Annotated in this window: 52 protein-coding genes and 3 tRNA genes (2 of these 55 running past the window's edge); 19 read left to right on the top strand and 36 right to left on the bottom strand. The window is 71.5% G+C overall.

What is annotated here, in order from left to right:
- The 5 genes from ACGF3I_RS12935 to pdhA form a co-directional block, all read right to left on the bottom strand.
- Nucleotides 1–842, bottom strand: the 5' portion of a protein-coding gene (locus ACGF3I_RS12935; RefSeq protein WP_393131124.1) for a molybdopterin molybdotransferase MoeA. The gene continues 649 nt to the left of window position 1, outside the view; only the first 842 of its 1,491 coding nucleotides appear in the window; its start codon is at nt 840–842; its stop codon lies off the left edge, out of view.
- A complete protein-coding gene (locus ACGF3I_RS12930) occupies nt 839–1,885 on the bottom strand; it encodes an NTP transferase domain-containing protein (protein WP_393131122.1) in 1,047 nt (348 codons plus the stop codon). Before ACGF3I_RS12930 ends, ACGF3I_RS12935 begins: the two co-directional genes overlap by 4 nt.
- Nucleotides 1,886–1,954: 69 nt before the next feature.
- Entirely contained in the window at nt 1,955–3,355 is a 1,401-nt protein-coding gene (locus ACGF3I_RS12925; protein WP_393131120.1) for a dihydrolipoamide acetyltransferase family protein, read from the bottom strand.
- Entirely contained in the window at nt 3,355–4,386 is a 1,032-nt protein-coding gene (locus tag ACGF3I_RS12920) for an alpha-ketoacid dehydrogenase subunit beta (RefSeq protein WP_393131118.1), read from the bottom strand. Before ACGF3I_RS12920 ends, ACGF3I_RS12925 begins: the two co-directional genes overlap by 1 nt.
- Nucleotides 4,386–5,510, bottom strand: a complete 1,125-nt coding sequence (gene pdhA, locus ACGF3I_RS12915) for a pyruvate dehydrogenase (acetyl-transferring) E1 component subunit alpha (protein ID WP_393131116.1) — start codon at nt 5,508–5,510, stop codon at nt 4,386–4,388. The genes ACGF3I_RS12920 and pdhA overlap by 1 nt, the downstream gene beginning before the upstream one ends.
- Nucleotides 5,511–5,690: 180 nt before the next feature.
- On the opposite strand from pdhA, the gene ACGF3I_RS12910 reads away from it, so the two are divergent.
- Nucleotides 5,691–6,179, top strand: a complete 489-nt coding sequence (locus ACGF3I_RS12910; protein WP_393131114.1) for an Lrp/AsnC family transcriptional regulator — start codon at nt 5,691–5,693, stop codon at nt 6,177–6,179.
- A gap of 16 nt (nt 6,180–6,195) precedes the next feature.
- On the opposite strand, the gene ACGF3I_RS12905 is transcribed toward ACGF3I_RS12910, so the two are convergent.
- The 3 genes from ACGF3I_RS12905 to ACGF3I_RS12895 are packed head-to-tail and all read right to left on the bottom strand — an operon-like array spanning nt 6,196 to nt 9,189.
- A complete protein-coding gene (locus ACGF3I_RS12905; RefSeq protein ID WP_393131112.1) occupies nt 6,196–7,005 on the bottom strand; it encodes an alpha/beta hydrolase family protein in 810 nt (269 codons plus the stop codon).
- A gap of 49 nt (nt 7,006–7,054) precedes the next feature.
- Entirely contained in the window at nt 7,055–7,648 is a 594-nt protein-coding gene (locus ACGF3I_RS12900) for a TetR/AcrR family transcriptional regulator (RefSeq protein WP_393131110.1), read from the bottom strand.
- Nucleotides 7,645–9,189, bottom strand: a complete 1,545-nt coding sequence (locus ACGF3I_RS12895; protein ID WP_393131108.1) for a 3-hydroxyacyl-CoA dehydrogenase — start codon at nt 9,187–9,189, stop codon at nt 7,645–7,647. Before ACGF3I_RS12895 ends, ACGF3I_RS12900 begins: the two co-directional genes overlap by 4 nt.
- A gap of 198 nt (nt 9,190–9,387) precedes the next feature.
- On the opposite strand from ACGF3I_RS12895, the gene paaN reads away from it, so the two are divergent.
- On the top strand, nt 9,388–11,052 hold the full coding sequence (gene paaN, locus ACGF3I_RS12890; RefSeq protein WP_393131106.1) for a phenylacetic acid degradation protein PaaN: 1,665 nt from the start codon (nt 9,388–9,390) through the stop codon (nt 11,050–11,052).
- A gap of 35 nt (nt 11,053–11,087) precedes the next feature.
- Here the strand turns inward: paaN and ACGF3I_RS12885 are convergent, their stop codons facing one another.
- The 3 genes from ACGF3I_RS12885 to ACGF3I_RS12875 form a co-directional block, all read right to left on the bottom strand.
- Nucleotides 11,088–11,720, bottom strand: coding sequence for a TrmH family RNA methyltransferase (locus tag ACGF3I_RS12885; RefSeq protein WP_393131253.1), 633 nt, complete (start codon nt 11,718–11,720; stop codon nt 11,088–11,090).
- A gap of 146 nt (nt 11,721–11,866) precedes the next feature.
- Nucleotides 11,867–13,018, bottom strand: coding sequence for an HTTM domain-containing protein (locus ACGF3I_RS12880; protein WP_393131251.1), 1,152 nt, complete (start codon nt 13,016–13,018; stop codon nt 11,867–11,869).
- 242 nt (nt 13,019–13,260) lie between these two features.
- Complete coding sequence (locus ACGF3I_RS12875) at nt 13,261–14,010, bottom strand: DUF5819 family protein (protein WP_393131104.1); 750 nt, start codon at nt 14,008–14,010, stop codon at nt 13,261–13,263.
- A gap of 594 nt (nt 14,011–14,604) precedes the next feature.
- Here ACGF3I_RS12875 and paaA point away from each other — a divergent pair.
- From paaA to ACGF3I_RS12845, 6 genes are all read left to right on the top strand, one after another.
- On the top strand, nt 14,605–15,675 hold the full coding sequence (gene paaA, locus ACGF3I_RS12870) for a 1,2-phenylacetyl-CoA epoxidase subunit PaaA (RefSeq protein ID WP_393131102.1): 1,071 nt from the start codon (nt 14,605–14,607) through the stop codon (nt 15,673–15,675).
- The gene (gene paaB, locus ACGF3I_RS12865; protein ID WP_393131100.1) at nt 15,672–15,959 is read left to right on the top strand and encodes a 1,2-phenylacetyl-CoA epoxidase subunit PaaB; all 288 of its coding nucleotides are present in this window, start codon (nt 15,672–15,674) and stop codon (nt 15,957–15,959) included. The genes paaA and paaB overlap by 4 nt, the downstream gene beginning before the upstream one ends.
- On the top strand, nt 15,956–16,675 hold the full coding sequence (gene paaC, locus ACGF3I_RS12860; RefSeq protein WP_393131098.1) for a 1,2-phenylacetyl-CoA epoxidase subunit PaaC: 720 nt from the start codon (nt 15,956–15,958) through the stop codon (nt 16,673–16,675). Before paaB ends, paaC begins: the two co-directional genes overlap by 4 nt.
- Nucleotides 16,669–17,172 (top strand): 1,2-phenylacetyl-CoA epoxidase subunit PaaD, encoded by a 504-nt coding sequence (paaD, locus tag ACGF3I_RS12855; RefSeq protein WP_393131096.1) that lies wholly within the window; start codon nt 16,669–16,671, stop codon nt 17,170–17,172. Before paaC ends, paaD begins: the two co-directional genes overlap by 7 nt.
- A complete protein-coding gene (gene paaE, locus ACGF3I_RS12850) occupies nt 17,173–18,225 on the top strand; it encodes a 1,2-phenylacetyl-CoA epoxidase subunit PaaE (RefSeq protein WP_393131094.1) in 1,053 nt (350 codons plus the stop codon). It abuts the gene before it with no gap.
- A gap of 133 nt (nt 18,226–18,358) precedes the next feature.
- Nucleotides 18,359–19,501: an acyl-CoA dehydrogenase family protein gene (locus ACGF3I_RS12845; protein ID WP_393131092.1), complete on the top strand. Its 1,143-nt coding sequence runs from the start codon at nt 18,359–18,361 to the stop codon at nt 19,499–19,501.
- A gap of 154 nt (nt 19,502–19,655) precedes the next feature.
- Here ACGF3I_RS12845 and ACGF3I_RS12840 read toward each other — a convergent pair whose 3' ends face one another.
- From ACGF3I_RS12840 to ACGF3I_RS12815, 6 genes are all read right to left on the bottom strand, one after another.
- Nucleotides 19,656–20,000: a rhodanese-like domain-containing protein gene (locus tag ACGF3I_RS12840; protein ID WP_393131090.1), complete on the bottom strand. Its 345-nt coding sequence runs from the start codon at nt 19,998–20,000 to the stop codon at nt 19,656–19,658.
- A 43-nt stretch (nt 20,001–20,043) separates the two neighbouring features.
- Nucleotides 20,044–20,922, bottom strand: coding sequence for a hypothetical protein (locus ACGF3I_RS12835; RefSeq protein ID WP_393131088.1), 879 nt, complete (start codon nt 20,920–20,922; stop codon nt 20,044–20,046).
- A gap of 109 nt (nt 20,923–21,031) precedes the next feature.
- Nucleotides 21,032–22,498, bottom strand: a complete 1,467-nt coding sequence (locus tag ACGF3I_RS12830; RefSeq protein ID WP_393131086.1) for a DUF2252 domain-containing protein — start codon at nt 22,496–22,498, stop codon at nt 21,032–21,034.
- Between the two features lie 376 nt (nt 22,499–22,874).
- Entirely contained in the window at nt 22,875–23,540 is a 666-nt protein-coding gene (locus ACGF3I_RS12825) for a response regulator (RefSeq protein WP_393131084.1), read from the bottom strand.
- Between the two features lie 105 nt (nt 23,541–23,645).
- Nucleotides 23,646–25,340 carry a sensor histidine kinase gene (locus tag ACGF3I_RS12820; RefSeq protein ID WP_393131082.1) on the bottom strand — a complete coding sequence of 565 codons (1,695 nt, stop codon included), beginning with the start codon at nt 25,338–25,340 and terminating at the stop codon, nt 23,646–23,648.
- 141 nt (nt 25,341–25,481) lie between these two features.
- Nucleotides 25,482–25,564: transfer RNA gene (locus ACGF3I_RS12815), tRNA-Leu, on the bottom strand.
- A 378-nt stretch (nt 25,565–25,942) separates the two neighbouring features.
- Here ACGF3I_RS12815 and ACGF3I_RS12810 point away from each other — a divergent pair.
- The 6 genes from ACGF3I_RS12810 to pknB all read left to right on the top strand — a co-directional run bounded on the left by ACGF3I_RS12810 (nt 25,943) and on the right by pknB (nt 34,091).
- Complete coding sequence (locus ACGF3I_RS12810; protein ID WP_393131080.1) at nt 25,943–26,809, top strand: FhaA domain-containing protein; 867 nt, start codon at nt 25,943–25,945, stop codon at nt 26,807–26,809.
- Nucleotides 26,810–26,819: 10 nt separating this feature from the next.
- Complete coding sequence (locus ACGF3I_RS12805) at nt 26,820–27,356, top strand: FHA domain-containing protein (protein WP_393131078.1); 537 nt, start codon at nt 26,820–26,822, stop codon at nt 27,354–27,356.
- A 129-nt stretch (nt 27,357–27,485) separates the two neighbouring features.
- Nucleotides 27,486–28,970 carry a Stp1/IreP family PP2C-type Ser/Thr phosphatase gene (locus tag ACGF3I_RS12800; RefSeq protein ID WP_393131076.1) on the top strand — a complete coding sequence of 495 codons (1,485 nt, stop codon included), beginning with the start codon at nt 27,486–27,488 and terminating at the stop codon, nt 28,968–28,970.
- A 26-nt stretch (nt 28,971–28,996) separates the two neighbouring features.
- Nucleotides 28,997–30,418, top strand: a complete 1,422-nt coding sequence (locus tag ACGF3I_RS12795) for an FtsW/RodA/SpoVE family cell cycle protein (RefSeq protein WP_393131074.1) — start codon at nt 28,997–28,999, stop codon at nt 30,416–30,418.
- Nucleotides 30,415–31,878: a penicillin-binding transpeptidase domain-containing protein gene (locus ACGF3I_RS12790; protein WP_393131072.1), complete on the top strand. Its 1,464-nt coding sequence runs from the start codon at nt 30,415–30,417 to the stop codon at nt 31,876–31,878. The genes ACGF3I_RS12795 and ACGF3I_RS12790 overlap by 4 nt, the downstream gene beginning before the upstream one ends.
- Nucleotides 31,879–32,066: 188 nt before the next feature.
- Entirely contained in the window at nt 32,067–34,091 is a 2,025-nt protein-coding gene (pknB, locus tag ACGF3I_RS12785) for a Stk1 family PASTA domain-containing Ser/Thr kinase (RefSeq protein ID WP_393131070.1), read from the top strand.
- A gap of 121 nt (nt 34,092–34,212) precedes the next feature.
- Here pknB and ACGF3I_RS12780 read toward each other — a convergent pair whose 3' ends face one another.
- The 6 genes from ACGF3I_RS12780 to ACGF3I_RS12755 all read right to left on the bottom strand — a co-directional run bounded on the left by ACGF3I_RS12780 (nt 34,213) and on the right by ACGF3I_RS12755 (nt 38,549).
- Nucleotides 34,213–34,947 (bottom strand): class E sortase, encoded by a 735-nt coding sequence (locus ACGF3I_RS12780; protein ID WP_393131068.1) that lies wholly within the window; start codon nt 34,945–34,947, stop codon nt 34,213–34,215.
- A 26-nt stretch (nt 34,948–34,973) separates the two neighbouring features.
- Nucleotides 34,974–36,242 (bottom strand): class E sortase, encoded by a 1,269-nt coding sequence (locus ACGF3I_RS12775; protein WP_393131066.1) that lies wholly within the window; start codon nt 36,240–36,242, stop codon nt 34,974–34,976.
- Nucleotides 36,173–36,811 carry an aminodeoxychorismate/anthranilate synthase component II gene (locus ACGF3I_RS12770; RefSeq protein WP_393131064.1) on the bottom strand — a complete coding sequence of 213 codons (639 nt, stop codon included), beginning with the start codon at nt 36,809–36,811 and terminating at the stop codon, nt 36,173–36,175. Before ACGF3I_RS12770 ends, ACGF3I_RS12775 begins: the two co-directional genes overlap by 70 nt.
- The gene (locus ACGF3I_RS12765) at nt 36,808–36,987 is read right to left on the bottom strand and encodes a hypothetical protein (protein WP_393131062.1); all 180 of its coding nucleotides are present in this window, start codon (nt 36,985–36,987) and stop codon (nt 36,808–36,810) included. The genes ACGF3I_RS12770 and ACGF3I_RS12765 overlap by 4 nt, the downstream gene beginning before the upstream one ends.
- 68 nt (nt 36,988–37,055) lie before the next feature.
- Nucleotides 37,056–37,745 (bottom strand): class E sortase, encoded by a 690-nt coding sequence (locus ACGF3I_RS12760; protein WP_393131060.1) that lies wholly within the window; start codon nt 37,743–37,745, stop codon nt 37,056–37,058.
- Nucleotides 37,746–37,769: 24 nt separating this feature from the next.
- Nucleotides 37,770–38,549, bottom strand: a complete 780-nt coding sequence (locus ACGF3I_RS12755; protein ID WP_393131058.1) for a DUF881 domain-containing protein — start codon at nt 38,547–38,549, stop codon at nt 37,770–37,772.
- 138 nt (nt 38,550–38,687) lie between these two features.
- Between ACGF3I_RS12755 and crgA the strand changes: the two genes are divergently transcribed.
- The gene (gene crgA / locus ACGF3I_RS12750) at nt 38,688–38,942 is read left to right on the top strand and encodes a cell division protein CrgA (protein ID WP_393131056.1); all 255 of its coding nucleotides are present in this window, start codon (nt 38,688–38,690) and stop codon (nt 38,940–38,942) included.
- A gap of 255 nt (nt 38,943–39,197) precedes the next feature.
- Here crgA and ACGF3I_RS12745 read toward each other — a convergent pair whose 3' ends face one another.
- Both ACGF3I_RS12745 and ACGF3I_RS12740 read right to left on the bottom strand, forming a co-directional pair.
- Nucleotides 39,198–40,091 carry a rhomboid family intramembrane serine protease gene (locus ACGF3I_RS12745; protein ID WP_393131054.1) on the bottom strand — a complete coding sequence of 298 codons (894 nt, stop codon included), beginning with the start codon at nt 40,089–40,091 and terminating at the stop codon, nt 39,198–39,200.
- 85 nt (nt 40,092–40,176) lie between these two features.
- Nucleotides 40,177–40,710: a peptidylprolyl isomerase gene (locus ACGF3I_RS12740; RefSeq protein WP_393131052.1), complete on the bottom strand. Its 534-nt coding sequence runs from the start codon at nt 40,708–40,710 to the stop codon at nt 40,177–40,179.
- A 318-nt stretch (nt 40,711–41,028) separates the two neighbouring features.
- Between ACGF3I_RS12740 and ACGF3I_RS12735 the strand changes: the two genes are divergently transcribed.
- Entirely contained in the window at nt 41,029–41,745 is a 717-nt protein-coding gene (locus tag ACGF3I_RS12735) for a DUF5324 family protein (protein ID WP_393131050.1), read from the top strand.
- A gap of 197 nt (nt 41,746–41,942) precedes the next feature.
- Here the strand turns inward: ACGF3I_RS12735 and ACGF3I_RS12730 are convergent.
- Nucleotides 41,943–42,015 (bottom strand) — tRNA-Ala (locus ACGF3I_RS12730).
- A 152-nt stretch (nt 42,016–42,167) separates the two neighbouring features.
- Between ACGF3I_RS12730 and ACGF3I_RS12725 the strand changes: the two genes are divergently transcribed.
- Both ACGF3I_RS12725 and ACGF3I_RS12720 read left to right on the top strand, forming a co-directional pair.
- Nucleotides 42,168–42,716, top strand: a complete 549-nt coding sequence (locus ACGF3I_RS12725) for a DNA-binding protein (protein ID WP_100575598.1) — start codon at nt 42,168–42,170, stop codon at nt 42,714–42,716.
- A gap of 33 nt (nt 42,717–42,749) precedes the next feature.
- Entirely contained in the window at nt 42,750–44,288 is a 1,539-nt protein-coding gene (locus ACGF3I_RS12720; RefSeq protein WP_393131047.1) for a serine/threonine-protein kinase, read from the top strand.
- A 7-nt stretch (nt 44,289–44,295) separates the two neighbouring features.
- Here the strand turns inward: ACGF3I_RS12720 and ACGF3I_RS12715 are convergent, their stop codons facing one another.
- The gene (locus ACGF3I_RS12715; protein ID WP_393131045.1) at nt 44,296–45,555 is read right to left on the bottom strand and encodes a hypothetical protein; all 1,260 of its coding nucleotides are present in this window, start codon (nt 45,553–45,555) and stop codon (nt 44,296–44,298) included.
- Nucleotides 45,556–45,746: 191 nt separating this feature from the next.
- A complete protein-coding gene (locus ACGF3I_RS12710) occupies nt 45,747–45,881 on the bottom strand; it encodes a DLW-39 family protein (RefSeq protein WP_003958712.1) in 135 nt (44 codons plus the stop codon).
- Nucleotides 45,882–46,102: 221 nt separating this feature from the next.
- Between ACGF3I_RS12710 and ACGF3I_RS12705 the strand changes: the two genes are divergently transcribed.
- A complete protein-coding gene (locus ACGF3I_RS12705; RefSeq protein WP_393131043.1) occupies nt 46,103–46,471 on the top strand; it encodes a DUF6344 domain-containing protein in 369 nt (122 codons plus the stop codon).
- Nucleotides 46,472–46,835: 364 nt separating this feature from the next.
- On the opposite strand, the gene ACGF3I_RS12700 is transcribed toward ACGF3I_RS12705, so the two are convergent.
- The 8 genes from ACGF3I_RS12700 to dnaN form a co-directional block, all read right to left on the bottom strand.
- A tRNA-Ile gene (locus tag ACGF3I_RS12700) sits at nt 46,836–46,909 on the bottom strand.
- A gap of 98 nt (nt 46,910–47,007) precedes the next feature.
- Nucleotides 47,008–47,643, bottom strand: coding sequence for a DUF3566 domain-containing protein (locus ACGF3I_RS12695; protein WP_393131041.1), 636 nt, complete (start codon nt 47,641–47,643; stop codon nt 47,008–47,010).
- Nucleotides 47,644–47,646: 3 nt separating this feature from the next.
- Nucleotides 47,647–50,262 (bottom strand): DNA gyrase subunit A, encoded by a 2,616-nt coding sequence (gene gyrA, locus ACGF3I_RS12690; RefSeq protein ID WP_393131039.1) that lies wholly within the window; start codon nt 50,260–50,262, stop codon nt 47,647–47,649.
- Nucleotides 50,263–50,306: 44 nt separating this feature from the next.
- Nucleotides 50,307–52,370, bottom strand: a complete 2,064-nt coding sequence (gyrB, locus tag ACGF3I_RS12685) for a DNA topoisomerase (ATP-hydrolyzing) subunit B (protein ID WP_393131037.1) — start codon at nt 52,368–52,370, stop codon at nt 50,307–50,309.
- A 474-nt stretch (nt 52,371–52,844) separates the two neighbouring features.
- Nucleotides 52,845–53,378, bottom strand: a complete 534-nt coding sequence (locus ACGF3I_RS12680; RefSeq protein WP_393131035.1) for a DUF721 domain-containing protein — start codon at nt 53,376–53,378, stop codon at nt 52,845–52,847.
- Nucleotides 53,375–54,496, bottom strand: a complete 1,122-nt coding sequence (recF, locus tag ACGF3I_RS12675) for a DNA replication/repair protein RecF (RefSeq protein WP_393131033.1) — start codon at nt 54,494–54,496, stop codon at nt 53,375–53,377. The genes ACGF3I_RS12680 and recF overlap by 4 nt, the downstream gene beginning before the upstream one ends.
- A 41-nt stretch (nt 54,497–54,537) precedes the next feature.
- Nucleotides 54,538–55,413, bottom strand: coding sequence for a phosphogluconate dehydrogenase (NAD(+)-dependent, decarboxylating) (gene gnd / locus ACGF3I_RS12670; protein ID WP_393131031.1), 876 nt, complete (start codon nt 55,411–55,413; stop codon nt 54,538–54,540).
- Nucleotides 55,414–55,544: 131 nt separating this feature from the next.
- Nucleotides 55,545–56,347 carry the 3' portion of a DNA polymerase III subunit beta gene (dnaN, locus tag ACGF3I_RS12665; RefSeq protein WP_393131029.1) on the bottom strand. It continues 328 nt past the right edge of the window, so 803 of the gene's 1,131 nt are visible here — the last part of the coding sequence; its start codon lies off the right edge, out of view; the stop codon is at nt 55,545–55,547.

The raw sequence follows: 56,347 nt of genomic DNA, 5'->3' as shown, positions 1-56,347 counted from the left end.
GTGAGCAGTTCGTCGCCCAGGACCAGGATCTCGACCCGGGGTCTGGGCACGGTCGCGAGGTCGTCGTACCCGGCGGCTGCCGCGAGGCCGAGCACGGCGGGGGTGACCAGGGCGCGGGCGGGCAGCAGTGCGTCACCCGAGCGGCACTCCTGGCCGCGCGGGCGGATGTCCTGGCCGTGCAGCACCACGCGGTCGGCCTGGAGCTGGGTGCGGGCCTCGTCGCTGCGGGCGTGTTCACTGCGGATGACTGCGGTGGCGCCGGCCGGGACGCGGGCCCCGGTGGCGATGCGGACCGCCTCGCCGTCGGCGAGGCTGCCGGGGGCCGCGTGACCGGCGAGGATGCCGCCCTCCTTGACCGTCCAGGGGCCCGGGCCCGCGACGACCCAGCCGTCCATGGCGGAGGTGTCGAAGGACGGCAGATCGGTGAGCGCGATGAGCGGCTCGACGAGGATCTCGCCGAGCGCCTGCTCCAGCGGCACCCGGTGCGAGCGGACCGGTGCGGCGCGTCCGGCCCGGGCGGCCACGGCCCGGGCGTCGGGCCAGGCGGTGGTGCGGTGATGGGCGGCCGCGCGGCCTGCCCGCGGCGCGCCGGGGCGGGTGCCGGCGGCCGTGGCCCCACGGTGCGGGCCTCCATGGTCCGGGCCACCGCGGCGCGGGCCTTCACGGTCCGGGCCACCGCGGTCCGGGCCTTCGAGGTCGGGGCTGCCACGGTCCGGCCCGCCGGGGTCGGGGCCGCCACGGTCCGGGCCACCGTGGCCCGAGGCGGGCGCGGGCTCGATGTCCCGCAGCAGGGCCAGGGCCTCGTCGGACCCGTCGTCCGCCCCCGTGCCGCGGGCGGTCATCCGGCGTCGTTCTTCGGGCCATCGGCACCAGGACCGTCGGCGCCAGGACCTTGGAGGCCAGGACCGTCGGTGTTCGGGCCGTCGGCCTTGGCGTCGCCGGGCCCGGCGACGCCGGTCTTCGCGGGGTCGGCCTCCTCCGCCCAGCGCAGGGCGAGCGCCGCCGCCTTGCGGGCCGCTTCCGCCACGTCCTGACCCGCGCCGCCCGCCCGGGCGGCCGCGTAGCCGACCAGGAACGTCGTGAGGGGGGCGGCGGGCCGGGCCACGCCGTGGGCGGCGTCCCGGGCCAGGTCGAGCAGGACACGGGTGTCCACGTCCAGCTCGATGCCGAGTTCGTCCTTGACTGCGGTGATCCATTCGTCCAGCACGTCCCCATGGTCCCTGATCCGGGCCCGGGCGGCGGCGAGGTCCTCCCAGGTGTCGCAGTCGAAGGACGCGAGCGGGTCGGCCGGGACGCGGACGAGGTCGAGGGCGCGGACGAGGCGCCGCAGCGGGAGGCCGGTGAGCGAGCCGTGTTCGGCGGTGAGCAGCGCCAGTTCGCGGCGCAGCGGTTCGGCGCGGTAGACGGCCACGAGCGGCTGGTCGCGGCCGTCGGCGTCGGTGCAGAGCGCGCCGTCCCCCGCCCCGCCGCGCACCGCGCCGAGCAGGGCGTCGACGGTTTCGGCGCCCAGGAACGGCAGATCGGCCGAGAGCACGAGCAGGCTCTCGGCCGATGTGCGGCGCACTCCGGCGTCCAGGGCGGCGAGCGGTCCGCCGCCGGCCGGGTCCTCGCGGGCCCACTCCACGGGCCGTGCGGTGGGTCTGCGACCACCGACCACCACGGTGTTCGCCGCCCCGGCGCAGGCGCTGAGCACCCGGTCGAGCAGCGCCCTGCCGCCCACGCTGAGCCCGGGTTTGTCGACGCCGCCCAGGCGCTTGGCGGCGCCTCCGGCGAGCACGACGGCGTCGTACGCGGGGGCCGCGCCACCGCCCGCGCGGGCGACTTCGGCGTCACGCGCGGGCGGTGCGGCGTCATACGCGGACAGGGCGGCGTCATACGCGGTCATGCTCCGAGTATGGGCCGACGGACGATCACCGCCGCCCCCGCGAACGTCCCGACCGCGCGGGGCCGTCCGTCACAGACTGCGCAGCAGCACCGCCGGGTGCTCCACGCAGTCCGCGACATGGCGCAGGAATCCGCCGGCGGTGCCGCCGTCGCACACCCGGTGGTCGAAGGTGAGGGAGAGCTGCACCACCTGCCGCACCGCGAGCTCGCCCTCGTGCACCCACGGCTTGGGGATGATGCGGCCCACCCCCAGCATCGCCGCCTCGGGGTGGTTGATGATCGGCGTGGAGCCGTCCACCCCGAACACCCCGTAGTTGTTGAGCGTGAAGGTGCCGCCGGTCAGGTCGCCCGGGGTCAGCGTGCCCGTGCGGGCCGCCTCGGTGAGCCGGGCCAGCTCGGCGCCCAGCGAGTCGACGGTGCCGCGGTGGGCGTTCCGTACGACCGGCACGACGAGGCCGCGCTCGGTCTGGGCGGCGAAGCCCAGGTGCACCTCGGGCAGCCGCACGATCTCGCGGGCCTTCAGGTCGACCGTCGAGTTGAGCTCGGGGAACCGGGCGAGGGCGGCCGTGCAGATCCGGGCGAGGAGCGCGAGGACGGACACCTTGGGGCCGCCCGCGGCGTTCATGGCGGCGCGCGCCGCCATCAGCTCCGTGGCGTCCGCGTCCACCCAGCAGGTGGCGTCGGGGATCTCGGTGCGGCTGCGGCTGAGCTTGTCCGCGACCGCGCCCCGGATGCCCTTCAGGGCGATCCGCTCACCGGCAGCGGGAGCCGGGCTCGGCGGTGCGGCGGCGGCCGGGGGCTGCGCGGACGCGGCGACGGCCGATTCGACATCGGCGCGCAGGATCAGACCCTCGGGTCCGCTGCCGCTCAACTCCCGCAGATCCAGACCGTGTTCACGGGCCAACCTGCGGACGAGCGGTGAGATGACCGGCACCGGGCCCGCGTGCCCGGCCGCTCGGCCGGTGGCGGCGGCCGTGACGGCGGGAGCGACAGGCACCCCCTGACCGCCGGACGCCTCCTGACCGCCGGGCGCCCCCAGACCGCCGGGCACTCCCCGGACGCCGGGCGCCGACGCGGTGGCCGGCGCCGTGACCGGTGCGAGCGGGGTGGCCGGGCGCAGGCGGGAGCGGCGCCGGGTGGTGGCCGCACCCGTCCCGTATCCGACCAGGACGTTGCCCGAGTACTCGGAGGACTCGGCCTCCTCGGCGGCGCCGGGCTCGGACGCGGGGCCGACCGCCACGGTCAACAAGGGCGCGCCGACCGGCAGTTCGCTGCCTTCCTCGCCGAAGCGGGCGGTCACGACGCCGCCGTAGGGGCACGGCACCTCGACCATCGCCTTGGCCGTCTCGACCTCGACGACCGGCTGGTCCACCGCCACCACGTCGCCGACCGCGACGAGCCAGCGCACGATCTCCGCCTCGGTGAGCCCTTCGCCCAGGTCGGGCAGCTTGAATTCCAGGACCTGCGGCATCAGTGCTCCGCCTCCCACTGCAGCCGGGCCACCGCGTCCAGGACCCGGTCCACGCCGGGCAGGTGGTGCTTCTCCAGCATCGGCGGCGGATAGGGGATGTCGAAGCCCGCGACGCGCAGCACCGGCGCCTCCAGGTGGTGGAAGCAGCGCTCGCTGACGCGTGCGGCGATCTCTCCACCGGGGCCGCCGAATCCGGTCGACTCGTGGACGACCACGGCCCGCCCGGTGCGGCGCACCGAGGCGCACACCGTCTCGTCGTCGAAGGGCACCAGGGAGCGCAGGTCGAGGACTTCGAGGTCCCAGCCCTCCTCGCGGGCCGCCTCGGCCGCCTCCAGGCACACCGGTACGGACGGGCCGTAGGTGATGAGGGTGGCGCTGGTTCCGGGGCGCCGCACGACCGCCCTGCCGATGGGCTCGACGGCCGCGGGGGCCTCGGGCGACCAGTCGGACTTCGACCAGTAAAGGCGCTTGGGCTCCAGGAAGACGACCGGGTCGTCGCTCGCGATGGCCTCCCTGAGCAGGCCGTACGCGTCCTCCACGGTGGAGGGCGTGACGACCTTCAGGCCGGGCGTCGCCATGTAGTACGCCTCGCTGGAGTCGCTGTGGTGCTCGACGCCGCCGATGCCGCCGCCGTAGGGCACGCGCACCACGATGGGCATCGCCATGGCCCCGCGGGTGCGGTTGCGCATCTTGGAGACATGGCTGATGAGCTGCTCGAACGCCGGGTAGGCGAAGGCGTCGAACTGCATCTCGACGACCGGCCGCAGGCCGTACATGGCCATGCCCACGGCGGTGCCGAGGATACCGGCCTCGGCGAGCGGGGTGTCGGTGCAGCGGTCCTCGCCGAACTCCTTGGCGAGCCCGTCGGTGACCCGGAAGACACCGCCCAGGGTGCCGACGTCCTCACCGAGGACGTGGACCGTGGGGTCATCGGCCATGGCGTCGCGCATGGCGCGCTGCAGGGCCTGCGCCATGGTGGCGGGTTTGCGGGCGGTCGTGGTGCCGCTCGCGCGGTCGGTGGCGGTGGTCATCACCGGGCCTCGGCTTCCAGTTCGGCGCGCAACTGGGCCGCCTGCTCGCGCAGTTGGCCGCTCTGCTCGGCATAGACCTCGGCGAACAGGTCCATCGGGTCGAGGGTGGGCTCGGCGTTCATCTGCTCGCGCAGGGCCGCTGCCATGGTCTCGGCGGCTTCGGCGGCGGTGCGGATGCCGTCCTCGTCGAGGAGGCCGCGGGTGGTCAGCTCGCCCTCCAGGATGCGGATCGGGTCGTGGTCGCGCCAGGCGTCGACCTCGGCGGAGCCGCGGTAGCGCGTCGCGTCGTCGGCGTTGGTGTGGGCCTCCATGCGGTAGGTGACGGCCTCGATCAGGGTGGGGCCGCCGCCGCGCCGGGCGCGGGCCACGGCCTCGGAGATCACCTGGTGCACGGCCGGCGCGTCATTGCCGTCGACCAGGCGGCCCGGCATGCCGTAGCCGACGGCCTTGTGGGCGAGGGAGGGCGCCGCGGTCTGCTTGGCGAGCGGCACCGAGATGGCGAAGCCGTTGTTCTGGACCAGGAAGACCACGGGGGCCTGCCAGACGGCCGCGAAGTTCAGCGCCTCGTGGAAGTCGCCCTCGCTGGTGCCGCCGTCGCCGACCAGGGCGAGGGCCACCACGTCGTCGCCCTTGAGGCGGGCCGCGTGGGCCAGGCCCACGGCGTGCGGGAGCTGGGTGGCCAGCGGGGTGCACAGCGGCGCTATGCGGTGCTCGTGCGGGTCGTAGCCGGTGTGCCAGTCGCCGCGCAGCAGCGTCAGGGCCTGGACCGGGTCGAGACCGCGGGCGACCGCGGCCAGGGTGTCGCGGTAGCTCGGGAACAGCCAGTCGCGCTCCTCGAGGGCCAGGGCCGCGGCGACCTCGCAGGCCTCCTGCCCCGTGGACGAGGGGTACACGGCGAGGCGGCCCTGCTTGGTGAGCGCGGTCGCCTGCGCGTTGAAGCGGCGCCCGCGGACCAGCTCCCCGTACAGCCTCAGCATCAGCGCGCGGTCGAGCTCGGCACCGGTGCCGAGGACCCGGAAGGGCTCGGCGTCCGGGAGCAGCGGCGCCGGGTCGGTACGGGGCCTCCAGGCGGGGGGAGGGGTCGGCCGGTATGCGGCGGCACCGGGCAGCTCTTGGACCGTCATGCCAATGCACCTCCTTGTCGGGGAGCGGACATCCAGGCGGGGCGCGACTGTGACGCCCCTCACCAACCGATTGTTCGGTCGTGGACGCATTTTGGCTACAGGCACCTCCAGCCTGTGGACAAACGGTTCTCCACAGCCTGGGATGGGAACAGGTCGTCCACAACAGGAAGGCGGGGGGACATGTCAGCTGAACAAATGGCCACCGGCGAGAACCGGCCGGTGCCACCGCGCCCGCTGGACGAGATCGACCACGCCATCCTGCGCATCCTGCAGAGCGACGGCAGGGCCTCGATACGGTCCGTCGCCGAGCGGGTGCACGTGTCGCGCGCCAACGCCTACGCGCGCATCAACCGGCTGGTGGAGGACAACGTGATCCGCGGCTTCACGGCGCGGGTGGACCACGAGCGGGCGGGCCAGGGAGCGGCCGCGTACATCACGCTCAAGATCGTGCAGAACTCCTGGCGCACGGTGCGCGAGCAGCTGGGACAGCTGCCGGGCGCGGCCCACATCGCCCTGGTGAGCGGGGACTTCGACGTACTGCTCCTGGTGCACACGCCCGACAACAGGGCCCTGCGCGAGCTGGTCCTGACGCGGATCCAGTCCATCCCCGAGGTGCTGTCCACGCGCACCCTGCTGGTCTTCGAGGAGACCGACCTCGACCCGGCGTAGCGGCGGGCCGGGCGGCTCAGGTGCAGTACTTCTTCAGGAAGGAAAGCACCGTGCCCCAGGTGTCGGGGCTGCTCAGGAGGGCCACGCCGTGCGCCGCCGAGCCCTTGACCGGCACCAGCCGGTTCTCCGGGGCCTTCGCGCTGGCCGCGCTCAGCTCGCGGGCCGCGCGGGGGAACGGGCCGTCCTGGTCGCCGGCCAGGTAGAGCACGGGCACGGTCAGGGTCCCGGCGGCGTCGAGCGCGTCCATCGTGCCGTACTGCTCGGGCGCGGAGAGGGCGACCACCGCGTCGGGCTTCAGGGGCAGGTGGCCGGCTGCCGTCAGGACGGCGGTGCCGCCCTTGGAGGCGCCCATCAGGAGCAGCTTCCAGGCGCCCTCGGAGCGCAGCGCGGTGGCCGCGCCCTCGACCTCGGCGGCCTCGTCACCGGTGGTGCTGTTGACGGCGAGCACGCGGAAGCCGGTCCGGCCCAGCTCCAGCGCCTTGTCCTTCCACTGACAGACGTTTCCGTCCGCCTGATGGGCAAGAACGATCCCGGTGTTGCCACTTCCGGTCAGAAAGCCGCCAGTGGGCTTTCCGGTGGCGCTCGTGAAGACGATGGAGCCCGCGGCGGCCTCGGCGGCGGTCAGACAGCCGAAGGCGTCGCCCTTGACCGGGACCTTTGCCGCGGGAGCGGTACCGGTCTTCTTGACCGCGGCCCGTGCGTCCGGCGAGCGGCCGCCGGCGCCGTCCGCGGTGCCCCCGCCGCCGCATCCGGCCAGCACCAGGCCCATGAGCACCAGGGCGGCGCAGAGGGACACCGGGGACGCACACGTTCGCGAGGCAGCCATGACCGTGGATGTTGATCCGCTTCGGTGCCCCAGTCAACGGCACCGGGGATCAATGGCCGGTCCGCAACCCCTCGAAGGCCATCCGCACCACCGTGTCGGCCACCTGGTCACCGTCCGCCTCGCCCTCGCGCTGCGGCCGGTACCACTCGACCAGTGAGTTGACCATGCCGAAGAGCAGCCGGGTCGCGAGGCGAATGTCCAGGTCGGCGCGGAGGTCGCCGTCGGCGACGGCTGCCTTCAGGAGGTCGGCGACCCGCTGGTCGAACTCCCTCCTGCGCTCCATCGCCCAGCGCTCCGTCTTGGTGTTGCCGCGGACGCGCAACAGCAGGGTGACGTAGGGAAGTTCAGCCGTCAGGACTTCGACGGTACGTCGCGTGACGTACTCGACCCGCTCGATCGACCGGCCGCGCTGGGCGCCCGGCTCGTCCAGCACGCCGAACAGGCCGTCGATGGCGCGGCTCACCGCGCGGTGCAGCAGCTCCTCCTTGCCGGCGACGTGATGGTAGATCGACGACTTGGAGATCCCGGCCGCCTTGGACAGGTGCTCCATGGACGTGCCGTCGTAACCGCGCTCGTTGAAGATCTTCACGGCGACGGTGAGCAGCGTCTCGGGCGTATAGGTGTCGCGCTTGGGGGTGGTCATGAGCCCGTCTCCTCGTCCCCCGCGTACGCCTGGCGGTAGAGCGCGAGCGAGGGGGCGTAGCGGCCGGTGGGGCAGCGCTCGTGAACCGCCGTGAGCAGGTCGTACGCCCAGTCCCGGCCCAGCCGGCGGCTCCATTCCACCGGGCCGAGCGGGTAGTTGACGCCGAGCCGCATCGCGGTGTCGATGTCCTCGGCCGAGGCGACGCCCCGGGCGACGGCGTCGGCGGCGAGGTCGGCCAGCATCGCGACGGTACGGGCGACGATCATGCCCGGTACGTCCCCGATGACGCTGACCTCCTTGCCGAGCCGCTGGAAGAGGCCGACCGCCTCGGTGACGGCCCGCTCCGAGGTGTCCTCGCTCGCGGACAGCGCGATGCGGGTGGCGCCCCGGTAGTCGAGGGCCAGGTCGAAGTAGACGACGTCGGCGAACTCGACGGACGTCCTGCCGTCGGCCGGGACGAGCTGCCCGTCCCCCGGAAGCTCGATGTAGGGGCCGCCCTCGCCGACCGACGTCACCTCGATGCCGGCCTCGGTCATCATCGCGACCAGATCGCGGGCGGGCCCGAGGTCACCGACGACGGTGACGGCCGCCGGGGCCTTGGCCGGGGGCGCGGTGTGCGGCTCGGGGCGCGCGCCCGGCGCGAAACCGGCGCCCGGCGCCTCGTAGGCGTACCAGCCGCGCCCGCTCTTGCGCCCGTGCAGACCCGACTCGACGAGCCGCCGCTGGGCCAGGGACGGGGTGAACTTGGGGCTCTGGAAGAACGACTCCCACACCGAGCGCGTGACGGCCTCGTTGACGTCCTGCCCGATCAGGTCGGTGAGCTCGAAGGGGCCCATCCGGAAGCCGCCGCACTCGCGCAGCACCGCGTCGATGGTGGCCGGGTCGGCGCCGCGCTCCTCGTACACCGCGAAGGCCTCGGCGTAGAAGGGCCGCGCGATGCGGTTCACGATGAATCCGGGGGTGTCGGCGCAGCGCACCGGTGTCTTGCCCCAGGCCTTCGCCGTCTCGTACGCGCGGACCGCGGCGGCCTCGTCGGTGGCGAAGCCGCTCACCACCTCTACCAGCGGAAGCAGCGGCGCCGGGTTGAAGAAGTGCAGGCCGACGAAGCGGCCGGGGTGGCGGAGCGCCCCCGCGACGGCCGTGACGGACAGCGAGGAGGTGTTGGTGGCGAGCAGGCAGTCCTCGCCGACCACGTCCTCCAGGGCGGTGAACAGCTCCTGCTTGACGGGGAGTTGTTCGAGCACGGCCTCCACGACCAGCGCCGCGTCGGCGAGCTCGGCGAGGCCGGCCGCCGGATGCAGGCGCTCCAGCGCCGCGTCGCGCTCCGCCGCGTCCATGCGGCCCTTGTCGACCAGCCGGGCGAGCCGCCCGGCGAGCGCGTCGGCCGCCTCGCGGGCGCGGCCCGGCACGGCGTCGTAGAGCCGGACGGGGTGTCCGGCCACGAGGGCGACCTGGGCGATGCCCTGCCCCATGGTCCCGGTGCCGACGACGGCGACGGTACGGCTCGGCGCGATCGCTGAGGCGCTGGCGGTTTCGGTCATGAACGCGATCCTCCCCTACGGCGTGCCCGCGGGCCCGGCGGGCCCCCTTGCCGGGCCCGACGACAGGGGCCGCGGACGGCCCGGCCGGCGGTTGTCCACAGGTTTGCCCGGGCCCTCTTGTCCCGACCGATCGTTCGGTTACTCTAGCGGTGTCCGGCTCTCCCTGCCCAGCTCGAAGACTCGACGAGGAGTTGCTCCATGCAGCTGACCGAGAAGCACAGGCCCACCCTGGACGGGGCCCTGGAAGCGATCCGCACCCGTGCGTACTGGTCGCCGCACCCGGAGCACCCCAAGGCCTACGGGGAGACCGGCGCCGAGGACGGCAAGGCGGCGTTCGACGCGCTCCTGAACCGCCGCTTCGACCTCGACCAGCCGGGCACCGACGACTGGACGGGCGCCGAAGTCTCGCCCTACGGAATCGAGTTGGGCGTCCAGTACCCCCACCCCGACCTCGACGTCCTGCTCCCCGCGATGCGGGCCGGCATGGCAGCCTGGCGCACGGCGGGCCCGGAGACGCGCGCCCTGGTCTGCGTCGAGATCCTGGCCCGCATCGGCGCCCGCACCCACGAGTTCGCCCACGCCGTGATGCACACCAGCGGCCAGGCCTTCATGATGGCGTTCCAGGCCGGCGGCCCGCACGCCCAGGACCGCGGCCTCGAAGCCGTCGCGTACGCCTACCAGGAGCAGACGCGCACCCCGTCGGGCAGCGCCGCCTGGTCCAAGCCGCAGGGCAAGCGCGAGCCCCTGGAGCTCACCAAGACGTTCACCCCGGCCGGCCGCGGCATCGCCCTGCTGATCGGCTGCAACACCTTCCCGACCTGGAACGGCTACCCGGGCCTGTTCGCCTCGCTGGCCACCGGCAACCCGGTCCTGGTCAAGCCGCACCCGCGCGCGGTCCTGCCGCTCGCCATGACGGTGAAGGTGGCGCGCGAGGTGCTGGCCGAGGCGGGCTTCGACCCCAACCTGGTGGCGCTCGCCGCCGAGCGGCCCGGCGAGGGCATCGCCAAGACCCTCGCCGTGCGCCCCGAGATCAAGATCATCGACTACACCGGATCCTCCACGTTCGGCGACTGGCTGGAGGCCAACGCCCGCCAGGCCCAGGTGTACACGGAGAAGGCCGGCGTCAACACGGTGGTGATCGACTCCACCGACAACTACAAGGGCATGCTGGCCAACCTGTCCTTCTCGCTGTCCCTCTACAGCGGCCAGATGTGCACCACCCCGCAGAACCTGCTCATCCCCCGCGACGGCATCACCACCGACGCCGGCCACAAGACCTTCGACGAGGTCGTCGGCGACCTCGCGCAGGCCGTCGGCGGACTGCTCGGCGACGACGCCCGGGCCAACGCGCTGCTGGGCGCCCTGGTCAACCCGGACGTGAAGTCCCGCCTCGAAGCCGCGTCCGGCCTCGGCGAAGTCGCCCTGGCCTCACGGGAGGTGGCCAATCCCGAATTCCCGGGCGCGGTGGTGCGCACCCCGGTCATCGTCAAGCTGGACGGCGCGAAGCCGGACGCGGAGTCGGTGTACCTGTCGGAGTGCTTCGGCCCGGTCTCCTTCGCCGTCGCCGTCGACTCGACGGCCGACGCGGTCGAGCTCCTGCGCCGCACGGTGCGCGACAAGGGCGCGATGACGGTCGGCGCGTACACCACCTCGCCCGAGGTGGAGCGCGCGGTGGAGGACGTCTGCCTGGACGAGTCGGCCCAGCTGTCGCTGAACCTGACGGGCGGGGTGTACGTCAACCAGACGGCCGCCTTCTCCGACTTCCACGGCTCGGGCGGCAACCCGGCGGCCAACGCGGCCCTGTGCGACGGGGCGTTCGTGGCCAACCGGTTCCGCGTGGTGGAGGTCCGCCGGCAGGCCTGAACCAGGCCGCCGGGACAGGGGGGCGGAGGCGCGCGTCAGTCGGGAACGACGGCGTGCCTCTGCACCCAGGAGTGCATCGCGATGGCGGCGGCCGCCCCCGCGTTGATGGAGCGCGTGGAACCGAACTGCGCGATGGAGCAGACCATATGGGCGTGCGCCCGCGCCTCCTCGGTCAGCCCGGGCCCCTCCTGGCCGAACAGCAGCACACACCGGCGCGGCAGCTCGGTCCGCTCCAGCGGCACCGCGCCGGGCAGGTTGTCGATCCCGATGATCGGCACACCCTCGGCCAGCGCCCAGGCGGTCAGCGACTCGGTGTCCGGGTGGTGGCGCACATGCTGGTAGCGGTCGGTGACCATGGCGCCGCGCCGGTTCCAGCGCCGCCGCCCCACGATGTGGATCTCCTTGGCCAGGAACGCGTTCGCGGTCCGCACCACGGAGCCGATGTTGAAGTCGTGGCCCCAGTTCTCCACCGCCACGTGGAAGTCGTGGCGCCGGGTGTCGAGGTCGGCGACGATCGCCTCGCGCGTCCAGTACCGGTAGCCGTCGACGACATTGCGGCGGTCGCCGTGCGCGAGCAGCTCCGGGTCGTACCGCTCGCCCTCGGGCCAGGGCAGCGGGTGCGGACCCACCCCGACCTCGGCCGGCCCGAAGCCGTCGTCGTACTGCAGGGGCTCGGCGGCCCGCTCGCCGCCGGAGGCCTCGTCGGCGGGGCCGGCCGGGACGTCGCCGGGGAGGCCGGCGGCGCGGGCACGGCCTGCCTGGGCTTTGTCGGCCGGGGCGTCGTCCGCCGGGGCCGACCGATGTTCGGTGCTGCTCACCCCACGAGCGTACGTGGCCGCTCGGGTTCGTCCGCCCGCTCCCGGCGCTGCTCGGGAAGGCTCGCACCGCGGCGCAGCCGCCCCGCGTACGCCCCCACCCTGCGCAGGAACGACGTCGGCAGGAACACGGCGTCCGCGGCGATCATCGCGAGCGAGAAGAACGGCAGCCCGAGCAGGACGGCGATGCCGGCGTGCTCCAGCATCATCGCCACCAGGAGCACGTTCTTGACCCGCCGGTTGAACAGCGTGAACGGGAACGCCACTTGGACCATGACCGTTCCATAGGTGAGCAGCATGACGATCACGCCGCTCGTGCCCAGGAGGGAGGAGAGCTCGGGCCACGGGGCGAAGTAGTCCAGCTTCAGCGGGTAGAAAAGCGCCGTCCCGTCCTGCCAGCGGCTGCCCTGGATCTTGTACCAGCCGGCCGTCGCGTAGACGAGGCACACCTCCGCCATGATCACGACCATGGCCGCGTTGTGGACGAGGTTGCCGAGGATGTCGAGCAGCGCGCGCGACGCGGCGTCGGCATACCGGGCCACCGCCCACCACAGGCCCTGGGCGCCCCACATGCCCCAGAACACCACCCACAGCCACCACTCGCCCCCGCCGGCCACACCGGAGGCGGACGTACGCCAGGTGGCGGCGAGCAGACCGAGTCCGCACACCGCCCACAGGACCGGGCCGACGCGGTCGCGGACCGCACCGCGCGCGGCGCGCGTCAGGCGCCGCGCGTCCAGCGACCAGACCTGCGCGCAGCGCGTGAAGACGAGATAGATCGCCAGCAGATGGACGACGTTGTCCCCGCCGTCCCCGACGAAGACGGAGCGATTCTGCAGGGACAGCACACCGATCATGAACAGCACGGACATCGTGCGGGTGCGCCACCCGAGCAGCAGCAGCACGCTGGACACGACGGCCAGCGCGTACACGAACTCGAACCAGACCGTGCTGTCCGTCCACAGCAGAGCGGTGAACGCGTGGTTGCCGGACACCAGCCGGTCGCCGAGCGCCCAGCTCCAGGGCCCGTCGGGGCCGTACAGCTCACGCCGGTGCGGCAGTTCGCGCAGCAGGAAGAACAGCCAGGTCACGGAGAACCCGATACGGACGACGGCGCTCTGGTACGGCCCGAGAGCAGCGGCCGACACCATGCGCACGGCCCGCGCGGCCCGGGTCTCGCCGGGGCGGGGGGCGTCGCTGGGGGCGTCACTGGGGGCGTCGCGGAGGGCCGGTTCGCGCTGAGCGGGGGGCAGGGGCGGCGTCGGTGCCGATACCGATGCCGGTTCCGGTGCTGGTGCCGGTTCCGGTTCCGGTGCTGGTGTGGAGACGGGGGCGGGCGCCGGGCTCGGGGGCGCGGTCTCGCGGGTGGTGGTGCCGTCGTGGTCGTGCGTGCTCACCGCTTCGCCTCCGTGCGTGCGTCACCGGCGCCCGAGGGCAGATCGGCGGGGGTCACCGTCCACCACGGCACCTCCCGGTAGGACGGCCGCGTGTCGGTCCGCTCGTCGCTGAACGGCGGGCTCTTCACGGCGGTGGTCACCGACCTGACCTGGATCCGGTCGACGGTTCCGCCGTCCCGGTGCGTGCCGAGCCGGAGCATGACGATGCGGCGCAGGTACTGCTCGGAGAGCTCGCCGCGCAGGCCGTTCGGCTTGTTGTCGTCGGTGTGCGAACCCACGAAGAAGTCCCAGCCGCGGCGCAGTTCGTTCTGCTCGGTGTGGCTGGGCACGGGGTTGTGCCGGATCGCGGCGCCGTCCTGCGCCGAGAGGTCGATCCAGCCGGTGGTTCTGACGTTCCCGTCGGGCAGCTTGATCTCGGCGCGCGCCTGGACGCCGATGTTCTGCTGGAGCGGATTGGGCGCGAAGAGCTTCCAGTTCTGCTCGAACTCGGGGTAGATCCAGTCGTCCACGGCCTTGCCGTACTTCTTGCTGATCGTGTTGGACGGCGCGACGTGCAGGAACACCATGCCGACCTGGACGCAGGCGATCACGCCGATCACGGCGAGCGCGAGCGCGGCGACCACCTGGAACCGGAACGGCAGCCCCGCGATCCCCCGCGCGGCGAGGTCCCCGCCGCCGGACGCCGCCGCGGCGGTGCCCGGCTCCGCGTGCCCGCCGGGGGCGGGCGCCGCTGTCGCGGGCGGCACGGAATCGGGGGTGGCACGGAGCACCGGCCAAGGGACGGAGCCCCGGCGGGACGGGGGGGCGCCGCCCTGGGGGGACGACGGCCCGGGCCGTGCCGGTTCGGATGCCGGGGGCGTCCTGTCGGATGCCGGGAGTGGGGGCCGCCCGGGCGCCGCAGACGTCGGATCCGACACCGGGGACGCCGGATCGGACACCGGGGATACCGGATCGGGCACCGGGGACGCCGGATCGGGCTTCCCCCGCGTGGCGGAATCCGGGCCCGAGCCCTCGGCCGAATCGAAAACGGTGCTTTCCGCGGGGCCGGACGCACGATCCGGCGCGGCGACTCCAACCCGTTCGGACGAGTCGGCGCCGAGGGCGTCCGGAGCGTCGGTGGATGCGTCCGCAGTGGCTCTGACCTGCCGGGATCCCGTCCGGTCGGCCTCGCCACCGGTTCCGGTCCCGTCCTTGTACGAATCCATCCCGCCCCGATCGGCACCCGCTGAGTTATCCACAGGGTTGACACCCTACGGGCCGTCGACTCACCATTGAAGTCATTGAACCGAACGATCGGTCGGTTGGTGGACCGCACCACAGCAGCTCGGCAGGGGGCCGGAATGACCGGAGTGACCGCGACAGCCACGGCAGCCGCAGGTACGGACGCGTCGTACCAGGCGGTGTTCGACGCGGCAGTCGCCGCGGACGAGCGGATCGAGCCACGCGACTGGATGCCCGACGAGTACCGCTCCACGCTGGTCCGCCAGATGGCGCAGCACGCCCACTCGGAGATCATCGGCATGCAGCCGGAGGCGAACTGGATCACCCGCGCCCCGTCGCTGCGCCGCAAGGCGATCCTGATGGCCAAGGTCCAGGACGAGGCGGGCCACGGCCTCTACCTCTACAGCGCGGCCGAAACGCTCGGCACGGGCCGCGACGAGCTGCTCGACAAGCTGCACTCGGGCCGCCAGAAGTACTCGTCGATCTTCAACTACCCCACGCTGACCTGGGCCGACGTGGGCGCGATCGGCTGGCTGGTGGACGGCGCGGCGATCACCAACCAGGTCCCCCTGTGCCGCTGCTCCTACGGTCCCTACGCCCGGGCGATGGTCCGCATCTGCAAGGAGGAGTCCTTCCACCAGCGGCAGGGCTACGAGCTGCTCCTCGCCCTCTCGCAGGGCACCCCCGAGCAGCACGCGATGGCGCAGGACGCGGTGAACCGCTGGTGGTGGCCCTCGCTGATGATGTTCGGCCCGCCCGACGACGAGTCGGCGCACTCGGCGCAGTCGATGACGTGGAAGATCAAGCGCCACTCCAACGACGAGCTGCGCCAGCGCTTCGTGGACATAGCGGTGGGCCAGGCCGAGGGCCTCGGGCTCACGCTGCCCGACCCGGATCTGCGCTGGAACGAGGAGCGCGGCCACCACGACTTCGGCACGATCGACTGGACGGAGTTCTGGGAGGTCCTCAAGGGCAACGGCCCCTGCAACGAGCAGCGGATCACCCAGCGCCGCCGGGCCCACGAGGAAGGCGCCTGGGTACGGGACGCGGCAGCGGCCTACGCCACGAAGCAGACGGCCCACCGGACCCCGTCCGCGCAGCCCGTACAGGACACGCGCGACACCCGGAACACCACGCAGGACGCGTCGCAGAAGCAGGACGCGAACGGACACGGAGAGGCAACGGCATGAGCACGCACGACTGGCCGCTCTGGGAGGTGTTCGTGCGCTCGCGGCGCGGGCTGTCCCACACCCACGCCGGAAGCCTGCACGCGCCGGACGCCGAGATGGCCCTGCGCAACGCCCGCGATCTGTACACCCGCAGGTCGGAGGGCGTCTCCATCTGGGTCGTGCCGTCCGCCGCGATCAGCGCGTCCTCGCCCGACGAGAAGGACTCCTTCTTCGACCCGGCCGCCGACAAGCCGTACCGCCACCCCACGTTCTACGAGATCCCGGAAGGGGTGAAGCACCTGTGACCGCCACGGCCGCGGCCGAAGCCGCCCTCGCGCTCGGCGACGACGCCCTGGTGCTGTCGCACCGACTGGGGGAGTGGGCCGGCCACGCCCCGGTGCTGGAGGAGGAGGTCGCTCTGGCGAACATCGCCCTCGACCTGCTCGGCCAGGCGCGGCTGCTGCTCTCGCAGGTCGGCGACGAGGACGAACTGGCCTATCTGCGCGAGGAGCGGGCGTTCCGCAACCTCCAGCTCGTCGAGCAACCCAACGGCGACTTCGCCCACACCATCGCCCGCCAGCTGTACTTCTCCACGTACCAGCAACTGATGTACGGCGAACTGGCCGCGGGCGACGGCGAGTTCGCCCCCATAGCGGGCAAGGCCGTCAAGGAGGTCGAGTACCACCGCGACCACGCCGAGCAGTGGACGCTGCGCCTCGGTGACGGCACGGAGGAGAGCCACCGGCGCATGCAGGCGGCCTGCGACGCGCTGTGGCGCTTCACCGGCGAGATGTTCCAGCCGGTCCCCGGCCTCGACCTCGATGCGGCGGCGCTCGAAACACGGTGGACGGAATCGGTGACCGCGGTCCTCGGCCGTGCCACCCTCACCGTCCCCGAGGGCCCGCGCACCGGCGCCTGGACGGCCGGCGCCGGCCGTCAGGGCCTGCACACCGAGCCGTTCGGGCGGATGCTCGCCGAAATGCAGCACCTGCACCGCAGCCACCCGGGGGCGTCATGGTGACCGGCACCGCCCCCACCCCCCTGGAGAGCGAGCTGCGCCGCCTGGCCGGCTCGGTCCCCGACCCCGAGCTGCCGGTGCTCACCCTGGAGGAGCTCGGCGTCCTGCGCGGCGTGCACGTCGAAGGGCCGGGCCGGGTGCGCGTCGAGCTCACCCCCACCTACACCGGCTGCCCCGCCGTCGAGGCCATGTCGTCGGACATCGAGCGCGTGCTGCACGAGCACGGCGTGGCCGACGTCTCGGTCGTCCGGGTGCTGTCCCCTGCCTGGTCGACCGACGACATCAGCGCGGAAGGCCGGCGCAAGCTCGCCGAATTCGGCATAGCCCCGCCGCGCCCGCACACCGCCGAGGGCCCGGTCGCGCTCACCCTGTCGGTGCGCTGCCCGCACTGCGGATCCACCGACACCGAGCTGCTCAGCCGCTTCTCCTCGACGGCCTGCAAGGCACTGCGCCGCTGCGTGTCGTGCCGCGAACCGTTCGACCACTTCAAGGAGTTGTAGATGTTCCATCCGCTCCGGGTCAGCGAGGTCGAGCAGCTCACGGACGACGCCGTGGCCGTCACCTTCGCCGTGCCGCCCGAGCTCCACGAGACCTACCGCCACCTGCCGGGCCAGCACCTCGCCCTGCGCCGCACGGTGGACGGCGAGGAGATCCGCCGTACGTACTCGATCTGCGCGCCCGCCGTCGAAGCTCCCGGCGAGCCGGTGCTGCGGGTCGGCATCCGCGTGGTGGAGGGCGGCGCGTTCTCGACGTACGCCTTCAAGGAACTGTCCGTGGGTGACAGCGTCGACGTCATGGAGCCGATGGGCCGGTTCGTCCTGCCCCCGCGCGCCGGGCACTTCGCCGCGATCGTCGGCGGCAGCGGCATCACCCCCGTCCTCTCGATCGCCGCGACCCTGCTGGCCCGCGAACCGGAGGCCCGGTTCTGCCTGGTCCGCAGCGACCGCAGCGCCGCCTCCGCGATGTTCCTCGAAGAGACGGCCGACCTGAAGGACCGCTACCCCGAGCGGTTCCAGCTGGTCACGGTGCTCTCCCGGGAGGACCAGCAGTCCGGCCTCCCCTCGGGCCGCCTCGACCGCGAACGTCTGGACGCGCTGCTGCCCGCGCTGCTGCCGGTGGCGGACATCGACGGGTGGTTCCTGTGCGGGCCGTTCGGCCTGGTGCAGGGCGCCGAGCAGGCCCTGCGCGGGCTCGGCGTGGACCGCGACCGCATCCACCAGGAGATCTTCCACGTCGACGCGGCCCCCGTCCCGGTGGCGGCCGCCACCGCCCCCGCGCACGCCACACTGACCGCGACCCTGGACGGCCGCTCGGGCAACTGGCCGGTACGGGAGGGCGAATCCCTTCTGGAGACGGTGCTGCGGGCCCGTGCGGACGCCCCGTACGCCTGCAAGGGCGGCGTGTGCGGCACGTGCCGGGCCTTCGTGGTCGGCGGCGAGGTGCGGATGGAACGCAACTTCGCCCTGGAGCCGGAGGAGACGGAAGCGGGCTACGTCCTGGCCTGCCAGTCCCACCCCGCCACAGCAGAGGTGGAGCTGGACTTCGACCGCTGAGGCGCGCCCATTCCCATCGCGTAGAACCTGTTCTATCTTGACGGATCGTCAGATCCGGTCGCCAGGCGCGCAGTTCACCCTGCCCGCGCCCTGAGCGGCCGGACGGAGTCGGTGCGTTCGGAAGGACAAGGCCGTGGACTTCACCTTCACCGAGGAGCAGCAGGCCGCCGTCGAGGCGGCCAAGGCGGTCTTCTCCGGCGTCGCGCCCGACGCGGTACCCAGCCCCGCGCTGACCGCGGGCGCCGTCGCCGAGGACTTCGACCGCCCGCTGTGGGCCAAGCTCGCCGCCTCCGACCTGCTGAGTCTCGTCCTCGACGCCAAACACGGCGGGGCGGGCCTCGACCCGATCGCCCTGTGCCTGGTGCTGCGCGAATCCGCCAAGGTGCTGGCCCGGCTGCCCCTGCTGGAAACCAGCGCGGTCGCCCTGGCCGTACAGCGGTACGGCGACCGGGAGTTGGCGCGCACCCTGCTGCCCGCCATCGGCCGGGGCGAGCTCGTCCTGACCGTCGCAGCCAACGGCCGCACCGGCCACGACGGCGCCGAACTCGCCGTCACCGCCCGCGAGGACGCGGGCCACTGGTTGCTCGACGGCCTCCAGACCGCCGTGCCCTGGGCCCCCACCTGCGACCGCGTCGCCATACCCGCCATCACCGCCGACGGCCGCACCGTGCTGGCCCTGGTCCCCCGCACCCACGAAGGCCTCACGCTCGCCGACCAGACCTCCACCAGCGGCGAGCGCCTGGCCGAACTCCACCTCGAAGCGGTACGCGTCGAGGCGGCGTCCGTGATCACCGCCGACGGCGCCTGGGAGTGGCTGCGCGAGCTGCTCGCCACCGGAACCTGCGCACTCGCCCTCGGCCTCGGCGAGGCCGTCCTCGGCATGACCGCCCAATACACCGGAAAACGCGAGCAGTTCGGCCACCCGGTCGCCACCTTCCAGGCCGTCGCCGTCCAGAGCGCCGACCGCTACATCGACCTGCGCGCCATGGAAGTGACCCTGTGGCAGGCGGCCTGGCGCATCAGCACCGGCGCACAGAGCGCCCTGCCCGTCGCCGCAGACGTCGCGGTCGCCAAGATCTGGGCCTCCGAGGGAGTGCGGCGCGTCGTCCAGACCGCCCAGCACCTGCACGGAGGCTTCGGCGCCGACACCGACTACGCACTGCACCGCTACCACGCCTGGGCCAAGCAGCTGGAACTCTCACTCGGCCCCGCCGCCGCCCACGAGGAAGCCCTCGGCGACCTCATCGCCGCGCACCCCCTCGGCCAGGGCGCGTAGGTGAGGGCCCCCGAGGGGGCCGGGTCTCTGCTGCCCGCGGGGAGGCGCGAGGGAGTCTGCGGGGACGAGACCCGGCGTCCCCCGGGAGGGGGGAGGTGCGAGGGAGTCTGCGGGGACGAGACCGGGCGTCCCCCGGGATGGTGCGGCCGGGTGGCTAGACGACCGTACCCGGGGCGCCGTGGAGGTCGACGACCTTGCGCCCCGCGGCCTCCCACACCTGCATCCCGCCATCGACGTTCACCGCGTCGATGCCCTGCTGCACCAGGTACTGGGTGACCTGGGCCGACCGTCCGCCGACCCGGCACATCACATACGCGCGGCGCCCGTCGGCGACCGCCTCGGTCACCTCACCGAAACGCGCCACGAACTCGCTCATCGGCACGTGCAGCGCACCCTCGGCATGCCCGGCCGCCCACTCGTCGTCCTCGCGGACATCGAGCACCAGGGCGTCGTCCGGCACCGCGGTGACGTCCACCGAGGGCAGCTGGGCGAAATTCATGGGTCATGCCTTCTCTCGTACGGGCCGACAAGTCCCCCGAACGCTACTGCACCAGCTTCGCGAGCTCCGCCTCACGACCGGCCACCTCGGTCAGGAGCTGCTCGGCGATCTCCTCAAGGAGACGGTCCGGATCCTCCGGCGCCATCCGCAGCATCGAACCGATCGCGCTGTCCTCCAGCTCCCGCGCCACCAGCGCGAGCAGCTCCTTGCGCCGGCTCAGCCACTCGAGACGCGCGTACAGCTCCTCGCTCTCGGTCGGCCGCACCTCCGCCGGCGCCGGACCCGCCGCCCACTCCTCGGCGAGCTCCCGCAGCAGCGCCTCGTCGCCCCGCCCGTAGGCCGCGTTGACCCGGGCGATGAACTCGTCGCGCCGGGTGCGCTCGGTCTCCTCCTGCGCCAGATCGGGATGCGCCTTGCGCGCCAGCTCGCGATACAGCCGCCGCACCTCCTCGCTCGGCCGCACCCGCTTGGGCGGTCGCACCGGCTGGTCGGTGAGCATCGAGGCGGCCTCGGGGGACAGACCGTCGGAGTCCATCCAGTCGTGGAAGAGCTCCTCGACGCCGGGCATGGGCATGACCGCGGCCCGCGCCTCCCGCGCCTTGCGCAGATCCTCGGCATCACCGCTCCGCGCGGCCCTGGCCTCGGCGATCTGCGCGTCCAGCTCGTCGAGCCGGGCGTACATCGGGCCGAGCTTCTGGTGGTGCAGCCGGGAGAAGTTCTCCACCTCGACCCGGAAGGTCTCCACCGCGATCTCGAACTCGATCAGCGCCTGCTCGGCCGCCCGCACCGCGCGCTCGAGCCGCGCCTCGGGGCGTTCGCCCTCCGCCGCCGAGGGCGCCCCCGGCTCACCCCCCGCGTTGGGCGGGGTGGTCAGCGGGTCCTCGTTCCGGGCAGTCGTACCGCCGGCAGCTTCGTCCGTCACGGAGTTCAGCGTACGGGCGCCGGGGCGGGGGTGGGGGGCCCTCCCCCCCACCCCCCACCCCACCCCTCCTCCCCCCGCCCGGCTCAGACCTCCCGCTCAGACGTCCCGCTCAGACGCCCAGCTCTGCCGCGACGCGGCCGTCGCGTACCGCGGCGGCCAGTACCGCGTGGTCGGCCTCCGTGCGGTCGGCGTAGGTCACCGCGAACGCGGCGACCGCTTCGTCGAGCTCCTCGTTCTTGCCGCAGTACCCGGCTATGAGCCGCGGGTCGGCGCTGTGCGCGTGGGCCCGCGCGAGCAGCGCGCCCGTCATGCGGCCGTAGTCGTCGAGCTGGCCGGCGGGCAGGGCGGCGGGATCCACGCTGCCCTTGCGGTTCCTGAACTGCCTTACCTGGTACGGCAGTTCATCCACGGTCGTCCAGCCCAGCAGGATGTCGCTGACCACCTGCATGCGCTTCTGGCCGAGCACCACACGCCGTCCCTCGTGTCCGGGCTCGGGCGCCTTGAATCCGGCCTTCGCCAGGTGCGGCAGCAGCACCGACGGCCTGGCCTCCTTGACCTGGAGCACCAGCGGCTCGCCCCGGTGGTCGACCAGCAGCACCACGTACGACCGCGTTCCGACACTGCCGGTGCCGACCACCCGGAAGGCCACGTCGTGGATCGCGTACCGGGCGAGCAGCGGCAGCCGGTCCTCGGAGAGCGTGGTCAGGTACTCCTGGAGCGAGGCGGTGACCACGGCGGCCTCGGCGTCGGTCACCCGGCGCAGGACCGGGAGGGCGTCGGCGAAGCGGCGGCTGCCGTCCTCGGCCCGCTCGGTCGCCTTGGCGGCGAAACGCGCGCTGGTGTTGTTGCGGGCCTTCTCGGAGACCCGTTCCAGGGTGCCGAGCAGATCGTGGGCGTCGGCGTGGGAGACGAGTTCCTCGTCGGCTATCGCGTTCCAGGCGTCGAGTACGGGCAGTCTGGCGAGCAGGCGCACGGTGCGGCGGTAGGCGCCGACGGCGTCGAACGCCGCTGCCCGGCACGTGTTCTCGTCGGCCCCCGCCTCCCGGCCCGCCAGGACCAGGGAGGTGGCGAGCCGTTTCAGGTCCCATTCCCAGGGACCGGTCACGGTCTCGTCGAAGTCGTTCAGGTCGATGACGAGGTTGCCGCGCGCATCGCCGTACAGGCCGAAGTTGGCCGCGTGGGCGTCGCCGCAGATCTGCGCGCCGATGCCGGTGACGGGCGTGCCGACGAGGTCGTGCGCCATCAGCCCCGCCGAGCCGCGCAGGAAGGCGAAGGGGCCGGCGGCCATCCGGCCCACGCGTATCGGCGTGAGCTCGGGCACGCGGCCGGCGTTGGACTCCTCCACCGCGCGCACGGCGTCGGGCCGGTCGGCGGAGAGCAGCAGCGAGTCGTGCGAGGACCGCGGGAGGCGTTCCCGCAGTGCCTTCCCCTCGGCCTTGGGCGATGTCTGCGCCCTGCCGCTTCCTCCGCCGCCCGCGTGCGCCCGGTGGGCGAAGCCTGGGACGTACGGGATCCGTACGCGCCCGTCCTCCGCCCCGCCCCGTGGTGTCGGAACCCTTACATCGACCTCGCCCATGGCGTGCCGCCTCCCCCGTCTCGTACGACCCCATCGCGTACGACCGCGTCGCGCACGACCCCGTCCGCGCGGCGTCGTGCGCAGTGCCTCGTTCAGTGCTGTCGAGCAGTGGTGAGAGCTCAACTGGACCTGACGGTACAGGCGTCGACCGAAGAGCGTCGGGGCCTGTGGATAACTCCGCGCGCGGCTCCGGCGGGGCGCCGTTTCACGTGAAACGGCAGCGGCGGGAGAGGAGGCTCACCCGTCCGGTCCGGTGGGCATCGGCCGCTCCGCCGACCACAGCCCCGGGTCCCGCCAGGCCCTCCGCCGACCCCAGTCCCGGGTCCCGCCAGGTGTCCCGGACCACAGCCCCGCGTCCCGCGAGGCCCTGCGCCGTCTACAGCCCCGCGTCGCGCGCGAGCAGCGCCGCCTGGACGCGGTTCTCGCAGTCCAGCTTGGCCAGGATCCGGCTGACGTACGTCTTCACCGTGGCTTCGCTCATGTGGATCCGCTTGCCGGCGTCCGCGTTCGACAGTCCCTCTCCGAGCAGGGTCAGGACGTCCCGTTCGCGCTCCGACAGCACCCCGACGCGGCGCCTGGCCTCTTCGGCGCGGGCGGCGGCCCGGCCGGTGGCGAGCTGGTCGACGACGTGCCGGGTGGCGCCCGGGGACAGATAGGCGTCCCCGGCCGCGGCGGCGCGTACCGCCCGGATCAGTTCGGCGGGCGCGGTGTCCTTGAGGAGGAATCCGGCGCCGCCGTGTTCCAGGGCGCGCAGCACGTTCTCCCGCTCCCCGAAGGTCGTGAGGATGATCACGCGCGCCGCGGGGGCGGTCCGGCGCAGTTCGGCCAGTGCGCTGAGCCCGTCCATCTCGGGCATCTGCAGGTCGAGCAGGACCACGTCCACGGCGTGGGAGCGGGCGAGTTCGACGGCTTCGCGGCCGTTGGTGGCCTCCGCGACGACGTCGATCTCCGCGTCCGAGGTGAGGATCATGCGGATCCCGGCCCGGATGAGCGGCTCGTCGTCGGCGATGACGACCCTGATGCCTGGACCCGTCCCCGTCACACCCACATCCCGTTCTGGTTCTGTCGGCCCGGCGCCGGGCTCCCTGAGCCCCGCGCCGCGTCCATCACCGGCCCGCGCCGCGTCCGGCGCCGGTCGGTGCCGTCGTCAGCGCGCCACGTCGTACGACTTCTTCTCGATCAGCTTGCCGTCCTTGAAGCAGAACCGGAACACCGGCTCGGTCTCCAGACCGTCGCCGGTGTCCGACGACATGAAGACCATGCACTGGGAGCCCTCGGGTTCGGCGGGGCCCTTCCCGGCGAGGCCGGAGAGCAGGACGCTGTCGCCGCTCGGCAGCTCGTCGCGGACGTCCGCCTCGGACGCGCCGACCTTGATCCTCTCGTAGTCGGGCGGGTCGATCATGCCCTTCTTCGCCGAGCCGACGAGGAGGAACAGTCCGACCCCGGCCGCCAGCGCGAGCAGCACGACCGCTCCCAGAGCGACCCCGCACCCCAGCGCGATACCGCCCCGCCTGTTCCTGCCGCTCATGCCCAGCTCCTTCTCCGCGATGCTCCAGTCCACGACCGGACCACCGTCGCCGAGGGGCGGGGCGGGCGACTGCTGCCGGAAGTCGTCGGGGGCGTCGACGAACGTCGCTGCCTCCGCGCTCCCGTAGGGCAGGACGCCGGCGACGCGGAACCCGCCGTCACCGGTGGCTCCGGTGTGCACCATCCCGCCGACGAGCCGGGCCCGCTCGTGCAGCCCGGTCAGTCCCTGGCCTCCACTGACCACTTCGCCGGTCTGCCCGGCGGCCGCGGCGCCGACGACGCCGTTGACGACCTCGACCACGAGGGAGTCCGGCTCGTAGCGCAGCTCCACGGTGATGGGTGCGCCCGGCGCGTGCTTGTAGGCGTTGGTGAGGGCTTCCTGGACGATCCTGTACGCGGCGTGGTCGCCGGCGGCGGCCAGCGGACGCGGCTCGCCCCCGATGCGCAGGTCCACGGAGTTCCCGGCGGCCCGCGCGGCCGTCACCAGGGCCTGGATCCCGGCGGTGCCGCGGGCGGCGGGCCGGGCGCCGTCCGGTGCGGCAGGGGTTTCGACGCCGTCGCGCAGGATGCCGACGACCTCGCGCAGTTCGTGCATGGCGGTGACCGACGCCTGGCGCAGCACACCGACGGCCTCGCGCTGGCGGCCGGTGAGTTCGGGGTCCACTTCGAGGGCTCCGGTGTGGACGGCGATGAGGGCCAGTTGGTGGCCGAGGCTGTCGTGCATGTCCTGGGCGATGCGCTGGCGTTCGCGCAGCCGGGCCTGTCCGGCGACCATCGCGCGCTCGCGCAGCAGTTGGGCGTTGTGTTCCTGCATGGCGCGCAGCAGGGTGCGGCGCTGTGACCAGTACCTGCTGGTGAGGCCGGGCACGACGGCCGCCGTCAGGAAGAACAGGGCGCCGAGAAGGGCCATCAGGAAGGGTTGTGGGATGGGCCACAGTGTGACGACGCCGAGCACCTCGCTGATGAGGAAGGCCGCGGTGAAGGCGGCGAGCGCCCGGCCCGCGCCGACGATGCGCCGGCCGGCGGACCAGGCCGCGACCATCAGGAGGGGTACGGACTCGGAGCACGGCACGGACAGGGCGGCGGCCGCGAGCAGCACGCCGGCGGGCAGCGAACGCCTCAGCAGGGACAGCGCGGCGACGCCGAGCGCCACGGCCACGGCCCGTACCAGCCCTCCCGCGAGCAGCCCGACCGCGCCCGTCATGACGGCGAGGGCCAGGGCGAGCGCGGTCTCGCCGGCGATCCGGCGCCGCGTCCAGGGGTCGGGCCCCTTCACCAGGCGCCATCCGGTCCGGATCCTCGCTGACACATCCACGTCCGCACCCTAGGCAGGCCGGCCCGGGGCACGCGGCTCTCCTTGGTCGTGCCCCGCCGCGACGAAAGTCGTCGGGCCGGCCCTGTGCCGTGGAACGACGGAAGCCCCGCAGATCCGGGGATCTGCGGGGCTTCCGACTTGTGCGCGAGGGGGGATTTGAACCCCCACGTCCCGAAGGACACTGGCACCTGAAGCCAGCGCGTCTGCCGTTCCGCCACTCGCGCAAGAGTGGTGTGCTGGGCTCTCGTACTTTTCGGTGCGATTGCCTGGCGACGTCGAGAAGATTAGCACGCTGGACTGGGTGGATTCACATCCGTTGTTTGCGGCGACCCTGAGGGGGAGGAGCAGATCGGCAGAGAGGCAACCCCCGGCATCGTTACCCGCTCCTCCTGAGTGCACCCCAGGTGCGGGACACTGTCGGGAAGCCACCTCTACGATCCGTACGAGAGGTGCGTGTGAGAGGTGACACTCGTCCACAGGGCAGAGAAGGGGAACCAGCCGATTTCCCGACGCGTGGATACGATCAGTAAGCAGTACCAAGAGAGCGACCCACAGCAGCACCGGCAGCAAGACCAGGACGACAACGACGGAGGAGGTGCCCCATGGGAGTCCTGAAGCGTTTCGAGCAGCGTCTCGAAGGCCTGGTCAACGGCACCTTCGCGAAGGTCTTCAAGTCCGAGGTCCAGCCCGTCGAGATCGCCGGCGCGCTCCAGCGCGAGTGCGACAACAACGCGTCGATCTGGAACCGGGACCGCACGGTCGTCCCCAATGACTTCATCGTCGAGCTGAGCGCTCCGGACTTCGAGCGGCTCAGTCCGTACTCGGGGCAGCTCGGCGACGAGCTGGCCGGCCTGGTGCGCGACTACGCGAAGCAGCAGCGCTACACCTTCATGGGCCCCATCAAGGTGCACCTGGAGAAGGCCGAGGACCTGGACACGGGTCTGTACCGGGTGCGCAGCCGCACGCTCGCGTCCAGCACCGACCAGCAGGGCCACGGAAGTCCGCAGGGCCCCGGGCCCGGCGCTCCGCAGCGTCCCGCGCCCGCGTCCCCGCAGGGGGGCCGCGGCGGGTACGGCTATCCGCCGGCCGCCGCTCCGCCCATGCCCGCGTCGCCGCCTCCGGGCCGCCCCGCCTCGTCCGCCGACCGCCGCCCGGCGGCTCCGGGGCCGATGCCGGGCGGGCACGGCCAGGTGCGGCGCTGGATCGAGATCAACGGCACCCGCCATCAGATCTCCCGCCCGACTCTGGTCCTTGGCCGCAGCACCGATGCGGATGTGAGGATCGACGATCCCGGCGTCTCGCGCCGGCACTGTGAGATCCGGACCGGAACGCCCCCGACGATCCAGGATCTCGGGTCCACCAACGGCATCGTGGTGGACGGGCAGCACACCACCCGCGCTACGCTCCGCGACGGCTCGCGGATCGTCGTGGGCAGCACCACCATCGTTTACCGGCAAGCCGAAGGGTGAAGCGGGGGCAATGTCAGAGCTGACCCTCACGGTCATGCGGTTGGGTTTCCTCGCCGTACTGTGGCTGTTCGTCATCGTGGCCGTTCAGGTCATTCGCAGTGATCTGTTCGGAACGCGCGTCACCCAGCGCGGTTCACGCCGGGGCAATGACGCCAACCGGCAGCAGCAGACCGGCAGGCAGGCCGGGGCGGCCGCCGCGCCGCCGCCGCAGCGCGGCCAGCAGCAGGGCGGGGGCGGCCGGCAGCGCCGTGGCGCCCCGACCAAGCTGGTGGTCTCCGAGGGCACCCTGACCGGCACCACGGTCGCCCTGCAGGGGCAGACCATCTCGCTGGGCCGGGCGCACGATTCGACGATCGTCCTGGACGACGACTACGCGTCGAGCCGCCATGCCAGGATCTACCCGGACCGGGACGGCAATTGGATCGTCGAGGATCTCGGGTCCACGAACGGCACCTATCTGGACCGGACCCGGCTCACCACCCCGACCCCGATTCCGCTGGGCGCGCCGATCCGCATCGGCAAGACCGTCATCGAGCTGCGGAAGTAGTACGACAATGAGCGAGCGGAGCGAGCGAGCCGCAGCGGTCCTCAGGGACCGGGACGGGCTCCCGACCGGAGGGTGGGCAGTGTGGCTCGACATGACCGGCCGTACCCCGAGCCGACAGGCGAGGTGCGCATGAGTCTCTCCCTGCGTTTCGCCGCCGGATCGCACAAGGGCATGATCCGCGAGGGGAACGAGGACTCCGGCTACGCCGGTCCCCGCCTCCTGGCCATCGCGGACGGCATGGGCGGCCAGGCCGCCGGTGAGGTCGCCTCCTCCGAGGTGATCTCCACGCTGGTCACGCTCGACGACGACGTACCGGGCTCCGACATCCTCACCTCGCTCGGCACCGCCGTGCAGCGGGCCAACGACCAGTTGCGCCTGATGGTCGAGGAGGACCCGCAGCTGGAAGGCATGGGCACGACGCTCACCGCCCTGCTGTGGACGGGCCAGCGGCTGGGCCTCGTGCACGTCGGTGACTCGCGCGCCTATCTGCTGCGGGACGGCGTCCTCACGCAGATCACCCAGGACCACACCTGGGTGCAGCGGCTGGTCGACGAGGGCCGCATCACCGAGGAAGAGGCCACCACGCACCCGCAGCGCTCGCTGCTGATGCGCGCGCTGGGCAGCGGTGACCACGTCGAGCCCGATCTGTCGATCCGTGAAGTGCGGGCGGGCGACCGGTACTTGATCTGTTCCGACGGCCTGTCGGGGGTGGTCTCGCACCAGACGATGGAGGAGACGCTCGCCAGCTACCAGGGCCCGCAGGAGACGGTGCAGGAGCTGATCCAGCTCGCGCTGCGCGGCGGCGGCCCCGACAACATCACGGTGATCATCGCCGATGTGCTGGACGTCGACGCGGGGGACACCCTGGCGGGCCGGCTCAACGACACCCCGGTCATCGTCGGCGCGGTGGCCGAGAACCAGCTGCAGCTCAACGACGGCGGCGCCATGCAGACGCCGGCGGGCCGTGCCTCCGGGCTCGGCCGCCCCGCACCCGCGCCCCAGGGCGGCTTCGGCCCGCCCGGCAGCGGTGAGGAGGGCGGCGGGTACGCCAGTCCGCCCGAGGGCGCGTTCGGTGCGTACGCCGACGAGGACTTCGTCAAGCCGGACCGGCGCAAGGGCCGCGGCCGCTGGATCCGGCGTTCGCTCTACATCGTGCTGGCCCTCGCGGTCGTCGGCGGCGGTCTGTACGGCGGGTACCGCTGGACGCAGACGCAGTACTTCATCGGCGCCAACAGCGACGGCACGCCGCACGTGGCGCTGTACCGGGGCATCAGCCAGGACCTGGCGTGGGTGAAGCTCTCCACGGTGGAGACCGATCATCCCGAGATCGAACTCAAGTACCTCCCGCAGTACCAGCGCAACCAGATCGACTCGACGATCGCCGCGAGCAGCCTCGACAAGGCACAGGCCAAGATCAAGGAGTTCGCGACCCAGGCGTCCGCCTGCAAGAAGGAGGAGGAGCGCCGGGCCACGGAGAACAACAACGCCTCGAAGCCCGGCACGGGAACCGCCGGCGCCCAGTCCGGCAAGACGTCCACCACCGCATCTCCCACACCCGGCCCCAGCCTCTCGGAGGACGAGCAGAAGCTGGTCTCGCAGTGCGGTAAGCAGTAGGCAGCCGTAGGGGGCCTTTTCACACCATGAGCGTTGTCACCAACACGACCACCATCGGCGCGATCGAAGCACCGAGCCGTCGCAACACCGAGCTGGCGCTGCTCGTCTTCGCCGTGGCCATCCCGGTGTTCGCGTACGCCAACGTGGGGCTTGCCATGACCGGCAAGCTTCCCTCCGGCATGCTCGGATACGGTCTGGGCCTCGGCCTGATGGCGGGTGTGGCGCACTTGGTGGTGCGCAAGTTCGCCAAGTACGCCGATCCGCTGCTGCTGCCGATCGCGACGCTGCTCAACGGGCTCGGCCTGGTGCTGATCTGGCGGCTCGACCAGTCGCCGCGGCTGATCGCGCGGGCGAAGGGGGCCTGGGGCAAGTTCTCCCCGGACGCCCCGCACCAGCTGCTGTACACCGCGATCGGTGTGGCCCTGCTGATCGGCGTGCTGCTGCTGCTCAAGGACCACCGCATCCTGCAGCGCTACACCTACATCTCGATGGCGGTGGCGCTGTTCCTGCTGGTCCTGCCGATGTTCTTCCCGGCGGTCAACGGCGCGAAGATCTGGATCTCCATCCCGGGTCTCGGCACCATCCAGCCCGGTGAGTTCGCCAAGATCATCATCGCGATCTTCTTCTCCGGCTACCTCATGGTGAAGCGGGACGCGCTCGCGCTGGCCAGCCGCCGCTTCATGGGTCTGTACCTCCCGCGCGGCCGTGACCTCGGGCCGATCCTGGTCATCTGGGCGCTGTCCATCCTGATCCTCGTCTTCGAGACCGACCTCGGTACCTCGCTGCTGTTCTTCGGCCTGTTCGTCGTCATGCTGTACGTCGCCACCGAGCGCACCAGCTGGATCGTGTTCGGTCTGCTGATGTCGGCGGCCGGCGCGGTCGGCGTGGCCACCTTCGAGCCGCACGTCAAGCTGCGTGTGAACGCCTGGCTCGACCCCTTCGCCTGCTACACGACGGACAAGAGCGGCGCCTGCGAGCAGATCGGCCAGGCCATCATGTCGTTCGGCTCCGGCGGCACGCTCGGCGCCGGGCTCGGCCAGGGCAACTCCGACCTCATCGGCTTCGCCGCCAACGCCGACTTCATCCTGTCCACCGTCGGCGAGGAGCTGGGCCTGGCCGGGATGATGGCGCTGCTGCTCCTCTACGGCCTGATCGTGGAGCGCGGGGTGCGCACCGCGCTCGCCGCCCGCGACCCGTTCGGCAAGCTGCTCGCGATCGGCCTGTCCGGTGCCTTCGCGCTCCAGGTGTTCGTCGTCGCCGGCGGTGTGATGGGCCTCATCCCGCTGACCGGTATGACGATGCCGTTCCTCGCGCAGGGCGGTTCGTCCGTGATCGCCAACTGGGCGCTGATCGGCATCCTGATCCGGATCAGCGACACCGCGCGCCGGCCCGCTCCGGCCCCCGCCCCGTCCTCCGACGCCGAGATGACCCAGGTGGTCCGACCGTGAACAAGCCCCTGCGCCGGATCGCGATCTTCTGCGGTCTGCTCATCCTGTCGCTGATGATCCGCGACAACTGGCTGCAGTACGTCCGGGCCGACGAACTGAACACCAACGCGCACAACCGCCGCATCCAGATCGAGCGCTTCGCCCATGAGCGCGGCAACATCATCACGGCCGACGGCCAGACGATCACCGGCTCGACCGAGACGTCCGGCACCGACTTCAAGTACAAGCGGGTCTGGAAGGACGGCGCCATGTGGTCGCCGGTCACCGGATACGCCTCGCAGGTCTTCGACGCCTCCCAGCTGGAGAAGATCGAGGACGGCATCCTCTCCGGCACCGACAACCGGCTCTTCTTCGACCGCACGCTGTCGATGTTCACCGGCGAGAAGAAGCAGGGCGGCAACGTCGTCACCACCCTGAACAGCGCGGCCCAGAAGGCGGCGTTCGAGGGGCTCGGCGACAAGAAGGGCGCGGTCGCCGCGATCAACCCGCAGACCGGCGCCATCCTCGCGCTGGCCTCGACCCCCTCGTACGACCCGTCGGTGTTCGCGGGCAGCAGCAACAAGGACAGCAAGGCCTACAAGACGCTGCTCGACGACAAGAACGAGCCGATGCTCAACCGGGCGCTGCGCCAGACCTACCCCCCGGGCTCCACCTTCAAGGTGGTCACCGCCGCTGCCGCCCTGGAGAACGGCCTGTACTCCGGCATCGACGACCCGACGAGGTCTCCGGTGCCGTACATCCTGCCGGACACCAACCACCAGCCGCTGAACAACGAGGGCAACATCCCGTGCGAGAACGCCACGCTCAAGGTGGCGCTCCAGTACTCGTGCAACACCGTCTTCGGCAAGATCAGCGCCGACCTGGGCAACGAGAAGATGAAGGCCGAGGCCGAGAAGTTCGGCTTCAACAAGCAGATCTTCAACCCGGTCCGCACCGACGCCAGCATCTACCCGAAGGACAACCGCCCGCAGAACGCCATGGCGGGCATCGGGCAGGCCTCCAACCGCGCCACCCCGCTCCAGATGGCCATGGTCGCCGCCGCCGTCGCCAATGACGGCAAGCTGATGAAGCCGTACATGGTCGACCAGCTCCAGGCGCCGAACGTGGACGTCCTGAGCAAGACCCAGCCGGAGCAGATGAGCCAGCCGATGTCGGCCGCCACCGCTCAGAAGCTCCAGAAGATGATGGAGTTCGTGGTCACCGACGGCACCGGCAAGGCGGGCCAGATCGACGGCGTGACCGTCGGCGGCAAGACGGGTACCGCCCAGCACGGCGTCGACAACAAGGACAACCCGTACGCCTGGTTCATCTCCTACGCCAAGTCCGGGGACGGCTCCCCGGTCGCGGTCGCCGTGGTGATCGAGGGTTCCGACACGACCCGTGACGACATCGCGGGCGGAAAGCTCGCCGCCCCCATCGCCAAGAACGTGATGAAGGCGGTGCTCGACAGCAAGAAGTGACCGGGGCTGTTTCACGTGAAACCGTCGTCCGTTTCACGTGAAACATCACACGTGCCCTGTACCGGTCCGGTATCAGGTGGCGGCCGCGAGCTGATCGGCTTGCGGTGCCCGGTAGCGTATGCGCGAACAGCACACCGCCGGACCACCCATGGGTACGGTCGGGACAGACGGAGAGGGCTGGATTAGCTATGGAAGAGCCGCGTCGCCTCGGCGGCCGGTACGAGCTGGGCCAGGTGCTCGGCCGTGGTGGCATGGCCGAGGTCTACCTCGCGCACGACACCCGGCTCGGCCGCACCGTCGCCGTGAAGACGCTGCGGGCCGACCTCGCCCGCGACCCGTCCTTCCAGGCCCGGTTCCGCCGTGAGGCCCAGTCGGCCGCCTCGCTCAACCACCCGGCGATCGTCGCTGTCTACGACACCGGCGAGGACTACGTCGACAACGTCTCCATCCCCTACATCGTGATGGAGTACGTCGACGGTTCGACCCTGCGTGAGCTGTTGCACTCCGGGCGCAAGCTGCTGCCCGAGCGCACCCTGGAAATGACCATCGGCATCCTCCAGGCCCTGGAGTACTCGCACCGCAACGGCATCGTCCACCGCGACATCAAGCCCGCGAACGTCATGCTGACGCGCACCGGCCAGGTCAAGGTCATGGACTTCGGCATCGCCCGCGCCATGGGCGACTCCGGCATGACGATGACGCAGACCGCGGCCGTGATCGGCACCGCCCAGTACCTCTCCCCCGAGCAGGCCAAGGGCGAGCAGGTCGACGCGCGCAGCGACCTCTACTCGACGGGCTGCCTCCTCTACGAGCTGCTCACCGTCCGGCCCCCCTTCGTGGGTGACTCGCCGGTCGCGGTGGCCTACCAGCATGTGCGCGAGGACCCGCAGCCGCCGTCCAACTTCGACGCCGAGATCACGCCGGAGATGGACGCCATCGTCCTCAAGGCCCTGGTCAAGGACCCCGCCTACCGCTACCAGTCGGCGGACGAGATGCGCGCCGACATCGAGGCCTACCTCGACGGCCAGCCCGTCGCGGCCACCGCCGCCATGGGGGCGGTCGGCTACGGCAGCGGGTACGACGGCTACAACAACGGTTACGGCAACGACCAGCCGACCACCGCACTGCGCCAGACCGAGGCGGGCGCGGGCCAGACCTCGATGCTGCCCCCGGTCAGTCCGGACGACGGCGGCTACGGCTACGACGACCGCCCCGACCGGCGCCGCCAGAAGAAGTCCTACACCTCGACGATCCTGCTGATCCTGGCGGGTGTTCTGGTGCTGGTCGGCGCGATCCTGATCGGCAAGTCCGTGTTCAGCGGCAACGCCGACAGCAGCACGGTGGGCGTGCCCAACCTCGTCGGCAACAGCCAGGGCGACGCGGAGAAGCTGGCCACCAATGCCGGCGTCAAGATGTCCGTGGACAAGAACGAGCCGTGCGCGGACCAGCCCAAGGGCAACATCTGCAGCCAGTCCCCGGCCAGCGGCACGATGAAGAAGGGCGAGACCGTCACGGTCACCGTGTCCACGGGCGCCCCCAAGATCGAGGTCCCGGACGTCACGCAGAAGGACAAGGACAGCGCCACCCAGCTGCTCCAGGGCAAGGGCTTCCAGGTGAAGACCAAGGAGGTCGAGGCCGAGGGGACGCCGGGCACGGTCGTCAGCCAGGACCCGACGGGCGGTTCGCAGGCGGAGAAGAACTCGACGGTCACGCTGTCGATCGCCAAGAAGAAGACCGTGAACCTGCCCGATGTGAAGGGCAAGGACTACAACGCCGCGCTCGCGCAGCTCAACAGTGTGGGCTTCACCAATGTCTCCCGCCAGGACGTCGACTCCACCGAGCCGCTGAACCAGGTCGTCTCGATGTCGCCGAGCGGCAACACCAGCCAGGCCAAGGACATCCAGGTCGTCCTCAAGGTCTCCAAGGGCCCCCAGTCGCAGACTCCGCCGACGCAGGCGCAGATCCCGACCAACCTGCTGACGATGACGGTGAAGAAGGCCACGCAGACGCTGAACGAGGCCGGCTTCAGCAACATCCAGTTCGCGGCGGGCAGTTCGAACGACGACCGGGCGCGGGTCACCGGCGTCAGCCCGGGGCCGGGCACCATGGCAGACCCGAACCAGCCGGTCACGCTGACCACCTTCGGTGGTGGCGGCGGAGGCGGCGGTGGCGGGGACGGCGACGGAGGAGGGGCCAACTGGCCCTTCGGCTGACCGCCCACCACGCTCAGCACCGAGCCCCGGCCCCCTGTGGGGGAAGCCGGGGCTCGGTCGCGTACAGGAGGAGAAGCGCCGCCGGGCCCCGAACCGGTGAGGTCCGGGGGCGGGCGGCGGTCTAGCGCAGTTCGGCGGGCGGGGTGCGGCGCACGTCGACCTTCTCGGTGCGCACCAGCCGGCCCCACACGATGTAGCGGTACTTCGAGGTGTAGACCGGGGTGCAGGTCGTCAGGGTGATGTACTGGCCGGGCTGCTTGACGCCCGCCTCCTTCGGCACCGGCTGGAGCACGTCGACGTTGTACTTGGAGGTCTCGCGCAGCTCGGCGAACACCTGGTAGACGTACCAGGTGTCCTTGGTCTCGAAGACGACCGCGTCACCGTTCTTCAGCTTGTCGATGTTGTGGAACTTGGCGCCGTGGCCGTCCCGGTGGGCAGCGAGCGTGAAGTTCCCCTTGGCGCCGGTGCCGGGCAGTGTCGCCTTGAGGGGGTCCGTGTAGTACCCGGCGACGCCGCCGTTGAGGACGTCGGTGTCGGTGCCCTTCTTGACGAGCACCTCGCCGTTGTTCATCGCCGGGACGTGCAGGAAGCCGATGCCGCCCTTGGTGTCGAGCGCGCCCGGGCCCGTGGTCGCCGCCCAGTCGCGGCGCACGCTGTCGCCCTGCGCGGAGGCCTCGCGGTCGGCCAGCACGTTGGTCCACCACAGCGAGTAGACGACGAACAGGCCGAGCAACACGCCTGCGGTGATGAGCAGTTCACCGAAGACGCTGATGGCGCCCGCCACGGCTCCGCCCACCCGCCGGGGCGCCGCCGTGGACGTACCGGTCCGCTCCTCGTGGTCGGTTCCTGTCGCCACCGCACCCGCCCCTGCTGTCCGTTCGGTCATCCCACGAGCGCGTCGGGCTTGCCCTTGCTGCGCGGTCGGTCGTCGACCATCTTGCCCCACACGATCAACCGGTAGGTACTCGTGAATTCCGGCGTGCACGTCGTAAGCGTCAGATAGCGGCCGGGCTTGGTGAATCCGGAACCGGTGGGGATCGGCTTGAGCACCGACACGTTCGACGGCGGCGTCTGCGGCAGGGTGCTGGTGATCTCGTAGGTGTAGTACGCCTCTTGCGTCTCGACGACCACCTTGTCGCCCGCCTTGAGCCGGTTGATGTAGCGGAACGGCTCGCCGTGGGTGTTGCGGTGGGCGGCGACCGCGAAGTTGCCGCTGGCGTCCGACGGCATCGCGGTCTTCAGGCCGCCCTCGTCGTAGTGGCCGATCATGCCCTTGTCGAGCACCTTCGCCTTGCTGGTGCCCTGCGCGACCGGGGCGACGACGTCCAGCTTCGGGATGTGCATGATGGCGAAGCCCTGGCCGGGTGCGAACGCGTCGGGCTTGCGGCTGCCGTCCGCCCAGTCCTGCGCGATCTTCTTGGCGGCGCTGCCGGCCTCCTGGTGGGCGCGTACGTTCGTCCACCACAGCTGGTACGTCACGAACAGGAGCATCACCACACCGAGGGTGATGAAGGCCTCGCCCAGCACCCGGCTGGCGATCACCGCCGCGCTGTCCTTGCGGGCCTTCGCCGCCCGGCGCGCTTCGGCCCGGGTGAGGCGCCGTCCGTCCTCCGGCGTGGTGACGGGCGCGGGGGCGGGGGCGCCGCGCCGCTTGCCCTTGGCGGCCCTGCGCCGCTCCGCCCGCCCTCCGGTGGCCGGCGCGGCGGCCGCGGCGGCGGGAACAACCGGCACGGCTATCGTCTCGGAGACCGGTGTCCCGGCCCCCGGCCCGTACGGCTCGTAGGTCGCCCCGTGCACCGGGTCGGGTATCGGCCCCGGCGCGGGCTGCGGATCCGCACCCGGCAGCGGCGTGGCCGGCGGCTCCTGGGTGGGGTGCCAGGGCTGCTGGTAGGGCGCGGCGGCCGGCTCGTACCACTCCTGCGGGGCCGCGGCCGGCTCCGGAGCGGGCTCGGATACGGGCTGCTGTGCGGGGGCTGAGGCGGCGGGCCTCGGGTTGTCGGCGCGGAACCAGGGCGACCCGTGGCCGCCGGGTGGCAGCGGGTCCGTCAGCGGGTCGTACTCGTGCTCGGGGCGCGCCGAGGTCACGCCGCGGCCTTGCCCACCACCGGCGCGAGCCCCGCCGAGCGCCCGACGGCCTCCGCGTCCCCGCATCGCACCAGCCAGTTGGCCAGCATCCGGTGCCCGTGCTCGGTCAGGACCGACTCGGGGTGGAACTGCACGCCCTCGACCGGGAGTTCACGGTGGCGCAGGCCCATGATGATGCCGTCCGCGGTGCGCGCGGTGACCTCGAGCTCGGCCGGCACCGTGGCCGGCTCGGCGGCCAGCGAGTGGTAGCGCGTCGCGGTGAAGGGCGAGGGGAGGCCCGCGAAGACGCCGGTGCCCTCGTGCAGCACCGGGGACGTCTTGCCGTGCAGCAGCTCGGGCGCGCGGCCCACGACACCGCCGTAGGCGACCATCATCGACTGCATGCCCAGACAGACGCCGAAGACGGGAACGCCCGTCCCGGCGCAGTGGCGGACCATCTCGACGCAGACACCGGCCTGTTCGGGGGTGCCGGGGCCCGGCGAGAGCAGGACGCCGTCGAAACCGTCCTGGGCGTGGCCGAGCGAGACCTCGTCGTTGCGGACGACCTCGCACTCGGCGCCGAGCTGGTACAGGTACTGGACCAGGTTGAAGACGAAGCTGTCGTAGTTGTCGACCACGAGAATGCGCGCGCTCACCGGGCTGTCGTCCCCATCCCCTGGTCCACGGTCACGTCGTTGAACGGCAGCAGCGGCTCCGCCCACGGGAAGACGTACTGGAAGAGCACGTAGACGATCACGAGCACCAGCGCGAGCGAGATGAACGCCCGCAGCCACGCGTTGCCCGGCAGATGCCGCCAGATCCAGCCGTACATGCCGTCCCCGCGCTCCCTTCCGACGATCGTTACGGGACCAGACTAAGGGGCGGGGCGGTGGTGTGGGGTCAGCCGTCCAAAGCTGTGGGTCTGCCGTGTGCCACGGGCTGGGTGGCGTCGAGGTGCGCCCAGACGATCAGCCGGTGGCTGCTGCCCCATTCCGGGTCGCAGGTGGTGAGCGTCAGATAGCGGCCCGGGGAGCGGTACGGCGACTTGGCGGGGACGGGGTCGATCACGCCGACGTCGCCGGGCACCGTCCGGTAGGGCCTGTTGTCGACGCGGTAGACGTACCAGGTCGTGTCGTCGCGCAGCACCACCGCGTCACCGGGGCGCAGTTCGGGGAAGTCCTTGAACGGGTCGCCGTAGGTGCGCCGGTGGCCGGCGACGGAGAAGTTGCCCTCCTGGCCGAGCCGCGTGGTGTTGGCGTAGTGGCCGAGGCCCTTCTGGAGGTCCTTGACGGCGGTCCCTTCGAGGACGGGCCGGTGCCAGTCCCTGCCGAGGCGCGGCACGTACATGACGGCGAAGGAGCGCCCTTCGGCGTACGGAGGCGGCGGGGCGGCGGGGCGAGGGGCGGCGGCCGGGGCGGGGGCCGGCTGCTGGGCCGCCCACTGCTGCTGGAGGCCCGAGATCTGGTCGCTCGCGGCGTGGTCGGCCTTCACTCCCGTCCAGTACAGGAGGTAGGCGACGAACAGGACGATCAGGGTGCCGGCGGTGATGCAGAGTTCGCTGAAGGACCTGATGAGGATCCGCACGGACATCGGCGGTGGCCCCCTCCCGCGCCGCTATCGCACCGGTTTCGCGTAGTGGAGATCCACTGTGCCCGAGTAGGCGGCGAGAGTCATCGTCCTGTGCTCGTCGACTTTCCAGCCGAGCCCGTAGGCCTTCACGTACAGCTGGTAGTTCTGGATGGCCTTGGAGGCGTTCAGCGCCCCGCGCAGCTTCCCGGTGTCCCCGACCGCCGTGATCTTGTACGGGGGCGAGTAGACGCGGCCCTGGAGGATCAGGGTGTTGCCGACGCAGCGCACCGCGCTGGTGGCGATCAGGCGCTGGTCCATGACCTGGATGCCCTGGGCGCCGCCCTGCCACAGCGCGTTGACCACGGCCTGCAGGTCCTGCTGGTGGATGACGAGGTCGTTGGCCTGCGGGGTGGGGTAGCCGGGGGCGGCGGTGGCGTTGGGCGGGGCGTCGTTGAGCGTGACGCTCAGGCCCTTGCCGGAGACGGGGGCGGTGCCCGAGGCGTCCTTGAGGGCGTTGAGGAGCTGGTCCTGGGCGGCGGTGGAGCCGTCGTCGCGCTGGGCGAGCGCGTCCACGTCGCCGCGCAGCGCGGCGGCGCTGTCGCCGAGCTCCTTGTTCTTGTGGTCGCGCTGCTTGATCAGGTCCGACAGCTTCAGGAGCGAGGCGTCGGTGCGGATGTTGGTGCCCTTGGCCGTGTTGAAGCTGGTGACGAAGATGAGTCCGGCGAGGGCGAACACGGCGGCGGAGAGCAGCCGCACCGGGCGGCCGCGCAGGCGGCGCCGGGGCTGCTCGGGGACCCCGCCGGGGGAGTCGGCAGAATTGCTCAACGTACCCTTATCTCCTTCGGCGCCACGGAAGCACTACGCTAACGGACGCTTGGGGGAGGCTTCCCCCGCAGTCCCGTTCCCCCGGCGCCGCCACAGTTCCCTGCGCGGTCACGCAGCGCATCGACAGGAGAGTCCCTCGTGCCGAAGTCACGTATCCGCAAGAAGGCCGATTTCACGCCGCCGCCCGCGAAGCAGGCGACCGCCCTCAAACTGGGCAGCCGCGGCTGGGTGGCCCCGGTGATGCTGGCGCTCTTCCTCATCGGGCTCGCCTGGATCGTGCTCTTCTATGTGACCGAGGGGGACATGCCCCTCAAGGCGCTCGGCAACTGGAACATCGTCGTGGGCTTCGGCTTCATCGCGGGCGGTTTCGGCGTCTCGACCCAGTGGAAGTAGCGCCCCGGCGCAAGCTCTGCCCCTAGTTATCCACAGCGCTATCCACGGGGAGTGGATAACTCAGACCATCTGTGGATAACTTCCGGGAGGTTGACGCCGGTGTGACTGGTTCCACCGGCCGTCCTCTCTCGATCGCCCCTTGCCCCGCCTGGAAAGCACCAGGTCAGGGGTGAGGGGCGCGGTCGTTCCCCACCCGGTGCACAGAACCGTGCACCCTCTGTGGACAACTCTGGGGAAAGCTCGTACCCGCTGTGGTCAGGTGAGCTGCGCGGTACGGATGAGGACGAGGGCGAGCGAGGCCGCGAGCACGGCGGCGCAGGTGCCCCACTGCACCAGGTTCCGCCGCTCGGCCGGGGCGTGCACCATGCCGATGCCGACCAGGACGCCGGCCACCAGACCGCCCACGTGCGCCTGCCAGGCGATGCCCGACCACGAGAACGTGAAGATCAGGTTGACCACGAGCAGGCCGATGACCGGCCGCATGTCGTACTTCAGCCGCCGCATCAGCACCGCCACGGCGCCGAACAGACCGAAGATCGCGCCGGAGGCGCCGAGCGAGGGCGCGTTGGGGGCCGCGAGCAGATACGTCAGCGCACTGCCCGCCAGACCCGAGACGACGTACAGCGCCAGGTAGCGGACCCGCCCGAGGGCCGCTTCCAACGGCCCGCCGAGCCACCACAGGCTGAGCATGTTGAAGCCGATGTGGAGGTAGCCGCCGTGCAGGAACATCGAGGTCAGCAGGCGGTACCACTGGCCGTCGGCGACGCCCTGGGTGCCCTCGAAGCCCGGCACGAAGGTATGGCCCAGCAGGTAGAAGGCGTCCGTGAACCGGTCCCCCACCACCAGCTGCACCAGGAACGCGGCGAGGTTGAGCCCGATGAGGATCTTGGTGACCAGCTGCGGGTCGCCGGCCGCGAGCGCCCCGCCGGCCACCGTGCGCGGCTGGTTGGCGGAGGGGGCGTGGCCGGTGCCGGAGCCGGAGCGTACGCACTCCGGGCACTGGAAGCCGACGGAGGCACTGACCATGCACTGCGGGCAGATCGGGCGCTCGCAGCGGGTGCAGCTGATGCCCGTGGCCACCCCGGGATGGCGATAGCAGCTGGGCGGGCCGGCCTGCCCCGCCTGGTCCTGGTGCTGGTCCTGGTTCATCGGGCTCCCTCGTCCTGGTGCAGCAGCTCCGCCCCGCTCGTCATACGGACGAGCGGGGCGGAAAGGTTCCCCGTGGAGCCGGAGTTCAGCCTTCGCGGGTCTCCACGACGACGGACTCGATGACCACGTCCTGGACCGGGCGGTCCGTGCGCGGGTTGGTCTTGGCGGCGGCGATGGCGTCCACGACCTTGCGGCCGGCGTCGTTCGAGACCTCGCCGAAGATCGTGTGCTTGCGGGTCAGCCACGCGGTGGGCGACACGGTGATGAAGAACTGCGAGCCGTTGGTGGCCGGGCCGGCGTTGGCCATCGCGAGCAGGTACGGCTTGTCGAAGGCGAGGTCCGGGTGGAACTCGTCGGCGAACTCGTAGCCGGGGCCGCCGGTGCCGTTGCCCAGCGGGTCACCGCCCTGGATCATGAAGCCGCTGATCACGCGGTGGAAGACGGTGCCGTCGTACAGGCGGTCCGAGGTCTTCTGGCCGGTGGCCGGGTTGACCCACTCGCGCTCGCCCTGGGCGAGTTCCACGAAGTTCTTGACCGTCTTGGGTGCGTGGTTCGGCAGGAGCCGAATCTCGATGTCGCCCTGATTGGTCTTCAGGGTGGCGTAAAGCTGCTCGGCCACGATCTGCCTTCCTCGTTGGTCTGCATCGGTCGGGTGCTGACGTCCCACGATCCTCGCACGGACGGCGGCGCCGGAGGGAAAGCGCCCGGTTACCGACAGATACCCGCCGAACGCTCCCGTACCGCCCCCAACCGTGGCATTGTCGTCGGCGAGCTCCCCCAGCAGCACCCCGTCCCGCACCACGCCCCGCGATTTGCTCCAAACACGCGCCGCCCACCCGGATGCCTTTCCGCACATGCCGGGTACTCGCAGGACAGGCATGATTTCGAGATGGGTGGAAAGGCGACATACCGAACCGCCACCAAGGAGGAGGATCACGTGACCCGCATGGAGAGCGTGCGCGCCGCAACCGGAACGGCGAAGGAGAGCGTGCTGCACGCCGCGGAAGTGGTGGCGCCCTACGCCGACTCGGCCAAGCAGCAGGCCGCGCAGTATGCCCAGCACTACGCCCAGGAGGCGCGCGTCCGCGTCGCCCCCAAGGTGTCCAAGGCCGCTGCCCAGGCGCGCAGTCAGGCCCGGCACCAGTACGACGCGCATGTGGCGCCGCGCGTCCCGCCGAGGGTGGACGAGGTGGCCCACCAAGCCGCCGAGCGCTCGCGCCGGGCCGCCCGGCAGGCCGCCGACTACGCGGCGCCGCGTGTGGAGCAGGCGGTGGCGGCCGCCCAGCCGCTGCGCGAGGAGGCCATGGCCCGCTCCGCGGCGGCACTCGCCGCGCTGCGCGGCCAGGTGACGACCAAGGAGATCCAGAAGCTCGCCCGCAAGCACCGTCGCAGGGCGGGGGCGGCCAAGGCCGCGAAGGGCTTCCTGATCCTCGGCGTCGTCGCCGGCGGGGCGTTCGCGGCCTGGCGCTGGTGGGACAAGCAGGCCAACCCCGACTGGCTGGTCGAGCCCCCGGAGCCGACCGAGGTCGTCGACCGCCCGCCGCTCAGCTCGGTGGACGGCACGACCGCGGACGACGTCCTCGACCCCGAGGTCGAGGCCAAGCAGGCCGCGGCCGAGGCGGCAGAAGCCGCGGAGGACGACAAGCGCCACTGAGCGCGCCGGCGCCGAGCAGGGGGGGCGCCGGGCCCGCACCGAGAACACGCACCGCGCCGGACGCCCGGCGGCCCACTGTGGCCGCCGGGCGTCCGGCCTGTCCGGGGGCGCGGCACCCTTGGGCATCCCCCCGGCGGCCGGGCGTGCAAAGAGGCCCTCCAGCCTGCGTTTTCGCAGGTCGGAGGGCCTCCGGGCTGTGGAGCCTAGGAGATTCGAACTCCTGACATCTGCCTTGCAAAGGCAGCGCTCTACCAACTGAGCTAAGGCCCCGGGTGAGGTGGTGCGGGACCAGAGTACCGGGTGCAGCGGGGGATCTCGCAAAAGGATTGGGACTCCCGGTGAACGACCACTCTCCGTAAGATGCTCGGCGAGGTTCGCACCCGTGAAGCGGCCTCACTGGGGAAGCGATGGGGAGACGCGCAATGGACGCAGCACAGCAGGAAGCGACCGCAAGAGCCAGAGAGCTTCAGCGGAGCTGGTACGGGGAGCCGCTGGGGGCGCTCTTCCGCCGGCTGATAGACGACCTCGGGCTCAACCAGGCCCGGCTCGCCGCTGTGCTGGGGCTCTCGGCTCCCATGCTGTCGCAGCTGATGAGCGGTCAGCGCGCCAAGATCGGCAATCCCGCCGTGGTGCAGCGCGTCCAGGCCCTGCAGGACCTGGCGGGACAGGTCGCCGACGGCAGCGTCAGCGCCGTCGAGGCCACCGACCGCATGGAAGAGATCAAGAAGTCGCAGGGAGGCTCGGTGCTGACCAACACCGGCCAGACGACGTCCAGTTCAGGTGCTCCGACGGTGCGCCGCGTGGTGCGCGAGATCCAGTCGCTGCTGCGTTCCGTGGCGGCCGCGGGGGACATCATCGACGCCGCCGACACCCTCGCCCCCGCCCACCCCGAGCTGGCAGAGTTCCTCCGGGTGTACGGCGCCGGGCGTACCGCGGAGGCGGTCTCGCACTACGAGGCGCACCAGAGCTGACAACGGTCGATCGATCCTGGGGGGGGGCGTCGGGTGGGCGAGGTCTTCGCCGGCCGGTACGAGCTGGTCGACCCGGTCGGACGGGGCGGGGCCGGAGCCGTCTGGCGCACCTGGGACCGGCGCCGCCGCCGCTATGTGGCGGCCAAGGTGCTCCAGCAGAGCGACGCCCACACCCTGCTGCGGTTCGTCCGGGAGCAGGCCCTCAGGATCGACCACCCGCACGTGCTCGCACCCGCGAGCTGGGCCGCCGACGACGACAAGGTCCTGTTCACCATGGACCTGGTCGGCGGGGGATCGCTGGCCCATCTCATCGGTGACTACGGGCCGTTGCCGCCGCGCTTCGTCTGCGTCCTGCTCGACCAGCTCCTCGCCGGCCTCGCCGCGGTGCACGCCGAGGGTGTCGTGCACCGCGACATCAAACCGGCGAACATCCTCCTGGAGGCCACCGGGAGCGGCCGGCCCCATCTCCGTCTCTCCGACTTCGGCATCTCCCTGCGCAAGGACGAGCCCCGCCTGACCGAGACCAACTACGTGGTGGGGACGCCCGGTTACTTCGCGCCCGAGCAGATGATGGGCGCCGAACCCGACTTCCCCGCCGACCTGTTCGCCGTCGGTCTGGTCGCCCTGTACCTCTTGGAGGGCAGCAAGCCGGACGCGCGCGCCCTCGTCGAGTACTTCGCCGCCCACGGCACCCCGGGCGCCCCACAGGGCATACCCGAGCCCCTCTGGCAGGTGCTCGCCGGACTCCTGCAGCCCAATCCGCAGAACCGGTTCCGTACCGCCACGGGGGCGCGCAAGGCGCTGGCCTCCGCGGTCGAGCTGCTCCCCGAGCAGGATCCGGACGAGGAGCCCGTCGAGGTCTTCGACCAGATCGGCCCGTTGCCACCCGGCTTCACCGAACACGGGCCGGAGCGGGCGGGGCCGGCGGAACCAGAGGGCAGCCCGGCGGGTGCGGGTGCCTCCGCCGAAGGCGGCGCGGCGGGCGCGGGTGCCTCTGCGGGGGGCAGCCCGGCGGGTGCGGGTGCCTCCGCCGAAGGTGACCTGCCTTCTGCGTCCGTCCCGTTCCAAACATCGCAGGCGGCGCCGAGCCAGGCCCTCCAGGGCTTCGGCCCCGGAGGCCTCCCTCCGGCCCCGCTCCAGCCGCCCACACCGTCCACCCGGGCGCCCGCCTCGGCAGCGAACCCGGCGCCTTCCCCTGTCCAGGCCCCGTCCCCATCCCCGTATGCGTATCCGTACCCGGTCCAGGCCGGCCCGGCGTATCCGCCTCCGCCGTACGAGCAGACGCCGCCCACGCCCGCGACCGCTCCGTACACCGCGACGTCCCTCAATGCCGCGCCGCCGCCCCAAGTTCCCGTTCAGGGAGCCTCGTTCGGGGCCTTTCCGGCGCACCAGCACCAGCACCAACACCAACAGCAGCACCAGTCGGAGCCTCAGCGGGCGGCGCAGCCGGGGCAGGGGCCGGTGTCGGGTCACGCCAGGCGGCCGGGTCCGCCCGTGCAGGTCGTGGTGCCGGTGCTCCTCGTCGCGCTGGTGTGCTTCGCCGTGGGCATCTGGGCGCTGACCCGCGTGTGAACCCGGGCTACCGGGCCTCGGGCGGCCTCGCCCCCCGGCGCCCCGGGCCCGGGGACGCCACGGGCCTGCGGGCCACCAGCGTCCACACGCCGAGCCCGGCCACCAGGACCGTGCCCGTGCCGATACCGAGGGCCGCGAGGCGTTTCATCGAGCTCTTGTCGGCGGCGGAGCCGTGCGCGGCGGACGGGCCCGCACCGAGGTCGGGCGCCGGGCCCCGGTAGGCCGGTCCCGACTGTGCGGCGCCGCGCACCGTCAGACGCAGCGTCAGGCCGTAGGGGCCCTCGCCGAAGGTCCGGCCGACCTCGGGACTGAGCGACACGGCCAGGAAATAGGAGCCGTCGATCCGCATCGCCGAGGTGTCGTCCGACGGCGCGTAGCGGTTCTCGTAGGCGACCGGCGCGAGCGCGTCGAGCGCGGCCCCCTTCCGCTTTCCGTCGTACGGCGCCGAGGCTCCCGTCACCGGTGCCCACAGGGGGTTGTACAGCTGGAGGGAGAGGGCGGTGCCGACGTAGCCGTCCTTCGCCGCGTCGATGTTCGCCAGATCTCCGTCGGCGAACACCTGCTGGCCCCAGCCGAGCGGCACGCGGAAGAACAGCGTCTGGCCGGGCCGCAGGGAGTCCTTCCACTGCCCCGACGACAGCTCGGCCGCGTCGTGGAAGCCGGTGCCGCCGTGGATCGGACGCGGTGCGCCGGCGGGTGGGGCGGGTGAGGCCGAGGGCCAGCCGGTGGGGGCGGTGCTCGGGCCGGTCCCGCCGCGCGTGGGCTCGGTCGTGACGCGCAGGTCGAGGACCCAGTCCGACGGCGTGGAGGACGGCTCGTCCTGACGCTCCACCACCATGGTGTAGGTGCCGCCCTCCTGACAGGAGGACAGGCTTGTGCGCAGCGCGCGGTAGGCCGTGGCCGCGATGGGATGCGGGTACTGCGCGGAGCCGATGGAACGCCGCTGGGAGTCGCAGTCCTCGCCGTCCGCGTCCTGGATCGACACCTTGAGGGAGTCGCCGTAGGCGAGCTTCGCGTTCGCCGGGCCCGGCACGGCCACCGCCGAGGCGTACGCCTCCTCGCGGTTGTCCAGAATCAGCTGGAAATAGAGCTTGCCACCGGGCTTGATGACCGACCTGTAGGCGGTGCCGGCCTTCAGGAGGGGCGCGCCGACGCTCCGCGCGCCGCCCGTCACGTCCCGTACGTCATCGGGAAACCGGTACGAAGGGGACGACTCTGCCGCGTGTGCGGGCCCCGGTGCCGCGAGGAGCGCGCCGAGCGCGAGCACCGCCGCCGCCGTCCTCCGTGCCCTTGCCCCGGAACCGCAGTGCCTCGACCTCACGTCGCCCCGCCCCGCCTTTGCTCTCGCAAGTCAACTCTTCGCTCACGTGAACTCACTCGTGCCCGGGTCCGACCCCGGGACAGCACGAAGCCCCGGCCACCTCAGTGGCCGGGGCTTCGCAACCGGGTCTTTCGGTCTCACACACCCGAACCTGCGGGCACGGAGTCGGTCGCCTCCGTCCACAGATCCTGCTCGGCGCGATCCGCCTGGATCTGGCGGTACACGAGGAGCCCGCCGATGGCAGCCAGTGCGACCAGGAGAAGCTTCTTCACCGCGCGACCTCGTCTTTCCTTGACGTAAGGGACCTCTGCCGCCCGACTATACACACCGAGCGATATCCAACGGTGATGCTCCATCCGTGTGTAGTTCATCGGAAGATCCGTCGATACGGTGCGTCGCTCCTCGCTCCCACGCCGCCCCCCGCACATCATCAGATACAACGCAATTCGGGCAACCCAACAGCACACACTGCTTACGGAAGAGGCGAGGAATCATGGCTGCGAACAAGATCACGACCTGGTGGACCGCACTCATCGGCGCGCTTGTCGCCCTCCTCGCCACGCTCGGCCTGGCCGGCCAGGCAACGGCCGCCGCACCCGCGGCCTCCGTACCGCAGCACGACGTGACGTACAACCGCAGCGAACCGGCCACACCCGTTGCGCCGTCCGTGCAATGGGCCCTGCCCGCCGCGTCCGCCCTGCCTCCCACGATGAAGCAGCGCATCCGGGCCGAGGCCCACGGCTCCTCACCCTCCTCCCGGCACCGCGCCGATGTCCGTGACGCGGCCGACGACCAGGCGGCGGACGGCGACACCGCCGCCGAGGACCCGGTCGAGGAACCGGCCGAGGCCACCTCCCCCTGACCCACCCCGCTCCGCCCGAGCTGCGAGCCCGGCAACTCCCCCGAGTTGCCGGGCTCTTCGGTGTGCCCGACACCGGGACATGCACTGCGTTGCGTACGGCGGGACTGGACTGCGTTGCGTACGACGGGACGTGCGCGGCCCGGGCGACCGGGGTGGCCGGTGCCCGGGGTGGCCCGTCGGTGAGGGTGACGGCAGATCCGACGGGTCCGACGGGCCGACAGGTGCGGCGGGTTCACCAGGAACGGCCGGGCCCGCGCCACGCCCGCAGCACCGGACGGTTCCTGAGCGGGCCCGCCCCCCTGCCCCCTCTGTCCCAGGAACGCCGAAGACCCCCGGGCTCTCGCCTCGGGGGTCTTCGTCACTGTGGGGCTAACAGGATTTGAACCTGTGGCCTCATCCTTATCAGGGATGCGCTCTAACCAACTGAGCTATAGCCCCGCCGCGCTTTTCGGGATGTCCCGCGCGCTGACCTCTGAAGATTAGCGCACGGGACGGCCAGTCCCAAAATCGATAGCCGGTCGGCCCCGGGCCTGCGGTTATTCGTCCTCGGCCAGGGTGAGCTCGACGCCGCCCACGAAGCCCGCCGAGAGGTTGTAGATGAACGCGCCGAGCGTCGCCAGCGCGGTGGCGAGCACCACGTCGATCACCGCGATGATCGACGTGAAGAGCAGCACCCGCGGCAGCGAGAGGAACGACTGCAGGTCGAAGCCGTTGGACTCGTTCGAGCCGGTTGCCTCGCTGATCGTGCCGCCGACCGTGGAGAACACGCCCATCGCGTCCATCACCATCCACAGCACCGCGGCCGCGACGACCGTGCAGATGCCGAGTGCGATGGACAGCAGGAAGCTGACCTTCATCACCGACCACGGGTCGGCCTTGGACACCCGCAGCCGCGCCTTGCGCGTCCGGGGCACCGTGCGCGCCCCCGTCCGCGGCCGGCGCACGCCGTCGGCGCCGCGCTGCGGCGCCGGGTAGGCCTGCGGCGGGTGGTAGGGCTGCTGTCCGCCGTGCGCCGACTTGTCGCGCTCGCCGGGCAGGGCCCCGCTCTCATAGTCCGTACGGCCCTGTGGCCCCCGGGTCTCCGTCACCGTTACCCCCTGGGAGTCCGCGGCAGGGCCACGGGCACCGTTCGCTCCGGAAGCGGCCGCTCCGGCGCCCGTGGCTCCACTCACGCTTTACTCCTCGTGCTCCCCGGCCGAGGGCTGGGCGCCCTCGGCAGCAGCCTCGGCAGTAGCGCCTTCGGCGTCGTCGGCCCCGTCGACCTCTTCGGCCTCGCTGCCCGCCTCGGCGTTACGGGCGATGCCGACGACGGCATCGCGCTTGCCCAGGTTGATCAGTTGGACGCCCATGGTGTCACGGCCCGTCTCCCTGACCTCGTTGACTCGCGTACGAATCACACCGCCGCCGAGCGTGATGGCGAGGATCTCGTCCGTTTCCTCGACCACCAGCGCGCCGACCAGCGAGCCCCGGTCCTCCACGATCTTGGCGGCCTTGATGCCGAGGCCGCCGCGGCCCTGGACGCGGTACTCGTCGACGGGGGTGCGCTTCGCGTACCCGCCATCGGTTGCGGTGAAGACGAACGTACCGGGCCGGACGACATTCATCGAGAGCAGTTCGTCTCCCTCGCGGAAACTCATGCCCTTGACACCGGACGTGGCGCGGCCCATCGGGCGCAGCGCGTCGTCGGTGGCGGTGAAGCGGATGGACTGCGCCTTCTTGCTGACGAGCAGCAGATCGTCCTCGGCCGACACCAGCTCGGCGCCGATGAGCTCGTCGTCCGCCCCGTCCGCGGTCTCGCGCAGGTTGATGGCGATGACACCACCCGATCGGGGCGAGTCGTAGTCCTTGAGGGACGTCTTCTTCACCAGGCCGGCCTTGGTGGCCAGGATCAGATAGGGCGCCGCCTCGTAGTCGCGGATCGCGAGGATCTGGGCGATCTTCTCGTCCGGCTGGAAGGCGAGCAGGTTGGCGACGTGCTGGCCGCGGGCGTCGCGTCCGGCGTCCGGCAGCTCGTAGGCCTTCGCTCGGTAGACGCGGCCCTTGTTGGTGAAGAACAGCAGCCAGTGGTGCGTGGTCGACACGAAGAAGTGGTCGACGATGTCGTCCTGCTTCAGCTTGGTGCCGCGCACGCCCTTGCCGCCGCGCTTCTGCGAGCGGTAGTCCTCGGTCTTGGTCCGCTTGACGTAGCCGCCGTTGGTGATGGTGACGACGATGTCCTCTTCGGCGATCAGGTCCTCGATGGACATGTCACCGTCGAACGGCACCAGGGCCGAGCGCCGGTCGTCGCCGAACTTGTCGACGATCGCGGCCAGTTCCTCGCTGACGATCGCACGCTGCTTCTCCGGCGAGGCCAGGATCGCGTTGTACTCGTTGATCTTCGCCTGGAGCTCGTCGTGCTCGGCGACGATCTTCTGGCGCTCCAGGGCGGCGAGCCGGCGCAGCTGCATCTCGAGGATGGCGTTGGCCTGGATCTCGTCGATGGAGAGCAGGCCCATCAGGCCCTCGCGCGCCACATCGACCGTGTCACTGCGCCGGATCAGCGCGATGACCTCGTCGATCGCGTCCAGCGCCTTGAGCAGACCGCGCAGGATGTGCGCCCGCTCCTCGGCCTTGCGCAGCCGGAACTTGGTGCGCCGGACGATGACCTCGATCTGGTGCGTCACCCAGTGGCGGATGAACGCGTCGATGGAGAGGGTGCGCGGCACGCCGTCGACCAGCGCCAGCATGTTGGCGCCGAAGTTGGTCTGCAGGTCGGTGTGCTTGTACAGGTTGTTCAGGACGACCTTGGCGACCGCGTCCCGCTTGAGGACGATCACCAGGCGCTGACCGGTACGGGAGCTGGTCTCGTCGCGGACGTCGGCGATGCCGCCGACCTTGCCGTCCTTGACCAGGTCGGCGATCTTCTGCGCGAGGTTGTCGGGGTTGGTCTGGTACGGCAGCTCCGTGACCACCAGGCACTGGCGGTTCTGGATCTCCTCGACGGCGACGACCGCGCGCATCGTGATGGAGCCGCGCCCAGTGCGGTACGCCTCCTCGATGCCCTTGCGGCCCACGACCAGCGCGCCGGTGGGGAAGTCGGGGCCCTTGATGCGCTCGATCAGCGCGTCGAGGAGCTCCTCGTGCGAGGCCTCCGGGTGCGCCAGGTACCACTGCGCGCCCTCGGCGACCTCGCGCAGGTTGTGCGGCGGGATGTTGGTGGCCATGCCGACCGCGATGCCGGCCGAGCCGTTGACCAGGAGGTTGGGGAAGCGCGCCGGCAAAACCGTCGGCTCCTGGTTGCGGCCGTCGTAGTTGTCCGTGAAGTCGACGGTCTCCTCGTCGATGTCCCGGACCATCTCCATGGCCAGCGGCATGAGCTTGCACTCGGTGTACCGCATGGCGGCGGCCGGGTCGTTGCCCGGGGAGCCGAAGTTGCCGTTGGAGTCCACCAGCGGCATGCGCATCGACCAGTGCTGGGCGAGGCGCACCAGCGCGTCGTAGATCGAGGAGTCGCCGTGCGGGTGGTAGGTGCCCATGACGTCACCGACGACGCGGGCACACTTGTAGAAGCCCTTCTCGGGCCGGTATCCGCCGTCGTACATGGCGTACAGGACACGGCGGTGGACGGGCTTCAGGCCGTCCCGCACGTCCGGCAGCGCACGCGAGACGATGACGGACATCGCGTAGTCGAGGTAGGAGCGCTGCATCTCCGTCTCGAGCCCGACGGGCTCGATGCGCAGGGCGAGGGCTTCCTCGGCTGCGGCGACCGCCTCGGCGGCTTCAGTGGGCGTAGGAGTGTTCTCGTCGGCCATTGCTGGTTCTCAAGTCCTTTCGAAGCGGTCAGCGACAGACCGAGTCAGATGTCGAGGAAGCGGACGTCCCGCGCGTTGCGCTGGATGAACGAGCGGCGTGCCTCGACGTCCTCGCCCATCAGCACCGAGAACAGGTCGTCGGCCTGGGCCGCGTCGTCCAGCGTGACCTGGCCGAGCACCCGGTGCTCGGTGTCCATGGTGGTGACGCGGAGCTCCTCGGCGTTCATCTCACCGAGACCCTTGAAGCGCTGGATCGAGTCTTCTCTGATCCGCTTGCCGTTCTGCTTGCCGAGCTCGACGAGCGCGTCGCGCTCACGGTCGGAGTACGCGTACTCGAAGTCGTCCCGGCCCCACTTGATCTTGTAGAGCGGCGGGCGCGACAGGTACACGTGTCCGGCCTCGACCAGCGGCCGCATGAAGCGGAACAGGAAGGTCAGCAGCAGGGTGTTGATGTGCTGGCCGTCGACGTCGGCGTCCGCCATCAGGATGATCTTGTGATAGCGGAGCTTCTCGATGTCGAAGTCCTCGTGGACCCCGGTACCGAACGCCGAGATCAGCGCCTGCACCTCGGTGTTCTGCAGGATCTTGTCGATCCGCGCCTTCTCGACGTTCAGGATCTTGCCCCGGATGGGCAGGATCGCCTGGTACATCGGGTTGCGGCCGGACTTCGCCGAACCACCGGCGGAGTCACCCTCGACGATGAAGATCTCGCACTTGGTGGGGTCGTTGGACTGGCAGTCCGAGAGCTTGCCGGGCAGCGACGCCGATTCGAGGAGCCCCTTGCGGCGGGTCAGGTCACGCGCCTTGCGGGCGGCGACGCGAGCCGTCTGCGCCTGGATGGACTTGCGGATGATGTCCGCGGCCTCGACGGGGTTGCGGTCGAACCAGTCGGTGAGGTGCTCGTGCACCACCTTCTGGACGAACGTCTTCGCCTCGGTGTTGCCCAGCTTGGTCTTGGTCTGCCCCTCGAACTGGGGCTCGCCCAGCTTGACGGAGATGATCGCCGTCAGACCCTCGCGGATATCCTCGCCCGAAAGGTTGTCGTCCTTTTCGCGCAGCAGCTTCTTGTCCCGGGCGTACCGGTTGACCAGGCCCGTGAGCGCGGCGCGGAATCCCTCCTCATGCGTACCCCCCTCATGCGTGTGGATGGTGTTCGCAAAGGAGTAAACGCCCTCGCTGTACTGAGAGTTCCACTGCATCGCGATCTCGGCCGAGAGGAGACGCTCCTTGTCCTCGGCCTCGATGTCGATCACGGTCGGGTGGATCAGCTCGCCCTTGCGCGAGTTGAGGTACTTCACGAAGTCGACGATGCCGCCCTCGTAGAAGTACGTCACCGTGAGGGGCTGCGCCTCCTCGCCCTCCTCGGCGGAGTCCGCACCCGAGACCGCACGCGCCGACTCGCGCTCGTCGGTCAGCCTGATCGTCAGGCCCTTGTTCAGGAAGGCCATCTCCTGGAAGCGCCGCGACAGCGTCTCGAAGGAGTACTCGGTGGTCTCGAAGATGTCCCCGTCGGCCCAGAAGGTGACCGAGGTGCCGGTCTTCTCGATGGCCTCGTGCTTGGCCAGCGGCGCGGTCGGGACACCCAGCTTGTAGTCCTGCGTCCAGCGGTACCCGTCGGTCCTGACCTCGACGGCGACCTTGGTGGACAGCGCGTTCACCACGGACACGCCCACGCCGTGCAGACCGCCGGAGACGGCGTAGCCGCCGCCGCCGAACTTGCCGCCCGCGTGCAGCACGGTGAGCACGACCTCGACGGCCGGCTTGCCTTCGGAGGGCACGATGCCCACGGGGATGCCGCGGCCGTTGTCGACGACCCGGACGCCGCCGTCGGGCAGGATCGTGACGTCGATCGTGTCCGCGTGACCGGCCAGCGCCTCGTCGACCGAGTTGTCGACGACCTCGTACACGAGGTGATGCAGACCACGCTCACCGGTCGAGCCGATGTACATGCCGGGTCGCTTGCGGACCGCGTCCAGACCTTCGAGGACGGTAATCGCGCTGGCGTCGTACGAGGCGGTGACCTCGCCGTTCTCGCCGACGGCAGTGGACGGGGTGTTCTCGTTGGGGTTGCCGGAATCGGCCACGAAGCGCCCTTTCTGGCACAGCACAAGCCTTCCCCTGTACAGGCCAAGGGCGGCTGCGTCGTTCAGCGATGGTCAGCGTCGGACGCCACCCCCCGGGGGGCGAGCGTCCGACCGCGTCATTCGGTGGGTCCCGCGAAGAGGCGGGATTGTCCACCAGTCTACCGGTAGCGCCGACATGAATGGGGGTTTGCCGGTACCTGAGTCCGCATGTGCCGCCCTGAGCGGGCGGCTACCGACTCCCCATATCAGGGGAGGGGCCCCAAGAGCCTCACACGGGCATTCAGCGCTTCGGCCTGTCAACCTCCGACTACCGTGAGGGACACCTCAGGCCCACCACCCGCCGCCGGAGCCACCCGGAACCCTGTTTTCGCACGTCACAGCGGGTGCCCCAGGCCTGCGGATGGCGCGAGAAAGTGCGGGGTCGCGGGACCCTGGAACGCGCGGGGGCCCGCGCACGCGGCCTCCGCCCGGTTACCGGCGCACGGGCGCTGCGGCGCCCTAGCCGTAGGTGTCGCCGGGGCCGGTGCTCCCCGGGGCGCGCAGCCTGCCGTAGCGCTGCGGCGGGCCGCTCGGGCCGTACACCTTGATCAGCCGGACCGTGCCGTGGCCGAGGTCGGCGTTGATGCGCGCGACCAGCTGGGGCGCGAGCAGCCGCAGCTGGGTCGCCCAGGACGTCGAGTCGCACCGCACGACGAGGACCCGGTCCTCCTTGTCGTACGGGCCGGGCACGGTGTGGTTGGCGAGTTCCTCGCCGACGATCTGCGGCCAGCGGCCCAGCACCCCGGCCACCGCCGTCGGCGTCTCCCAGCCGCTCTCGCTGACCAGGCGGCTGATGGCGGCGCCCAGCGGCAGCGGATCGCGCCCGTCCGCGCGGGCGCCGGACCGCAGGCCCCCGCCCCGGCCCGCCTGCCGGCGCTGCTGCGCGGCCTCGCCCCGCGCCCTGGCCTGCTCCTTGGCGGCCCGCAGGGCGACCCGCGCCAGATCGATGCCCGACACCTCGGGCACCTTCGGCGGCTCGGCTCCCTCGCTCATACCCGCGCCACCTCGCCCGCCGAGACCTCGTAACGGGCACCCGCCAGGATCCCCGGAACGTCGTCGTCCACCGCGGCCGTCACCAGCACCTGCTCGCCCGGGGCCACCAGTTCCGCGAGGCGCTCGCGCCGCCGGGCGTCGAGCTCCGCGAACACGTCGTCGAGCACCAGCACCGGTTCGTTGCCCTCGGCCCGCAGCAGGTCGTACGAGGCCAGTCGCAGCGCCAGCGCGTACGACCAGGACTCGCCGTGGCTCGCGTACCCCTTGGCCGGCAGCTCGCCGAGCCGGAGCAGCAGGTCGTCGCGGTGCGGGCCCGCGAGCGTCACACCGCGCTCGACCTCCTGCTTGCGGACGTCCGCGAAGGCCGCGACGAGCTGGCCGTACAGCTCCTCGCGGGTGTGCCCGTCGCCGGGCGCCGACGGCTTGTACTCCAGGCTCAACGGGCCACCGCCCGGAGCGAGTTGCTCGTACGCCTTGTCCGCCAGCGGCTGCAGCGCGGCGATCAGGTCGAGGCGCTGGGCGAGCAGTTCGGCGCCGGCCTGGGCCAGGTGCTGGTCCCACACGTCGAGGGTGGACAAATCCATGCCGCGGCCACCGTGCCGGCGGGCCATCGCGGCGGACTTCAGGAGGGTGTTGCGCTGCTTGAGGACGCGGTCGTAGTCGGAGCGCACGGCGGCCATCCGGGGAGAGCGCGCGGTGATCAGCTCGTCGAGGAAGCGGCGGCGCTCACCGGGATCGCCCTTGACCAGCGCCAGATCCTCCGGCGCGAACAGGACGGTCCGTACGATCCCCAGCACGTCGCGGGGTCTGACCTGCGAGGACCTGTTGATACGGGCCCGGTTGGCGCGGCCGGGGTTCAGTTCGAGCTCGATCAGCTGGGAGCGCTCGCCCTGGGTGACGGCCGCGCGGATCACGGCGCGCTCGGCGCCCATCCGCACCAGCGGCGCGTCCGAGGAGACCCGGTGGCTGCCGAGCGAGGCGAGGTAGCCGACGGCCTCGACCAGATTGGTCTTGCCCTGTCCGTTGGCCCCCACGAACGCGGTGACGCCCGGGTCGAGGGGAACCTCGACCCGGGCGTACGAGCGGAAGTCGGCCAGCGAGAGATGCGTGACGTGCATGGTGTCGCCGACCTCCCCCGGCTGACCTACTGCTGTTGCTGCTACTTGGACTCGACCGCGTGGCCGCCGAACTGGTTGCGCAGCGCGGCGATCATCTTCATCTGCGGCGAGTCGTCCTGACGGGAGGCGAAACGGGCGAACAGCGAAGCGGTGATCGCGGGCAGCGGGACGGCGTTGTCGATCGCCGCCTCCACCGTCCACCGGCCCTCGCCCGAGTCCTGCGCGAAGCCCTTGAGCTTGTCCAGGTGCTCGTCGTCGTCCAGGGCGTTGACCGCGAGGTCGAGCAGCCAGGAACGGATGACCGTGCCCTCCTGCCAGCTGCGGAAGACCTCGCGCACATCGGTGACCGAGTCGACCTTCTCCAGGAGCTCCCAGCCCTCGGCGTAGGCCTGCATCATGGCGTACTCGATGCCGTTGTGGACCATCTTGGAGAAGTGGCCGGCGCCGACCTTGCCCGCGTGCACCGCGCCGAAGTCGCCCTCGGGCTTCAGCGCGTCGAAGACCGGCTGGACCTTCGCGATGTCGTCGGCGGTGCCGCCGTACATCAGCGCGTAGCCGTTCTCCAGGCCCCAGACGCCGCCGGAGACACCGCAGTCGACGAAGCCGATGTCCTTGAGGCCCAGCTCGACGGCGTGCTTCTCGTCGTCCGTCCAGCGGGAGTTGCCGCCGTCCACCACGACGTCGCCGGGCGACAGGAGCTCGGCGAGTTCGTCGATCGTGGACTGCGTCGCGGCGCCCGCGGGGACCATCACCCACACCACGCGCGGGCCCTTGAGACTGTCCACAAGCTCCTTGAGGCTGTGGACATCAGCGACGTCCTGGTTGCGGTCGTAACCGATGACGGTGTGGCCTGCGCGGCGGATGCGCTCGCGCATGTTGCCGCCCATCTTGCCGAGGCCGACGAGACCGAGCTCCATCACATGATCCTTTGACGTTGAGGCGTTTTCGTACCCGGGTCCGAGCCTACGCCGGGACCCCCGTACACACCTGCGGGGTCAGCCGCTCAGACGTACGCCCCGGGTGCCCGGGACGCACGTCCTCAAGCCTCTCAGCCGGACAGGCGCACCGGCATGATCAGGTACTTGTACGCGTCGTCCGCCTCGGCGTCCAGCGCGGGCCTGCCGCTGAGCAGGGCCGGCTTGGTCGAGGTGGTGAAGGCCAGCTGGGCGACCGGCGAGTCGATCGCGCTCAGGCCGTCGAGCAGGAACGTCGGGTTGAAGGCGATCGAGATGTCGTCGCCCTCCAGGCTGGCGTCGACCCTTTCCACAGCCTGTGCGTCGTCGCTGGAGCCGGCCTCCAGAATCAGCACGCCCTGCTCGAAGCTGAGCCGCACCGGGGTGTTGCGCTCGGCCACCAGGGACACGCGCTTGACGGCCTCGACGAACGGAGCGGTCTCGATCACCGCGACCGAGTTGAACTCGGTGGGGAAAAGAGTCCGGTACTTCGGCAGGTCGCCCTCGAGAAGGCGTGTGGTCGTGCGGCGGCCCGCGCCCTCGAAACCGATCAGGCCCTCGCCGGCGCCGGAGCCCGAGAGCGCCAGGGTGACCGTGTCGCCGCTCGTGAGCGCCTTGGCGGTGTCCAGGAGCGTCTTGGCGGGCACCAGGGCGACCGCCGACGCGTCCGGGTTCTCCGGCTTCCACAGGAACTCGCGGACCGCGAAGCGGTAGCGGTCGGTGGAGGCCAGGGTGACCGTGTCGCCCTCGATCTCGATGCGCACACCGGTCAGCACGGGCAGCGTGTCGTCCCGGCCGGCCGCGATGGCGACCTGGGCCGCGGCGGAGGCGAAGACCTCACCGGGGACGGTGCCGGTGGCGGTCGGCATCTGCGGCAGCGCCGGGTACTCCTCCACCG

The organism is Streptomyces sp. NPDC048111 (assembly GCF_043202815.1).
Classification (GTDB): domain Bacteria; phylum Actinomycetota; class Actinomycetes; order Streptomycetales; family Streptomycetaceae; genus Streptomyces.
This window is presented reverse-complemented; position numbering and strand designations above follow the sequence as displayed.

What these genes read in the sequence shown, in the direction of transcription:
- ACGF3I_RS12930 (WP_393131122.1), bottom strand. Translation starts at nt 1,885, where the DNA reads ATGACCGCGTATGACGCCGCCCTGTCCGCGTATGACGCCGCACCGCCC.
- ACGF3I_RS12925 (WP_393131120.1), bottom strand. Translation starts at nt 3,355, where the DNA reads ATGCCGCAGGTCCTGGAATTCAAGCTGCCCGACCTGGGCGAAGGGCTC.
- ACGF3I_RS12920 (WP_393131118.1), bottom strand. Translation starts at nt 4,386, where the DNA reads ATGACCACCGCCACCGACCGCGCGAGCGGCACCACGACCGCCCGCAAA.
- pdhA (WP_393131116.1), bottom strand. Translation starts at nt 5,510, where the DNA reads ATGACGGTCCAAGAGCTGCCCGGTGCCGCCGCATACCGGCCGACCCCT.
- ACGF3I_RS12910 (WP_393131114.1), top strand. Translation starts at nt 5,691, where the DNA reads ATGTCAGCTGAACAAATGGCCACCGGCGAGAACCGGCCGGTGCCACCG.
- ACGF3I_RS12905 (WP_393131112.1), bottom strand. Translation starts at nt 7,005, where the DNA reads ATGGCTGCCTCGCGAACGTGTGCGTCCCCGGTGTCCCTCTGCGCCGCC.
- ACGF3I_RS12900 (WP_393131110.1), bottom strand. Translation starts at nt 7,648, where the DNA reads ATGACCACCCCCAAGCGCGACACCTATACGCCCGAGACGCTGCTCACC.
- ACGF3I_RS12895 (WP_393131108.1), bottom strand. Translation starts at nt 9,189, where the DNA reads ATGACCGAAACCGCCAGCGCCTCAGCGATCGCGCCGAGCCGTACCGTC.
- paaN (WP_393131106.1), top strand. Translation starts at nt 9,388, where the DNA reads ATGCAGCTGACCGAGAAGCACAGGCCCACCCTGGACGGGGCCCTGGAA.
- ACGF3I_RS12880 (WP_393131251.1), bottom strand. Translation starts at nt 13,018, where the DNA reads ATGGTGTCGGCCGCTGCTCTCGGGCCGTACCAGAGCGCCGTCGTCCGT.
- paaA (WP_393131102.1), top strand. Translation starts at nt 14,605, where the DNA reads ATGACCGGAGTGACCGCGACAGCCACGGCAGCCGCAGGTACGGACGCG.
- paaB (WP_393131100.1), top strand. Translation starts at nt 15,672, where the DNA reads ATGAGCACGCACGACTGGCCGCTCTGGGAGGTGTTCGTGCGCTCGCGG.
- paaD (WP_393131096.1), top strand. Translation starts at nt 16,669, where the DNA reads ATGGTGACCGGCACCGCCCCCACCCCCCTGGAGAGCGAGCTGCGCCGC.
- paaE (WP_393131094.1), top strand. Translation starts at nt 17,173, where the DNA reads ATGTTCCATCCGCTCCGGGTCAGCGAGGTCGAGCAGCTCACGGACGAC.
- ACGF3I_RS12840 (WP_393131090.1), bottom strand. Translation starts at nt 20,000, where the DNA reads ATGAATTTCGCCCAGCTGCCCTCGGTGGACGTCACCGCGGTGCCGGAC.
- ACGF3I_RS12830 (WP_393131086.1), bottom strand. Translation starts at nt 22,498, where the DNA reads ATGGGCGAGGTCGATGTAAGGGTTCCGACACCACGGGGCGGGGCGGAG.
- ACGF3I_RS12810 (WP_393131080.1), top strand. Translation starts at nt 25,943, where the DNA reads ATGGGAGTCCTGAAGCGTTTCGAGCAGCGTCTCGAAGGCCTGGTCAAC.
- ACGF3I_RS12805 (WP_393131078.1), top strand. Translation starts at nt 26,820, where the DNA reads ATGTCAGAGCTGACCCTCACGGTCATGCGGTTGGGTTTCCTCGCCGTA.
- ACGF3I_RS12800 (WP_393131076.1), top strand. Translation starts at nt 27,486, where the DNA reads ATGAGTCTCTCCCTGCGTTTCGCCGCCGGATCGCACAAGGGCATGATC.
- ACGF3I_RS12795 (WP_393131074.1), top strand. Translation starts at nt 28,997, where the DNA reads ATGAGCGTTGTCACCAACACGACCACCATCGGCGCGATCGAAGCACCG.
- pknB (WP_393131070.1), top strand. Translation starts at nt 32,067, where the DNA reads ATGGAAGAGCCGCGTCGCCTCGGCGGCCGGTACGAGCTGGGCCAGGTG.
- ACGF3I_RS12775 (WP_393131066.1), bottom strand. Translation starts at nt 36,242, where the DNA reads ATGCGGGGACGCGGAGGCCGTCGGGCGCTCGGCGGGGCTCGCGCCGGT.
- ACGF3I_RS12765 (WP_393131062.1), bottom strand. Translation starts at nt 36,987, where the DNA reads ATGTACGGCTGGATCTGGCGGCATCTGCCGGGCAACGCGTGGCTGCGG.
- ACGF3I_RS12760 (WP_393131060.1), bottom strand. Translation starts at nt 37,745, where the DNA reads ATGTCCGTGCGGATCCTCATCAGGTCCTTCAGCGAACTCTGCATCACC.
- ACGF3I_RS12745 (WP_393131054.1), bottom strand. Translation starts at nt 40,091, where the DNA reads ATGAACCAGGACCAGCACCAGGACCAGGCGGGGCAGGCCGGCCCGCCC.
- ACGF3I_RS12725 (WP_100575598.1), top strand. Translation starts at nt 42,168, where the DNA reads ATGGACGCAGCACAGCAGGAAGCGACCGCAAGAGCCAGAGAGCTTCAG.
- ACGF3I_RS12705 (WP_393131043.1), top strand. Translation starts at nt 46,103, where the DNA reads ATGGCTGCGAACAAGATCACGACCTGGTGGACCGCACTCATCGGCGCG.
- gyrA (WP_393131039.1), bottom strand. Translation starts at nt 50,262, where the DNA reads ATGGCCGACGAGAACACTCCTACGCCCACTGAAGCCGCCGAGGCGGTC.
- ACGF3I_RS12680 (WP_393131035.1), bottom strand. Translation starts at nt 53,378, where the DNA reads ATGAGCGAGGGAGCCGAGCCGCCGAAGGTGCCCGAGGTGTCGGGCATC.
- recF (WP_393131033.1), bottom strand. Translation starts at nt 54,496, where the DNA reads ATGCACGTCACGCATCTCTCGCTGGCCGACTTCCGCTCGTACGCCCGG.
- gnd (WP_393131031.1), bottom strand. Translation starts at nt 55,413, where the DNA reads ATGGAGCTCGGTCTCGTCGGCCTCGGCAAGATGGGCGGCAACATGCGC.